We start from the raw sequence: 57,010 nt of genomic DNA, 5'->3' as shown, positions 1-57,010 counted from the left end.
GTACGGCACGGGGGAGGAGGTCGCGTCAGGCTGCGAGGGCGTACGCGGCGGGGGGCCCGCGCCTGATCACCAGATGCTGGAGCGGATCGCCGGTCGCCGGGAGCGGGGCGTCGGCGGGGGTACGGGCCGGGCGCGGCCCGGCCGTCGGGGCGCCCGGGAGCCCCGCGCTCAGTACCCGTACGAGTGCGAGCGCGGCCCGCAGCGAGCGCAGCCGCGCGGCGGCGGCGAGTTCCCGGCCGCCGTGCGCGGAGAGCCGCGCGAGCGCGAACAGCGCGATCTCGCCCCTGCGCAGCAGCCATCCCGTGACGAGAGCGGCCAGCAGGTGGCCGAGGAGCATGGGCAGCCCGGGCAGCAAACCCGCCGTGCCGCCCGGCGAGGCCGCGGCGGCGAGGTGGACGTGGGCGCCGGTCACGGTCGCCGGGTCGACACCCGCCTCGGTGACGATGCGGTGGGCCTGGGCGACGCTGATCGAGCCGGGGGTGTCCCCGCAGACCAGAGAGGCGGCGAACCGGACGAGCGGCGCGTCCCCGGGGGCGGGGGCCGGGGAGGCGGAGGCCGCCCCCATGGCGGCGGCCGTCATGGGGTGGGCGAGCCCGAAGAGCGTGTGCAGCGCGAGCTGTCCGCCGGCCAGGACCGCCGCGATCGACGGCAGGGCGCGTTCGCGTCCGGCGAGCGGGGTCACCACCGCCAGCACGAGGAGGAACCCGCAGAGCAACGCCCACCAGGGCACGGCCGAGGCCGAGGCGAGGCCGTGTCCCGCCGCGGACAGCACGACGCAGACCGCGGCGAACACCGAGGCCCTCAGGAGCCGCAGACCGGCTCCGGCGCGTGTGACGGACCGTGCGTCAGGCGTAGACATGGCCGGGCCATCATCGCACTGCGCCCCCGCCCGTGGGGCGGCAGGTCCGGAAGGTCATCTTCCGTACGGTTCTGGGTGCGTTGTGCGGGAAGCGGAACGGTTGCGCGGGGTGCAGAACGTGACGGGTGTGACGGTCGTTGTAGCTGGTGACAGCGGTGACTCGGGCCCGAGGGTCCGGGTATACACCGGCAAGCGGAATATTCGCGTCCGCCGAATGAGGGCCATCACGGCGGAACTGTGCTTACGGGGTGCCCTCCACGGCAATACGTATCGGTATGTCGAGCCGCAGCCAGGAGGCTGGAGCATGAGCATGTGGTGGTCACTCCATTTGCGGCGCGAAGCCGCGAGCGTTCCGCTCGCCCGTCGATTTCTCCTCGGCAGCATGGAGACGGCGGGAGTGGATCCGGACATCTCCTACGACCTGTCGGTGGCGCTCACCGAGGCCTGTGCCAACGCCGTGGAACACGGCGGGGGCCCTGCCGCCGACCAGGGCGACCACGGGGGCACCGCCCCCGGCCGTGCCGGTCAGGACCGGCATGTGGGCGCCTGTGGTCAGTACCGGGTCACCGCGTACCTGGACGGCGAGACGTGCCGTATCGAGGTCGCGGACTCCGGACCGGGCTTTCCCGCCCGGCGGACCCTTCGCCCCGCAGCACATCCTTCCGATACCCGCGGCGCACCGGCGACGATGCCGGACTGCGCCGCCGACCCGTGGGACATGGCCGAGAGCGGCCGTGGCCTCGGACTCATCGAACAGCTCGCCGACCACGTCCACATCGGCAACCGGCCGGGACGCGGCACCGTGGTGAGCTTCGACAAGACCCTGAAATGGCGCGAGGGCGCGCTGCTCATGGTTTCCTGAGCGGCGCGCCCCCGGCGCTGTTCCCGTGCGGCGGGCGTCAGCCCTTGAGACCGGCGATCCAGGCCTCGACCTCGCCGGAGCTGCGCGGCAGCTTGTCGGAGAGGTTCCGGTTGCCGTCCTCGGTGACGAGGATGTCGTCCTCGATCCGGACGCCGATGCCGCGGTACTCCTCCGGCACGGTCAGGTCGTCGGCCTGGAAGTACAGACCCGGCTCCACCGTCAGGCACATGCCCGGCTCCAGCGTGCCGTTGACGTACGTCTCGGTGCGCGCGGCGGCGCAGTCGTGGACGTCCATGCCGAGCATGTGACCGGTGCCGTGCAGGGTCCAGCGGCGCTGGAGGCCCAGCTCCAGGACCTTCTCGACGGTGAGGTCGCCGAGCAGGCCCCACGCGACGAGGTGCTCGGCGAGCACGCGCTGCGCGGCGTCGTGGAAGTCGCGGAAGTCGGCGCCGGGCTTCACGGCGGCGATGCCCGCCTCCTGCGCCGCGTACACCGCGTCGTAGATCTTGCGCTGGAGCGGCGAGAAGGTGCCGTTGATCGGCAGGGTCCGCGTCACGTCGGCGGTGTAGAGGTCGTTGGTCTCCACGCCGGCGTCGAGCAGCAGCAGTTCGCCGGCGCGGACGGCGCCGTCGTTGCGGACCCAGTGCAGCGTGGTGGCGTGCGGGCCGGCGGCGCAGATGGAGCCGTAGCCGATGTCGTTGCCCTCGACGCGGGCGCGCAGGAAGAACGTGCCCTCGATGTAGCGCTCGCTCGTCGCCTCGGCCTTGTCGAGGACCTTCACGACGTCCTCGAAGCCGCGCGCGGTGATGTCGCACGCCTTCTGGAGTTCGGCGATCTCGAAGGCGTCCTTCACCAGGCGCGCCTCGGAGAGGTACACCCGCAGTTCCTCGTCGCGCTCGGCGGTGACCTTGTCGGTCAGGGCCGCCTCGATGCCGGCGTCGTAACCGCGGACGGCGCGGACCGGGCCGGTGGCCTCCTTCAGCGCGGCGGCGAGTCCGCGGACGTCCTGGGCGGGGATGCCCAGGACCTGCTCGGCCTCGGCGAGGGAGTGGCGGCGGCCGACCCACAGCTCGCCCTGGCCGTCGAGCCAGAACTCGCCGTTCTCGCGGTCGGAGCGCGGCAGCAGGTAGACGGTCGCGTCGTGGCCGTTCCCGTCCGCCTTCGGCTCCAGGACGAGGACGCCGTCCTGGGTCTGGTCGCCGGTGAGGTAGGCGTACTCGGAGGCGGCGCGGAACGCGTACTCCGTGTCGTTGGCGCGGGTCTTCAGGTGGCCCGCGGGGACGACGAGGCGCTCGCCCGGGAAGCGCGCGGAGAGCGCGGCGCGGCGGTCGGCGGTGTGGGCGGCCTGCGGCAGCGGCGCGAGGCCGTGCAGCTCGGTGTCGGCCCAGCCCGACTTCATGTTGTCGGCGAGCTCGTCGGAGACGGCGGGGTACAGGCCGTTCTTCCGGGTCTTGATCGGCTCGTTCTCTTCGGCCGCTTCGGTCGCTTCGGTTTCCGGGGTCTCCGGGGTGCGCTCGTCGGACACGGTTCGTCTCTCCTTGCTACGACACTGGGCCCCACCATCGTACGGGCGTACGGAAGGGGGCCCAGGGCCGAAGGGCCTCTTACCGAAGGGCTGCGGGCCGGGCCGGGACAACGCGGCTGATCTGCGCGGATGCCGGAAGCGGAGGAAATGCCTCCGGGCACAGTGCCCGCTGCCCCAGTGGGTGGGAGCGCCGGGCGGTCAGTCGAAGCGCACCGCGAGGAGGACCACGTCGTCCGTGCGGTCCGCGGGGGTGCTTCCGTTCCCGGGCAGCAGGGTGCGCAGGACGTGGTCGGCGACCGCCTGCGGGTCGTGGCGGGCGGCCCGGGGCACCCCGGCGGCGGCGGCGTGCAGCCGCGAGAACGCCCGGTCCGTCGAGTCGCCGGTGCGGCGCAGCAGCCCGTCGGTGTAGAGAAGAACGGTTTCGCCCGATTCGGCGGTGAACTCCACGCTCGGCGCCTCCCAGCAGGCGAGCATGGAGAGCGGGGCGGAGACGGTGGTCTCGACGAAGGCGGTGCGCCGGTCGCCGACCACGAGCGGCGGGGCGTGTCCGGCCCCGGCCAGCACGATCCGGCGCAGTGCCGGTTCGCAGTAGGCGAAGAGCGCGGTCGCGGTGCGGGCGGGCTCGGTGAGCCGGAGCAGCAGTTCCAGGTCGGAGAGGACGGCGACGGGGTCCTCGCCCTCCATGACGGCGTATGCGCGCAGCCCGGAGCGGAGCCGTCCCATCGTGGCCGTCGCGGCGGGGCCGGAGCCGCCGGCGGAGCCCACGGAGAGGCCGAGCGCCCCGTCCGGGAGCGGCAGGGCGTCGTACCAGTCGCCGCCACCGTCCGGTGCGCGGTGGTGGCGGGCGGCCAGGCGTACGCCGGGGATGCGCGGGAGCCGGCTCGGCAGGAGTTCCTCGGCGACGACCGCCAGGTCGGACCGGGCGCGCTCGAGTTCGAGGAGACGGGCCAGGTGCTCGGCGGCGTAGCGCGCGTACAGCCCGGCCAGGTGCCGCTGCCGTTCCAGGGGTTCGGCCGGTTCGTCGTAGATCCAGACGGCCGCGCCGAGCAGGGCGCCGGACCGGGTGGCGAGGGGGAGGGCGTAGCTGGCGGCGTAGCCGAGTCGTTCGGCGACCTCGCGGTGCCGGGGGTCGAGGCCCGCTTCGGCGAGGAGGTCCGGGTTGCTCACCGGTGCGGTGGTGGCGGGCGGGCCGTCGAGGATCCGGCCGTGCGGGGTGGCGGCGCGCGGGACGGTCTCGATGGCGCCGAGGTCGGCGTGGCCGAGGCCCAGGCCGATGGTGGTGCGTGGGCCTCGGCCGTCGGTGGGTTCGAGGGCCAGGAGGCCGCGGCGCGCTCCGACGAGGGCGGCTCCGGCGCTCAGCAGCTCCGGGAGCGCGCTGTCGAGCGTGTGCGTCGCGGCGAGGCGTTCGGTGAGCTCGTGGAGGGTGGTGAGGTCCGAGACCCATCCGGCCAGTCGGTCCTGGAGGAACGCGCCCGGTGCGGGCGGCACGGTGGTCAGCGGCTCCGGAGTGTGCGTTGAAACCGGAACGGTTGGATTGATTCCAGCCACTTTTGGCAGGTGTCGGGCGCTCATGGCCTCCGGCTTTCCGACCGGCGAGTTCCGTCGAATAGCATCGCAAACCCCCCTGTCATTCTGCGCCACTATCAAGGCATCCACATGTACACGTACAAGTAAGCCGATGTCCAGCATTGTCCTTGCGAGACTCCTGGTGTCCACGGACACTTAAGTTGGCCGAAAAGTGGAGCGGGCGACAGGTATTTGCGGTCGACTGGACGGGCTCGACGGGCAGTGCCCGGTGGGGTGTTGTGCGGGGTGGAGCGTCATTCCGGTCGTGCGGGGTACGTAGTCGTTGAAGCGCGGGGCAGTTGGGGCCGCCCCGGAACCCGGCGGCGGGAGCGGACGTCCTTGTCCGTGACGCCCGGCCCGCGGGACAGACCTCAGGAGCAGCGGAACCTCGCTCGGGGCGGCACGTGCGAGGCATGAGTTCCGTGTTCCGCCGCGGCCGGTCCGCACGGGGCGGCCCGGCTCTCGACCGTTCGACTCCGCACGGCCGTTCGACTCAGGCTCGGTCCGGTTCGACCCGTCTTCGCTCCGTCGCGCGCGGCCCGGCTCCGTCCGGTGCTCCACGCGTCCCGTGAAGCGGCCCGAAGAGCACGCGCAGTCACGCACGGTCGCCAACCCGCACCGTGATGTACGCGGCAGTCATGCACGCAGCAGTGATGTACGCACTGTTCTACGCAGTGATCCATGCAGTGATCCATGCAGGGATCCAGGCAGTGTTCTACGCAGTGTTTTACGCACAGTCAGAGTCGCCGACGCGAAGCAGTGCGATGCGCGGGCGGTGACGTGGACCTCGGCGTTCAACGGAAAGGAACGAGCGCCCATGCGCGAGATCCCCGGAAGGCGACGCGGGAACCCGTTCCGGCGCGGGGACGGCACCGCCCGGCTCGATGCGGCGCTGACCTGCGCCACCGGCTGGCAGTGGCCGGTACTCCCCGGTGTGGGGCTGTCCGTCGCCCGGAGCGGCTGCGCCTGCCCCGACCCCGAGTGCGTGGTACCCGGCGCGCACCCCTTCGATCCCGGACTGCTCGCGGCCACCACGGACGCCCGGATGGTGCGCTGGTGGTGGACCGGGCGCCCCGCCGCACCGGTGCTGCTGGCCACCGGCGGCCGTGCGCCGTGCGCCGTGAGCCTGCCGGCGGAGAGCGGCGCGCAGGCCCTCGCGGTGCTGGACGCGCGGGGCATGCGGCTCGGGCCGGTGATCGCGACGCCGACCCGGTGGGCGCTGCTGGTCCGCCCTTACACCCTGGAGCGCCTGGGCGAGCTGCTGCACGCCCAGGAGTGGGTGCCCAGTTCGCTGCGCTTCCACGGGGAGGGCGGCTACCTGGTGGTGCCGCCCGCGGGGAAGGGCGACGGCCCGGTGCGCTGGGAGCGGGCCCCGTTGACGAAGCGCGCCGCGCCCTGGCTGCCGGACGTCGGCACGGTCCTGGACGCGCTCGTGGAGGCCAGTACGGGGGCGCCGGGCGGCGGGAGCAGGCTGGCCTACTGAGGGCGGGCGGCCGTGTCGTTCCGTCCGGCGCGGGAATCCCGGGCGAACCGGCTATTTCCCGACTTTCCCGATGGGGGAGTTCCGGCCGCCTCCTGCGCAGAGCATCACGCAGTGCATTCGGCGGGCCTTCGGAAACGGCGATTCCGGAACGGGAAGGGGAGGGGCGGAGCGTGCGAATCGATGACCGGATTTCGAACCTGACCGCCTTTCTGTAATACCTTCCTTCGGCGTTCCTGAATATCTGTCGAATAAGAAATGCGGCATCGGACTTCCGTCCGTATCTCCGGTCCTTCGCGCGCCCTTCGGGGTCCCGGACGTCCGGTGGGCGCACAGGGGCCGCACAGCCGGGACACAACTGCCGTGTGCGGTACGCCGGGTGAGGCGCCGTTCGTCGTGGGGGGCGGGTGGTGCGGGCGGGACGGGAGCGGGCGCCGGAGCGCGGGGTGCTCCTGGGGCGTACGCACCTGACGCCCCGGCGGCCGGGTTGCCGGGGCGGCGTCTTCGCGCGCGCGACCTCGGGCGTGCGGGGCGCGACGGGAGTACGGGGGCAGGGTGCGGGCGCCACGCCTTACGCCGGCAAGCGTCCGTCGGGCGGGGCGGGTTGAGGCGCGGTCGCCGTACGGGCGTGGTGGCGCGGGGTGCCGGTCGGTCGCCGTGCAGGGGGCCGGGCGGGTGGATGCGAGGGGCTCGGGGCCCTCGTCCGCGGGGCGGCGGGCCGCTCACGGCTTCGCCGCGGGCCGGGCCGTACCCGGAATTGAGACGCCCGATCGCTGGCGACGGGGGATGCACCAGCGACCGGGCTTTCAGAACCGTAACAAGAGATCTGCCGTTCGCAAATTCGATCTCGCCTATGAGGGCGGGGATTTACTCGTCGGCACGCCCTGTTGTGACGCGAGTCACCGATCGGACCCGCGGTCCGTCACTGTCAGCTGAGCGTCACTTGGCGGTTGGTGAGCCCGCCGCGCGCCCGGCGCTCCTCGGCGGTCAGCGGGGCGTCGGAGGCCAGCGCCCCGGAGAGCCGCTCGGCGAACTCGGCCGCCGGCTTCTCGCACTCCTCGGCGGTCATGGCGCTCGGCAGGTCCCACACCGGGACGACGAGACCGTGCGCACGGAACGAGCCGACCAGCCGTGTGCCCTCGCCGAGCGAGGAGGTGCCGGCGGCGTGCAGCCGGGCGAGCGCGTCGAGGAGCTTCTCCTCGGGGTGCGGCATGACCCAGCGCAGGTGGTTCTTCTCCGGGGTCTCGCACCAGTACGCGGCGTCGACGGAGGAGAGCAGCGAGGTCGGGATCGCCGCGTCGTTGGCGCGCTCCAGGGAAGCGGTCACCTCGGCCGTGGCGTTCTCCGCGTCCGGCACCCAGAACTCGAAGCCCGAGTGGACGACGGGCTCGAACGGCGCGTCGGCGGCGAGCAGGTCCTGCAGGCGCGGACCGTCCGCGGCGACCCGGCGGGCGGCGATCGGCGTACCGGGCGCGGCTTCCAGCGCCTGCTGGAGGGCGTCGGCCAGACCGCGGCTCAGGTCGCCGGAGGAGGTGTCGTTCTGCAGGGCGAGCAGGACGGAACCGTCGTCGCGGCGCAGCGCCGGCCAGGCCATCGGCAGCACCGTCGCGAGCGTGACGGACGGGACGCCCTCGGGCAGTCCGTCCTTCAGCGTCAGCGGGACGGTCGCGGCGGGCACGAGTTCGCGCAGCGCGACCCAGTCGCACTCCCCGGGCAGTCCCTCGAACGGACGCTGGACGAGCTCGGTCACCGCGTGCGCGGCGGTGCGTCCGTGACACGCCTTGTACCGGCGTCCCGAACCGCAGGGGCAGGGCTCGCGGGCCCCGACGACGGGGATCTCCCCGTCCTTCACCTGCGGCTTCGCGGCCTTGGTCGTCTGAGGGCGCTTCTTGGCCATGGTCGGCATTCTCCCGGTTGCGACGGTGCGGTCTGAGGCGCGAGCCTAGTGCCTCGCCCGCTTCCGACCCGACCGCCGACCGCGACCCGACCGTGCCCCAGCCGTGCCCGGGGTGCAGCCTCGCGCCGCACAGATGTGCCGTACGGATGATGTGTCGTACGGAGTCGTACGGAACTGTCGTACGGACCCTTCGTGCGGCTCCTAGGCCGTCAGCCCGTCGAGGTCCAGCCCGTCGAAACCGTCGAACCCCGGCAGCGCGCGGAACCCGGTGAGACCGTCCAGGCCTTCCAGCCCGTCGAACCGTTCCTCCTGCGCCGCCACCAGCGCCCAGACCGTGACCTCGCCCGGGGCGTCGTCCCTGACGCCCCACTTCTCGGAGAGGGCACTGATGATGTTCAGCCCGCGTCCGCCCCGGGCCGTCACCGAGGGGGTGGAGGGGATGGGCCGCGTCGGCCCGCCTCCGTCCGTGACCTCCACGGTCAGGCCGCCCCGGCGGTCCACGTGCCACGCGGCGCGGACGTCGCCGTCACCGACGTCCACGTGCTGTCCCAGCGGCCTGCCGTGCCGGCAGGCGTTGCTGAGGAGTTCGGAAAGGATCAGGACCGCGTCGTCGACGACCGTGTCCGAGACCCCGTTGTCCCGCAGTTGCGCGCGCATGCGGTGCCGCGCCTGCCTCACGCCCGCAGGGCCGTGAGGAACGGCCATGCTCGACGACGTGGGCACTTCTTGTGCCACCACCAACGTCACCCCCGAGACCTCCTTCGCCCCACGCCACGAAGGGGATGCCCCTCTGAGCTGCGCCGGAAACCGGTCAAAGCATCTCTGGTGACGCACTCGTAACGGGCCCGCACGCATCGAATGCGCCGGTGCACTCCCTGTGACGGGTCCGGGAGGGGGTCGGGGCGACCCGCCCTACGGGCGTCCGAGCTGGGAAAGCACCCGTTTCGGCCGGTTGGTGATGATCGCCTCGACCCCCAGTTCGGCGCAGAGGGCCACGTCCTCCGGCTCGTTCACGGTCCAGACGTGCACCTGGTGCCCGGCGCGGTGCAGCCGGCGGACGTAGTCGGGATGGTTGCGTACGATCCGCATCCCCGGCCCGGCGATCCGCGTGCCGACGGGCAGCCGTCCGTCCCGCAGGCGGGGGGTGAGGAACTGCATCAGGTAGACGGTGGGCAGGGTGGGGGCCGCGGTGCGGACCCGGTGCAGGGAGCGGGCGGAGAAGCTCATGACGCGGACCGGCGAGGGGCCTTCGGCCGGCGGGGCGTCGAGGCCGAACTCCTTGAGCAGGCGCAGCAGCCGCTCCTCGACCTGTCCGGCCCACCGGGTGGGGTGCTTGGTCTCGATGGCGAGCTGGACCGGCCGGCCCGCCGCCCGTACCTCGGTGACCAGCTCCAGCAGGCGTTCCAGGGTGAGTACGGAGGTGAGCTCGCCGGGTACCGGGTCCCAGTCGGGGGACTCCTCGCGGTCCTTCCAGGAGCCGAAGTCGAGCGCGGCGAGCTCGGAGAGTTCGAGTGCGGAGACCGCGCCCCGCCCGTTGGAGGTGCGGTTGACCCTTCGGTCGTGCACGCAGACGAGCTGTCCGTCGGCGGTGAGCCGGACGTCGCACTCCAGCGCGTCCGCGCCGTCCTCGATGGCTTTCCGGTACGCGGCCAGGGTGTGTTCGGGGGCGTCGTCGGAGGCCCCTCGATGGGCCACGACCTGGATGGGAGACGGGCTGGAGGACTGGTGCGCTTCGGTCACCGCGTCATGGTGTCACCGCGACGCGACGGCCGTGCGTTCCTTGTGCCGGGAGCGTCGTTTTGTCTGATGTAAAGATTGGCGTGCGGATGCACAGGTCCTGTTTACAGTGGCCTGACGTGTTCTGGGCAAAGCTTGGGCCCAGACACTGCAGAGCGGATCTCTTGCCGAACGCCGAGTGGAACCGAGGAGTAAAGAGCTGTGAGCACCGAGAACGAGGGCCACGAGGGCGCCGCGGTCCCCGCCGTACCGCCCGCTCCGTCAGTACCTCCCGTGCCGGCCGCCGCTCCTGAGGACCCCCGCCGGGAGGCACCCCCGGCGCCCGAGGCACCGGCGACGGCGCATCAGGAAGACACGGCTCCGGCGCCGCAGGGCCCGTCCGAGCCCGCCGCGCAGTCCCAGGAACCGCCGTACGCGGACGGCCGGGCCGACGACACCTCCCCGTCGGCCGAGCCCGCCGGACCGTACGGCACCACTCCCGCACCGGCCGCCCCGGCCGAGCCCGCTCCGGCTCCGGAGCAGCCGACCGCGGCGCAGCCGGTCGTCGAGCCGGCGCACGCCCCGGCTCCGGAGCAGCCGCAGGCACCCGCGCACGCCCCGGCGGCCGACGCGACGCAGCCCCTCCCGCCGCACACCCCGGCGCCGCACACGCCTCCGCCCGCCTACCCGGCGCCGCAGGCCGCCCCGGCGTACCCCGCGCCGCACACCGCCGCGCCCGCCGGTTCGTGGCCGCCCCCGGCCCCGCCGGCCGTCCCGGCGTACGCCGGTGGCGGCGACGGCGGTCATGGCGGCGAGGTGTGGGGCGCCGCCGCCGGGCAGGCGCCCAAGGGGTCCGGCAAGCGCCGGGCGGGCGGGCTCGTCGCCCTGGTCGCCGCGACGGCGCTCGTCGCCGGCGGCATCGGCGGCGCACTCGGCTTCTGGGCCGCCGACAGCAACGACGGCGGCTCCTCCGGTTCGACGACGATCAGCGCCGCCGACACCCCCAAGGCGCTCAAGCGCGCCGACGGCACGGTGGCGGGCGTGGCCGCCAAGTCCCTTCCCAGCGTGGTCACGATCGACGCCCAGAACGGCGACGGCGAGGGCGGCACGGGCACCGGCTTCGTGTACGACAAGGAAGGCCACATCCTCACCAACAACCACGTGGTGGCCTCCGCGGCGGAGAACGGCCAGCTGACCGCGACCTTCTCCAACGGCAAGAAGTACGAGGCCGAGGTGGTCGGCCGCGCCGAGGGCTACGACGTCGCCGTCATCAAACTGAAGAACGCCCCGTCCGGCCTGAACCCGCTGGCCCTCGGCAACTCCGACAACGTGGCGGTCGGCGACTCGACCATCGCGATCGGCGCTCCCTTCGGCCTGTCGAACACGGTCACCACCGGCATCATCAGCGCGAAGAACCGCCCGGTAGCCTCCAGCGACGGTTCCGCTTCCAGCAGCAGCTCCTACATGAGCGCCCTGCAGACCGACGCCTCGATCAACCCGGGCAACTCCGGCGGCCCGCTGCTCGACGCCAGCGGCGCGGTCATCGGCATCAACTCCGCCATCCAGTCGACCGGCAGCTCGTCCGGCCAGACCCAGGCCGGCTCCATCGGCCTCGGCTTCGCCATCCCGATCAACCAGGCGAAGAACGTCGCCGAGCAGCTCATCAAGACCGGCCAGCCCGTCTACCCGGTCATCGGCGCGACGGTCACCATGTCGGAGAACGGCGACGGCGCGGTCATCTCGGACCAGGGCTCCGGCAGCACCTCCGCCGTCGCCGAGGGCGGCCCCGCCGCCAAGGCGGGCCTGAAGGCCGGCGACGTCATCACCAAGTTCAACGACACCCCCGTCGACAGCGGCCCGACCCTCATCGGTGAGATCTGGACCCACAAGCCGGGCGACCGGGTCACGCTGACGTACGAGCGCGACGGCAAGGAGTCCACCGTCGAACTCACCCTGGGCGAGCGCAAGGGCGACAGCTGACCGGCTAGGCTGTAGGCCGTTCCCCGGCGGCGACCCCGTCGCCCGGGGACCGGGGTGGGTTGCCCGAGCGGCCTAAGGGAACGGTCTTGAAAACCGTCGTGGCGCGAGTCACCGTGGGTTCAAATCCCACACCCACCGCGCAGGTTGAAGGCCCCCGACCGGGTACATCGGTCGGGGGCCTTCGCCATGACCACCCGTGTCGGCCGGTGACCGCTGTCCCCGCGGTCCGTCCCGGCCTTCCGGTCCGTCCCGGCCTTCCGGTCCTTCCGGCTCGCACGCGACGGGTACCGGCCCGGCCTGCTTGGATCGTGCCATGACCGACGACGCGGACCCGTACGAGATGTCGCCCGTCCACCTCGCCGTGGAGCAGGACGACTTGGCGGAGCTGACCCGGCTCCTGCACGCCGGCCACGACCCGGATCAGTACGACGGCCACAACGGCTGGACCCCGCTGCTCCGGGCCATCGACGGCGAGTCGGACGGGGCGGCCCAGACCGGTGATCCGCTGGAAGCCGCCTGCACGGCCGTGCTGCTGGCCTACGGCGCGGACCCGGCGAAGCCCTCGCGAGGGGGATTGACCCCGTACCACCTGGCCTTCCAGACGCGTCACGAGATGGCTCTGAGGCTTCTCGAAGCCCACATGGAACTGCGCGGCACGCGTCTTGCGTGTGAGCTCCATCGGTGTGGGGCTCATCCGCCGGTGCACCCGTCCGGTGCTCCTGCCGGTGACACGGGCCGCTGGGCGTGCGGATGCCCGAAGCACGGCGACGGCGGGCAGGGGGAGCGGGGAGCGGCGGCCGGTGCCGTACGCACCCCGCCTAGGGCGGCCCCGACCCCGTGAGCCAGTACGCGCCGTACACGGCCGAGCCGGTGGTCAGGGCGGTGAGGACGGTCCAGGTGAGGGCGGGCCGGCGCCTCGTGAGGACGACGGCGAGGGGGATCAGGAGAGGGAACGCGGGGAGCAGCAGACGGGGTTTGGAGCCGAAGTAGCCCGAGGCACCGACGGCGAGCAGGGTGACGAGTGCCGAGTAGGCGATCAGCGGCGGGGGTTGGAGCTGCCGCGCGCCGATGTGGTGGGGCCAGTACGCCAGGAGCAGCAGGGCGGCGAGGGCGAGTACGGCGAGGGCGGCGGAGCCGCCGGTCAGGAAGCGGGCGAACGCCCAGCCGCCGTCGAAGCCGTTGCCCCACTCGTCCTGTACGTCGAGGTAGCCCAGCAGGTGTCCGCGCCGGGCGCCCACCCAGAGGATGTACGCGGCGGCGCCCGCCGGTGCGATCAGGCAGCCGAGGACGGCTCGCAGCCGGGTCCGGGCGGTGCCGGTCGTGCTCCGGTGGTGGAGCCACACGGCGAGGAACAGGGCGGCCGTGACGGCGAGTCCGACCGGGCGGGTCAGGCCCGCGAGGCCGGCGAGCACGCCCGCGCCCACCCATCTCTCGCGCAGTACGCACAGGAGCCCCCAGGCGGCGAGGGCGGTGAAGAGGGCTTCGCTGTACGCCATCGACTGGACGATGCCGACGGGCACGGCCGCCCACAGCACCACGCAGACGACCCCGGCCCGGTCACCGTAGGAGTGACGCACCACGAGGAAGATCCCCCAGGCCGCCAGGGCCGAGGCGAGGGTGGCGACCAGCAGTCCGGCGGCGGGCAGGCTCAAGCCGGTCGTCGCGCGGGTGGACCGCTCAAGCCAGGGGAGCAGCGGGAAGAAGGCCGTGCTCGACAGGGACCGGCCGTCCGGCGCGTTCAGGGTGAAGGCGTAGCCGTGTTCGGCGACCCGGGCGTACCAGAGGGAGTCCCAACGCTCCGACAGCAGCACGCGCGGGCTCTTGCCCGTCGAGGCGGCGCGTGCGGCCAGAGCGGCGAGGCCGAGCGCCCGTACGCAGAGGAAGAGACTGACGGCGAGGAGCGCGTACCGGCCGGAGCCGGTGGGGATCCGGCGCGGAGGGCGGTCGGCCGCCTCGGCGTCGCCGTGCTCCCGGGCGGTGGGTGCTGCGGCGGACATGGGAGGCCGATCTCTGCGGGGCGTGGCGGGGTGTACGTGACACGGGCGTACGTGACACGTCGCGTCCACCGGTCCTGCGGGCTGCGGAGACCGGAGAGAACCCTACTCTCCCCGGTCGGCGAGGCCCCTCGGCCCGGGGCCGGGCCCCGTCGGTCCCGGCGGGCGGTCCCGGCGGGCGGTCCCGGCGGGAGGTCCCAGCGCGGTCCCAGCAGGCGGTCCCGGCGGGCGGTCCCGGCGGGCGGGCTCAGGCGGCCTCGGAGCGGTCGGCCGTCAGCCGGGCGGCGGAGGCGAGGGTGGCGCGGGCCTCGTGGGCGGGGAGCCCGGCGCGTACGGCCGCCTCGGCGAGGGCGGGGGCGAGGGCGTCGCCGAAGCCGTGTTCGTACGCCCGGCAGGCGGCCCAGAACAGCCGGGTGTTGCGCTGTCCGGAGCGGGCGGCGAGCACGAAGTGGACCAGCCCTTCGCCGTCTTCGGGGGTGCGCGGCGCACGGGCCCCGGTCCCGCCTCCGGCCCCGGTCCCGCCTCCGGCCCCGGTCCCGCCTCCGGCCCCGGTCCCGCCTCCGGTTCCGCGGGCCCGGCGGGCCGTGGGGGCCAGCAGGCGCAGCAGGGTGCGCGGGCAGGGGGCCGGGGCGAGGTGTGCGGTGCCGGGGGCGAGGCGGTAGGTGCCGTGCGGGGTGACCGACCCCGGGCCGATGAGGTAGCCGCCGGTGCCCCGGACGTCGACGCCGGGGGCGAGGCGGCTGGCCGAACTGGGCACGGCGACCTCCGGAGGCACGGTCAGCCAGAGGTGCCGGCCGCCGCCCGGGGTGAGCACGGTGAGGGTCGGCGGGACGGTGAACAGGTGCTGGAGGGCGAGCTGGCGCAGCGCCCCGTCCGACGGTGCGCCCGTACCCGTACCCGTACCCGCGCCCGTACCCCGGCCCGCGCCCGTGTTCGTACGGGGGGCCGGGCCGAGGTCGTCGTCCCCGTCCAGGTCGATGCCGATCAGGCGGTGCGGGCCCTGTCCGCAGGCGATGCCGTATCCGGCGGCCCGCGGGGCAGCCGCGAAGAGCGCGCGGACGGCCGCCGGGTCGGTGGTCGCGTCGTGCACCCCGTGGCCGGGGCGCCCGCAGCGGCCGGTGCAGGCGGTGCGCGGGGTGCTGCCCCGGTGCGGGGAGGGCAGCGCGGGGAGCCGGGCGGCGGTGAGCGGGATGACGGGGAGCCCCCGCTCCGCGGCGTTCAGCGCGTGGGCCAGGGCCAGGGTGGCGATCTGCCGGTCGGTGGGGGCCATGGAGTCATGTTCGTACAAGCGTTCGAAGAAGGCAACGGGATTGAGGGTGACCCTGGGCACCCCTCGCCTCAGCCTCCCGGGCGCTCGGGATCGCCCCGCGCCCCCGTCCCCGGTGGTTCGGGCCGCTCCCGTGCCTGGTGGTTCGGGCTGCTCCCGTGCCGCCCTTTGCGGAATCGGTTGGTGCAAGGGGATTGACCACGGGAAAAGGCGGGCTTTAGGTTTCCAGAAAATTGCGGGGACATATTCGAAATGTTTCGATCCGGCCTGGGACTCTCGGGCGGCTCGATGTCGGAATTCCTCGTGTTCGGGCGCCTTGGCTCGATAAGGGAGGGATCGGTGAGCGGCGGAATCCTGGTGCTCGGCGCCCAGGTTCGCGCTGTTCAAGGCTCTGACCTGCGAACTCTCCCTCCTGTCCGGGGTGGCGACTCTTTTCTCGAAACTTTTATCGGAGGTCATTCGTGGAATCACAGATTCCGGGCCCGCAGATTCCGGACTCGCAGGAGGGCCCCCGTCTCTCCGGTTCCTCCGACGTGCCCGCTCCGGGCCGCGCCAGCCGCAGGTCCGTACTCGCCCTCGGCCTCGGTCTGAGCGCCCTGGCGTCCCCGCTTCTCTCGCTCGGCGGTGCGGCGCCCGCCTTGGCGGCGCCCCTCGGCGGTGCGGGTGCGGGTGCCGGTGGGACGCGGGGTGCGGGCGGGGTGCGGGGCGGCGCCACCGACGTCGGCGCGTACCTCTCGTTCTCCCCGGTGTCCGGTGGGTTCACCCTGGTGAAGTCGGGCCGCGCGGTCCCCCTCGTGGTCAGCGGCGCGGACTGGGCGGGTGTCATCCGGGCCGTCGGCGACCTGCAGTCCGACATCGAACGGGTCACCGGGGTGCGCCCGGCCGTCGTACGGAAGGCGGGGGCCGGTCAGCGCGAGATCGCGATCGTCGGCACCATCGGGCGCAGCCCGTTGATCGACGCGCTCGTGGACGCGGGCAAGCTCGACGTGAGCGGGATCGCGGGCAAGTGGGAGACGTCCCTGCAGACGGTCGTCGAGCGGCCGTTGCCCGGCGTGGACCGGGCGTTCGTGATCGCCGGCAGCGACCAGCGCGGCACGATCTTCGGCGCGTACGACGTCTCCCGCGGCATCGGGGTCTCCCCCTGGTACTGGTGGGACGACGTGGTGCCGGTCCACCGCGACCAGATCCACGTCCGCCCCGGCCGCCACACCCAGGGCACCCCCTCGGTGAAGTACCGCGGCATCTTCATCAACGACGAGAACCCCTCGCTCGGCACCTGGGCGCCCAAGTTCTTCGGCCCCGGCAAGGCGCCCGGCTACGAGGGCGGGCTCAATGCCGACTTCTGGGCCCGGATCTTCGAGGTGCTGCTCCGCCTCAAGGCCAACTACCTCTGGCCGGCGGTCTGGGGCCGGGCCTTCGCCGAGGACGACCCGCTGAACCACGCCACCGCGACGGCGTACGGGATCGTCATGGGCACCTCGCACGAGGCCCCCATGATGCGCGGCATCGAGGAGTGGAACCGGCACGCGGTGGCCGCCGTGCGCGACAGCGCGGGCAACATCACCACCCCCGGCCACGACCCCTACGGCGGTACCGGCGAGTGGTCCTTCCGGCGCAACTCCGAGGCGCTGAAGGCGTACTGGGCCGACGGGATCCGCCGCATGAAGGAGCAGGACTTCGAGGGCGTGGTCACCCTCGGCATGCGCGGCAACGGCGACACCAGCCTGCCCGACGGCGACGCGATCGAGCTGATGAGCGAGATCATCGCGAGCCAGCGCGCCATCATCGCCGACATCACCGGCGACGAGAAGTCCGTCCCGCAGGTGTGGACCCTCTACAAGGAGGTGCAGCGCTACTGGGACCGGGGGCTGCGCGTCCCCGACGACGTGACCGTGGTGCTCACCGACGACAACTGGGGCAACATCCGCAAGCTGCCCCAGCTCGCCACCGACGACCGCCCCGGCGGCTACGGCCTCTATTACCACTTCGACTACGTGGGCGTCGGTCGCAACTACAAGTGGGTGGACACCACTTCGCTGCCGAACATGTGGGACCAGCTCAATCAGTCGTACACCTACGGCAACCGGAACCTGTGGGTCACCAACGTCGGTGACCTCAAGGGCAACGAACTCTCCACGCAGTTCTTCATGGAGTACGCCTGGAGCCCCGCCCGCTGGGATCTCGACAACCTTCCGGAGTGGGAACTCGCCTACGCCCGCCAGCACTTCGGCGAGAAGCAGGCCGAGCAGATCGCCCAGGTCCTCTCCGAGTACGCGCACCTCCAGCAGATCCGCAAGCCGGAGCTGCTGAACCGGCGCATCACTCTCGACCCCGCCAAGAACCCGGCGACCGACGCTTCGGCGATCGTCTACGACGACCGGGCGACCCCGTTCAGCCTGGTGGACCACCGCGAACTGGAGTGGGTCACCGACCGCTGGCGGGCCCTCGCGGCGAAGGCCCGCGAGGTGGGCAAGCGCCTGCCCGCCTCCTCGCAGGACGCCTGGTTCGAGCTCGTCGGGTACGAGGTCGAGGCCACCGCCAACGTCTACGAGCTGCGCGAGGCGCAGTTCACCAACCTGCTCTACGCGGACCAGGGCCGGGCCCTGACCAACGAGCTGGCCGCGACCGCCGAGGCCCGCCTCGCGGACGACTTCGCCCTGGCGAAGAAGTTCAACACCCAGGTGGCGGAAGGCAAGTGGGAAGGCTTCCAGACCCAGCCGCACATCGGGTACGGAGACGTCGACCGCTACGGCCCCAACGCCCCGTGGCAGCAGCCCGAGTTGAACAACGTGGCGCTGACCGACGAGATCTACCCGGCGGTGAAGCGCATCGAGCTGCCCCGGGCCGCCGAGATGGGCGTGGCCGTCGAGGGCAGCGAGGACTGGTGGCCGGGCGGCGGCACGGGCGAGGCGGTGCTGCCGGTGTTCTCGCCGTACGGCAACGGCCCCGACCCCTACCTCGACGTGTTCAACCGGGGGCAGGCGCCGTTCGACTACCGGATCACGACGGGCAAGTCCTGGCTGGTGGTGGACCGGCCGCGCGGGCGGGTCACCACCCAGACCCGGGTCACCCTGCGGGTCGACTGGAAGCGCGCGCCGCAGGGCGTCACCCGGATTCCCGTGACGGTGAGCGGCCCCGGCGGGTCGAGCGTCGTCGTGACGGCCGTCGTCGACCGGCCCCAGGTCCCGAAGTCGGGCCTCAAGGGGTTCGTGGAGGCCGGCGGGTACGTGTCGATGGAGGCCGAGCACTACAGCCGCGCGGTCGGCAGCGGATCGGTCGGCTGGCGCCGCCTGCCCGACGTCGGCCGTACGGCGGGCGGCATGGAGCCCTTCCCGGTGACGGCGGCCCGGCAGTCGGCGGGCCGGGGGCCCCGGCTCGAATACACGCTGAGCCTCTTCACCACCGGACCGGTCACGGTCTGGGCGTACCTCTCGCCGAGGAACAACCCGCTCTCGGGCGACGGTCTGAAGTACGCGGTCTCCTTCGACGACGACGTCCCGACCACGGTCAACGTCACGGCGGTCACCGGCGGGGACGACGGCACCATGAACGTCCAGTGGGCGCGCGCCACCTCCGACAACGTCAACCGCACCGCCACCGCGCACGTCATCACCCGGCCGGGAGAGCACGTGCTGAAGTTCTGGATGATCGACCCGACCGTGGTGGTCCAGAAGCTGGTGGTCGACACCGGCGGCCTGCGCCCGGTCTACCTCGGCCCGCCGGAGAGCCTGCGGCTCGGCTGAGCGAGGTCCCGCGCCGCCCGCGGGGGACCACCCGCCGACCCCGACGGGTCCGCGTCCGGCCCGCGCGACAGCACTCCGGTGCGTCGCGCGGGCCGTTCCCGTCGGTGCGGGCTGTTGCTGTCCGTGCGGGGCCGCGTGCCGGCCGGGGGCGTGGAACCGGCGTCCGGGGCGCGTCCGTGCCGCCGGGGGCGCGGGGCGCGTGCGACCCCGAAGCCGGTCCGCGCGCCCTCCACCCCCAGGAGGTGGACGCCTCCCGGCGCCTACAACCTGAGGGGGACGAGCCTTCGGGACCTGGGGCCGATCCGTCGCCCGGCCTTCGCTCCTAGGTTGGAGAGATGACCACGCCAGTCTGCGCGGGCGCCCTCAGGCACCCCGCTGCCGCCGCCGGACACACCCCGCCCTACCCGTCGTTCTCCTCGTACGTCCGGGCGCGCGGGCCCGTCCTGCTGCGCACTGCCCGCTCGCTCACGGCGAATCCGAGCGACGCCGAGGACCTGCTCCAGACCGCGCTGGCCAAGACCTACGCGGCCTGGGAGCGGATCGAGGACCACGGGGCGCTGGACGGATACGTCCGCCGGGCCCTGGTGAACACCCGGACCTCGCAGTGGCGCAAGCGCAAGGTCGACGAGTACGCCTGCGACGACCTGCCCGAGCCGGAGACCGCCCCGGCCCCCGACCCCGCCGAACACCAGTCGCTCCACGACGCGATGTGGCGTGCCGTGCTCAAGCTGCCCGACCGGCAGCGGGCCATGGTCGTCCTGCGGTACTACGAGGACCTCAGCGAGGCCCAGACCGCCGAAGTGCTCGGGGTGTCCGTCGGCACGGTGAAGAGCGCCGTCTCCCGCGCGCTCCGCAAGCTCCGCGAGGACCCGGAGCTGACTCCCGCACGGTGACTCCCCCGGGCCGGCCCCGCACGGTGAGCCCGCGGGCCCACCCCGCGCGCCGACCCCCGCACTGAGCCCCGCACGCCGGTCCCCGCGTCGCGAACCGGCCGTACGCGTACCGATTGGAAGGGCCCGGAGTAGTGACATACCGCGCGGTATGTGCGCAGAATCAGCGGAACCCTACTGCCGCGTAGCGCCTCCGGGAGGACGCCGTGCTGAGCACCATGCAGGACGTACCGCTGACGGTCACCCGCATCCTGACCCATGGGATGACGATTCACGGGAAGTCGCAGGTCACGACCTGGACCGGCGAACCCGAGCCGCACCGCCGCAGTTTCGCGGAGATCGGCGCCCGCGCGATCCGGCTCGCCAACGCCCTCCGCGACGAACTGGGCATCGACGGCGACCAGCGGGTTGCCACGCTCATGTGGAATAACTCCTTCCACATCGAGGCCTACCTGGCGATTCCGGCCATGGGCGCCGTCCTGCACACCCTCAACCTGAGACTCCCCGCCGAGCAGCTCGTCTGGATCGTCGACCACGCAGACGACAAGGTCGTGATCGTCAACGGCTCGGTGCTGCCGCTCCTCGCGCCGCTGCTGCCCCGGATGCCGTCCGTGGAGCACGTGGTCGTCGCCGGGCCCGGCGACCTGTCCCTGCTCGACGGGGCGACGCAGCGCGTGCACGACTACGAGGAGCTCATCGCGGGGCGCCCGGCCACCTTCGACTGGCCCGAGATCGACGAACGCTCGGCCGCCGCCATGTGTTACACCTCCGGCACCACGGGGGACCCCAAGGGGGTCGTCTACTCGCACCGTTCGATCTACCTGCACTCGATGCAGGTCAACGCGACCGAGTCGATGGGGTTGACGGACGCCGACACCACCCTGGCTGTGGTTCCTCAATTTCATGTACTTTCCTGGGGTTTGCCCCATGCGGCCTTCATGTCCGGTGTGAACATGTTGATGCCGGACCGTTTCCTCCAGCCCGTCCCCCTCGCCGAGATGATCGAGAAGGAACGCCCGACCCACGCGGCGGCCGTCCCCACGATCTGGCAGGGCCTGCTCGCGGAGGTCACCGCCAGGCCGCGCGATCTCACCTCGATGACCCGCGTCACCATCGGCGGCGCCGCCTGCCCGCCCTCGCTGATGGAGGCGTACGACAAGCTGGGCGTCCGCCTCTGCCACGCCTGGGGCATGACGGAGACCTCGCCGCTCGGCACCATGGCCAACCCGCCCGCCGGGCTGAGCCCCGAGGAGGAGTGGCCCTACCGCGTCACCCAGGGCCGCTTCCCGGCCGGGGTGGAGGGGCGGTTGGTCGGTCCCGGTGGGGAACACCTGCCGTGGGACAACGAGTCGGCGGGCGAACTGGAGGTACGCGGCCCCTGGATCGCGGGCGCCTACTTCGGCGGGTCGGACGGAGAACTCCTGCGCCCCGAGGACAAGTTCAGTGCGGACGGCTGGCTGAAGACCGGGGACGTCGGCGTGATCAGCCCCGACGGATTCCTCACCCTCACCGACCGGGCCAAGGACGTCATCAAGTCCGGCGGCGAGTGGATCTCCAGCGTGGAGCTGGAGAACGCGCTCATGGCCCACCCCGAGGTGGCCGAGGCCGCCGTGGTCGCCGTACCCGACGAGAAGTGGGGCGAACGCCCGCTGGCCACGGTCGTCCTCAAGGAGGGTGCCACGGTCGGCTTCGACGGCCTCAGGGACTTCCTCGCCGAGGCGGGCGTCGCCAAATGGCAGCTCCCGGAGCGGTGGACGCTCGTCGAGGCGGTACCGAAGACGAGCGTCGGGAAGTTCGACAAGAAGGTGATCCGCAGGCGGCACGCGGACGGCGAACTGGACGTCACGACGCTGGTCTGACCGGCCGGGTCGGCCTCACGGCGAAGGGCGGTACGGAGATCCGTACCGCCCTCCGCTTTCGGCACCGTCGGCCTCAGTTGGTCCCTATCTTCGCCAGCAGATCGACGATCCTGGACTGCACCTCGTCGCTGGTGGAGCGTTCGGCCAGGAAGAGCGCGGTCTCGCCGGAAGCGAGCGACGCCAGCTCGGAGCCGTCCAGTCCGGCCGAGGTGTAGACGACCAGCGGGGTGTGGTTCAGACGCCCGTTGGCCCGCAGCCAGTCGATGATCCCGGCCCGGCGGCGACGTACCTGCATCAGGTCCATCACCACCAGGTTCGGCCGCATCCGCGCGGCCAGATCGACCGCCTCGCTGTCGGTCGCCGCCCGGACTGCCTGCATGCCCCGCCGTTCCAGGGTCTGCGCGAGGGCCCCTCCGATCTCCTCGCGCTCCTCGATGACGAGTACCCGGGGCGGGTGCTGCTCGCTGTCGCGCGGGGCGAGCGCCTTGAGGAGGACGGCCGGGTCGGCACCGTACGCCGCCTCCCGGCTCGCCTGGCCCAGACCCGCCGTGACCAGCACCGGCACCTCGGCCGCCACCGCGGCCTGGCGCAGCGACTGGAGGGCGGTACGCGTGATGGGCCCGGTCAGCGGGTCCACGAAGAGCGCGGCCGGGAACGCGGCGATCTGCGCGTCCACCTCCTCGCGCGAGTGCACGATCACCGGACGGTAGCCCCGGTCGCTGAGCGCCGCCTGCGTCGAGACGTCGGGAGCCGGCCAGACCAGCAGCCGCCGGGGGTTGTCCAGCGGCTCCGGAGGCAGCTCGTCGTCGACCGGCACGGGCTGCGGACGGTTGGCGATCTCGACCGCCCCGCCCGGACCGTCCAGCGGCTCCGGTCCTTCGGCGCCCTCGTCCGGTGCTCCTATGGCGTACGAACGGCCCTCGGCGACCTGCGCCATGAGCTGTCCGGAGGCCGAGGCGGTGGCGCCGGGCTGCGCGGCCTGCGACTTCTGGACACCCGGGCCGGGCCGCGTGGGCTGCGGGGCGGGAACCTGCGGAAGTCCCTGCGGCCGGGCGGCGGGAGCCGGAGCCTCCGCGCCCGGGGGAGCCGCCAGCTTGCGGCGCCGTCCCGCCCCGCCGAGCGTCTGGTTCTGCTGGTGGCCCAGGTGCTGGACGAGCGGTACGCCCTGGCCCAGCGTCCGCACGCTGAAGGCCCGCCCCTGGGTGTCCGAACCACCGGGCATCGGCATCTCCGCGGGCAGCGGCTGCCGACGGGCCGCGGACACGGCGGCGGGCGGCACCGGGGTGCTGCCGGTCGCGTGCGCCGTGGGCCCGTCGCCGGGGACCGGCTCGGACGCGCCGGCGGGAGCCGCGGGGGCCGGTGCGGCGGTGGCGGCCGGCGTCGGCGCCCCCGTGGCGGTGCGGGCGCGCGCCGCGTACGCGAGGGCGGGCTCGGGCGCCTCGTCGTCGGTCTCGTCGGTCTCGTCGGCCTCGTCGGCCTCGTCGGCCTCGTCGGCCTCGTGGTCGAGGGGGCCGTGGTCCGCCGCCGGGGCGGCCGGGGCCGGGCCGCCGACCCGGTCGGTCGAGTCGACCCGCGACCAGCTCTCCGGCGAACCGGCCGCCTCGGCGGGACGGGCCCGGCGACGGCCGGACGGGGAGGCGGACACCGGGTGCGGCTGCGGCGGGGTGTGGTCCTCGTCCGGGCCCATGGCGGTGGCGTCGTGCCGGTCCGGTACCGCCGCGGGCTCGGCGGGCCGGTCCGCGTCGGCGGGCGGCAGCGCGAACGGGGTGCGCGGTCCCGCGTTCTCCGCGGCCAGTCGCTCCTGCGCGGCGGCCAGCGCACGCCGGGCGCGACGGCCCGCGGGCTGGAGCTCGGGCGCGAGCGCCCCGGGCTGGGGGATGTCGTCGTGGACCACGGGGGAGCGCACCGGCAGCGCCGGTCGTCCCTGCTGCGCCTGCGGTGCCGGTGCCGCCTGCCGGCGTCCCTGCTGTCCCGGGACCTGGGCGCCCGCCGCCTGCTGTCCGGGCCCCTGCGGAGCCGCCGGAACACCCTGCGGAGCCGCCGGAACGCCCTGCGGCGGCACGGTCTGCCCGCGCTGCGGACGGCCCGCGCCCTGGGCGCCCTCGGACGCCGTCACGACCGAGCCCTCCGAGGGGCCACCACCGGCCGCCGGAAGCGCGAGGGCCTGCCCGGCACCGCGCGGACGCGCCTGCGCCGGCTGCTGCGCGGGACCCGCCTGTGCCGGAACCGGGACCGGCTGCTGCTGGGCACCGCCCTGGGCCGGTACCGGTCCGGACTCCGGGGCACCCGCCGGAACCGGGGCGGTCTCCGCCGGGCTGGGACGGCCGCGCCTGCGGCCCGAACCCTCGCTCGGCCGGGGCACCAGTGCCTCCTCCGGCTGCTCCTCCACCGCCGCCGGACCCCGTCGCGCCCGGCGCCGCCCGGTCGGACCGGCGCCGCCGGTCTCGTCCGACGCGCCCGCGGGACCACTCTCGACACCCTCGTGGGCGGAGCCCGCCACCGGAACCGCGCCCTCGGCGCCCGCGAGGCTTTCCGGCCCCTCCGGGCTCAGCGCGCTCTCCAGGAACGCGTCCGTCGACGACCTGCGGGCCCTGCGCCGGCCACCGCTGACGACGGCCGGAGCGCCGACGGCCTCGAAGCCCGCGACCTCCTGCTGCGCGGCCTGCTCCGGCACGGCGCCCTGCTGCTGCGGGGAGTGCCGGGGCTGCTGCTGGACCGTGCCGGAACCCGAGCCCAGCGGAACCTCGAGCACGTACGCGCTGCCCGCCATGCCGGGCATCTCGTGGGTCTGGAGCACCCCGCCGTGCGCCCGCACGATCCCGCTCACGATCGGGGTGTGCACCGGGTCGCCGCCCGCGAACGGGCCGCGCACCTCGATCCGTACGACGTCCCCGCGCTGCGCCGCGGCCACCACGACGGTCGAGTCCAGATAGCCGCCGCCGGGGGCGATCCGGGTCTTGCCGGTGGAGTCGATCCCGGCCACGTCCGCGACCAGGTGGGCGAGGGCGGTCGCCAGCCGACGCGCGTCCACCTCGGCCTCGATCGGCGGGGCGTGCACCGCGAACTGCGCGCGCCCCGGGCCGATCAGCTCGACCGCCCCGTCGATGCCCGCCGTCACGACCGCGTCGATCGGCGCCGGAGCCTTGTCGAGCGTCTCCGTGCCGAAGTCCAGGCGCTGGTAGCCCAGGACGTTGTCGACCAGCGTGGTCATCCGGGCGTACCCGGCGGCCAGGTGGTGCAGGATCTGGTTGGCCTCGGGCCAGAGCTGGCCGGCGGGGTCGGAGGCGAGGGTGGCGAGTTCGCCCCGCAGCTCCTCCAGCGGGCCGCGCAGCGACTCGCCGAGAACGGCCGTCAGCTGTGCGTGCTGCGCCCCGAGGAGGGCGATGTGGTCGGCCTGCTCCTCCAGCTCGGAGGCGTACCGCTCGGTGCGGTCGGCCAGTTCGGAGGCGTGGCTCTCGGTGAGGGAGGAGACCTCGGTGGTGTGGCTCTCCGTGAGCTCCGTGACGGCGGCCGTGTGGCTCTCGGTCAGCTCCTCGACCTCGGCCGTGTGCTTCTCCGTCAGTGCGGCGATCTCGGCGGCGTGCTTCTCGGCCAGCTCCGCGACCTCGGTCGTGTGCTGCTCGGTCAGCTCCTCGTACGGCCTGCGGTCGGTGAACGTCATCACCGCGCCGACCAGCTGGTCCCCGTCGCGTACCGGAGCGGTCGTCAGGTCCACCGGGACCCGCGCACCGCTCTTGGACCAGAGCACCTGCCCGCGCACCCGGTGCTTGCGCCCGGAGCGCAGGGTGTCGGCGAGCGGCGACTCCTCGTACGGGAACGGCTCGCCCTCCGCACGCGAGTGCAGGATCAGCGGGTGCAGCTCCTTGCCGCCCAGGTCGCTGGCGCGGAAGCCCAGGATCTGCGCGGCGGCGGGGTTGACCAGGACGACCCGGCCGTCCGTGTCCGTACCGACGACGCCCTCGGCGGCGGCCCGCAGGATCATCTCGGTCTGCCGCTGCGAACGGGCCAGTTCGGCCTCGGTGTCGACGGTGCCGGAGAGGTCCCGCACGACGAGCATCAGCAGCTCGTCGCCGGTGAAGGAGGAGGTGGGGAAGTCGTTGTAGGCCGCCTGGCCGCTGTCGAGGCCGGCGCTGGTGACCTCGACGGGGAACGCGTGGCCGTCCGTCCGCCGCGCGATCATCCGCGTCGGCTTGGTCCGGCCCCGGGAGTCCGCCGCGTCCGGCCTGCGCATCGACCCGGGGATCAGCCGCGAGTCGAACTCGGCGAGCAGGTCGAGAAGTCCACGGCCCACCAGGCCGGTACCGGGCGCCTCGAACATTTCGAGCGCGATGGTGTTGGCGTTGACGACCGTGCCGTTGGCGTTGACGAGCAGCAGCCCGTCAGGGAGGGCGTCGAGTATGGCTGCGAGGCGAGCAGTGCCTCGGGATGGCCTGCTGCTCACGACGCGCTTCCTCCCTGTTTACCGCACCTTGCCGGCCCGCGGCCCCATCTTGCCCCTCGGGCCACAGGCTGTCACGGGAGGAGTCTACGGGCACCGGAGCGGGCAGGAACGGTGGATGAGGGGGAGCTCTCATCGAGCTTCTGTGCAACCGGTGCACACCGGAAGCCCCCGAACACCCCAACGCGCCCCGTACGTACGGCTCCGGAGGTATCGGCGGAGCCGTACGCCAGGAACGTGCGGGAGGGCCCGGGGGCTGCGAGAAGGCCCGGGAAAAGCCCCATTCGGCCTACTGACCGGGCGCTCGGGACCCGTATGTGCTTCCGATGTGCGCCCGCTGTGGGTGCGAGCGGGCTCCCGCCCGTCGGGCCGGCCGGGCTCCCGCTCGGGCTGTCGGCGGGCCTACTGGCCGGTGGCCGGGAGGAGCGGGCGCAGGGCGTTCCAGCGGGCGATCTCGCAGCCGTTCCTCCGGTTCACGGTCGTGTCGACCGGCCGTCCGCGCCAGGTCCCGGTGATCCGGGCGGTGGCCGGTCCGCCGTACATCTGGGTGCACATCGCGTCCTTGTCGACCGGCCGGAACAGGTCCTCGCCCGCCCCCTCGGCCTCCGCGAGCCGGTCGCAGGCCGCCTGAGCGTCGGGGTGGTCGCCCCCGGCCCGCGTGCCCGACCGGGTGTCGGCGGCGGGCGCGCACGTCAGCTCGTACGAACCGTCCCGGACGAGGTGCCCCGAGGCGTCGGCGGAGCCCGTCTGTCCGGAGTCGGTGTTCCCGGAGTCCTGGACCGTCACCGTGAGCCGGGTGGTGGCGTCCGCCCCGGCTCCGGTGTCTCCCTCGGCTCCCGTGTCTCCCGTTCCCCCCGTGGCTCCGCCGGTGGTGGGTGCCGGGAGGGTGACGGGCGCCGGAAGCGTGGTGGGGCCGGTCGTGATGGGGCCGGTCATGTCCCCCGGCAGATCGCCGTTGCTGCGGCCCGGGAGGGCGGGGACGTCCGTGTCCCGAGGTCCACGGGCCTCCGCCGGTCCGGCGCCCTTGCGCGCGGGGCGGAGCATCCCGCTGTACGGAGAGCCCGCGGGCCCGGGCGAGACGGCCGGCCCCGAACGCTCGGACACGGGGAGCGGCCCCGACCCCTCGATGGGCACGGGCAGCGGTCCCACGGCCGCGGCGAGGGGGGAGGCGGCGGACAGCGCGGCGATCGAGACGACGGCGGTGAGGGCGAGACGGCGCAGCATTGCGGGACTCCTGGTCCTGGGGCACGGGCAAGGGTGGCGGCGGGCAGCGGCTGACCCATCTCGTGTCCCTGGATCACGTCGGCCCTTCCTGGTGTCCCTAACGTCCCTCCCACCCCGGCGTTGCGCGATCCGACGGGGCCGCACGGAGCAAGCAGGAGCGCACGCCCGGCGTACGGGGGGAGCGGCGGCAGGCCTGGGCGGGGCGTACGGAGGAGGTGGGGCCGGCAGGCACCGGCCCGGAACACGAGCGCGCCGGACCTTCCCCGAATCGGGGGCGTATGTCCTTTGCTCTCGCGCCCACCTGGCTAGTACGGTGGGCCGCGATTGGTGACACCGCACTCGTCTGTGTCATCATCTGCACGCACCACTCGCGCTTGCGCGAGGTGTGCTGGAGGCGTCGCCTAGTCCGGTCTATGGCGCCGCACTGCTAATGCGGTTTGGGTTTTAAAACCCATCGAGGGTTCAAATCCCTCCGCCTCCGCCCCATCCGAAGCCCCGTGCCCCTGGCACGGGGCTTCGGCCGTTCCCGGGGTGGTCGTTCCCGGGGTGGCCGTTCCCGGGGGTGAGGACGCGGGGGTTCGGGGCACGGGGTCGGGTCCGGCCGTCCGGTCCGGTTCTCGATCGCGGCTCCACCCGGGATCGGAGCGCCGACCGTACGCGGGCCGTTGGCCGCACCCGACGGCCGGACGGCGGTCGTTCCCGGTCGTGATCGTGAGGGGGCCGGGCCCGGATCGCGGCGGCTCCCCGCTCCGGAGGCCCGTTCGGACGGTTTCCGCCCGCCGAAGCGGCGGGAGAGCGGGTGCGGGAGCGGGGCCCGGAGCGGACCTGATTCACCCTCTGGGGGTGTTTTCGCAGGTCAGAGGTGGTTTGGCTAACGGATTTCGCGTCCCGGCGCGGTTCATGTAATGTTGTTCTCGCAACGCCGACCGGGAAGAAAAAAGCCCGGAACGCCAAGCACTCGTAGCTTAACGGATAGAGCATCTGACTACGGATCAGAAGGTTGCAGGTTCGAATCCTGCCGAGTGCACAACAGGCCAGAGGCCCTCAGGAGAAATCCTGAGGGCCTCTGTCGTATGCCGTGGCGGGTGTTGGTGGTGGATCGTCCGGCCCGCTGGAGCTGCCGGGTCTGCGGTTGCCGGAGAGCGGGGTGGCGCGCCGTCATGCCCGCGCTCCGGCGTCCGGAGCCCGAGCCGCCGGGGCCGGACTCCGCCCCCACTACGATCACCGTTCATGGATACCAGGGGTGGGGCAGCGTCACAGCCGGAGGCGGAGCGCGGTACGGCCGCCGACGCCGAGTTCGTCTACCGGCTGACGGCCGAGGACTTCGAGCAGGCGCTTCGCGGGCGGGCGCGGCGGTCGACGGCGGGGAGGGTCCAGGCGCTTCTCTTTCCGGTGCTGATGCCGTTGATCATCGCAGCCGTCGGGTACCTGACCGACGGTTCGCTGATGGTGTGGAGCGTCGCGGTGATGCTCGCTGCCGTGTACGGGGTCTGGGTCTCCCTGCGAAGCATGCGCACCATGGCCCGCCGCATGGCCGGCCTGATGGAGCCGTACGGGGAGTGCCGCACGGTGGCCGACGAGAAGGGCTCGGTCAGTACGGGGGAGCGGGGGTCCTTCAGCACGGAATGGGGCATGCACCGGGCGTTCCTGGAGACCCCCGGGCTCTTCGTGCTGTTGACCGGTGACCGTGCGGTCGGAATCGCGGTAGTGCCCAAGCGGGGCGCCCGCGGCCCGGCGGACGTGGACCGGCTCCGGGAGATCCTGGACAGGAACCTGAAGCGGCTCTAGCGGGTCCAGTGGCTCCGGCGGAGCCGGTGGCTCCCGGAGAGCCCTGACACGGACGGGCCGTGGCGCCGGCAGGACCTGGCGCCACGGCCCGTCGGGCGCCCGGCGGGGGTCAGGACTCGGCCGGTACGGCCGGTACGGGCGTCGCGTCCGCGACCGGTGCGGTGGCTCGGCGGACCACCGGCCGCCGCCGCGTCGGGAGGCCGAGGGTGGGGTTGGCGACGCCCCAGGCGGCGCCCTTGCAGACGATCTCCTTGTAGAAGGCGGCGAGCCGGCCGGTCAGGGCGGCGCTGACGGCGCGGTCGTCGGCGGTGACGTACTGGATGAGGCCCTCCTTGCGGCCCAGCGAGATGCACTGGTTGAAGTAGCGGACCGAGGGCTCCGGGAGCTTGTCCCCGGTCAGGTGGGCGGCGATGGTGTCGGCGGCCTGCCACGCGGCGGGGACGCCCGAGGCGCAGGACATGCGGAGCGGCTTGTCGCCGGGGCCCATCGCGAAGGCGGCGTCGCCGATGGCGTAGACGTCCGGGTGCGAGACCGAGCGCAGGGTCCTGTCGACCACGATCTGGCCGCTGCCGGTGACCTCCAGGGTGGTGGCCCTCGCGATCGGGTGGACCGCGAAACCGGTGGTCCACACGGTGACGGCGGCGGGGAGGTCGGTGCCGTCGGCGGTGACCACGTGGTCGGCCGCCACCTCGCCGACGGTGGTGTGCTCGCGCACGGTGATGCCGAGCCGGCCGGTCACCTTCCGCAGGTGGTGGCGGCCCTTGGGGGAGAGCCAGTCGCCGAGTTCGCCGCGTACGACGAGGGCCACGTCGAGTTCGGGGCGTGCCTCGGCGATCTCGGTGGCGGCCTCCACGCCGGTGAGGCCGCCACCGACGACGACCACGGGCTGTCCGGCGCCGAGGGCGGCGAGGCGTTCGCGGAGCCGGAGGGCGCCAGGGCGGCCGGCGACGTCGTGGGCGTGCTCGGCGGCGCCGGGGACGCCGTGGCTGTTCCAGCCGCTGCCGAGGGCGTACACGAGGGTGTCGTACGCCAGTTCCTCGGTCTCGGTGGCGTCCGGGTCGGCGACGGTGACGGTCCTGCGGTCGGCGTCGACGGCGGTGACCCTGCCGAGCCGGAGTGCCACGCCGGTACCGGCGAACATCTCGGCGAAGGGCCGGGGCCTGAGCTCCTGGCCGACCGCCAGCTGGTGCAGCCGGACCCGCTCGACGAAGTCGGACTCGGCGTTGACGAGCGTGATGTCGACGTCCTCGCTCCGCAGCCGCTTGGCGAGGCGCCCCGCGGCGATGGCGCCGGTGTAGCCGGCTCCGAGGACGATGATGCGGTGCTTGCGGACGGTGTGGTCCTTCATTTCCTGCTCCCTGTCTCGCGTCCTGTCCCGCGCGGTGCGCCTCTCGACGCGGTTCGCCTCTTGAACCGGGCAGCCCGGCGATTCCTGACAGGGGTGCGATGTGAAGCAGGTCACAGGGTGGGGTGGTGGGGTCAGAACGGGCGGATCAGGGGTTCGCCGTGGTCGCCGCCGGCCGCCCACCGCTCGGTGGCGCGGACCAGCTTGTCCGGGTTGACCTGGCTGCGGAACGCGGCGATGCCCTCGGCGGTGATCTCCATGCAGACGACCCCGATGACCCGGCCGTCGAGGACCACCACCAGGGCGGGCCTGTTGTTGGCGGTCGAGGCGTAGAACCCGGGGGCGCCGCCGACGAGGTTGCGCTTGGCCTGGCTGGGCTTGAAGAGGCCCCGCATGAACTTCGCGACCGCGAGGGCACCCTCGAACGCCGAGGCGCGGGCCGGGACCTTGCCGCCGCCGTCGCCGACCGCGATCGCGTCGCCGGTGAGCAGGGCCACGAGGGGTTCGGTACGGCCGCTGGTGGCGGCGGCGAGGAATTCGTGGACGATCCGCCGGGCGGCGGCCTCGTCGATCTCGGCGCGGGACCTGCCCTCCGCGACGTGCTTCTTCGCGCGGTGGAAGATCTGCTGGCAGGAGGCCTCGGTGATGTCGAGGATCTCCGCGATCCTGCGGTGCGGGTAGTCGAAGGCCTCCCGCAGCACGTACACCACGCGCTCGTTGGGGGAGAGGCGTTCCATGAGGGCGAGCACGGCGTACGAGACGGACTCGCGCTGCTCCGCGGTGTCGGCGGGGCCGAGCATCGGGTCCCCGGCGAGCAGCGGTTCGGGCAGCCACTGGCCGACGTACGTCTCGCGGCGGGCGCGGGCCGAGGTCAGCTGGTTGAGGCACAGGTTGGTGAGGACCTTCGTCAGCCAGGCCTCGGGGACCTCGATCCGGCCGATGTCGGCGGCCTGCCAGCGCAGGAAGGTGTCCTGCACGGCGTCCTCGGCGTCGCTCGCCGAGCCCAGGAGGCGGTAGGCGATGGCTTCCAGGCGCGGTCGGGAGGCTTCGAACCGGTCCACGTCGTCCATGGTCAGTGCCATGGGCAGGATGGTAGTCCCGCAGCCGGTCGTGGTGCCCGGCCGAGGCGGGAAAAGCGCGCGGAGGCACGTGCCGGAAACGTGCGGGAGGACCGTGCCGGAGGACCGCGCGCGAGGACCGTGCGGGAGGACCGTGCGGGAGGACCGCGCGGGTCACCGCCGGGGGGAACGCGGGAGGAACACGCCGGAAAGCCACGGTGCGCCACCCGTAGGGTTGGTCCCTCGCCGATGGTGGAAGCGACCGGGGGTTCTCGAGTGGGTTGGCGGTGCACCGGACTGCGGTGGCCCGGGGAGGCCCCGGAGCTGGGCTGGGAGAACGGCCGGGACCGGCGCGGGAGCGTCCTCGTGTACGGGAGCGTCCTCGGATTCCGGGCCCTCGGGGAGCGGAGCTGCGTGGGGGCCCGGGGGAACGCCTGCCCGCTGGGGGCGTTGGTGCCGGGCCGGAGCACGGGGGCCCGGTGCGCGGAGTGCGCGCGGCTGGACCGGGCGCACTCGGTGGCGGCGGACACGATCGCGGACGACCCGCGTTCGTACCGGGTCTACCTCGCCTGGTTCGGGCCCGGGATGGTCAAGGTCGGGATCACCGCCGAGGAGCGCGGCGCGGCGCGGCTGCGGGAGCAGGGTGCCGTGGTCTTCAGCTGGCTGGGCCGGGGCCCGCTCATGGCGGCGCGGCGGACCGAAGAGGTGCTGCGTGCCGCGCTCGGGGTGCCGGACCGGATTCCGTACGCCCGTAAGCGCGCGGTGCGCGGGATGCTGCCGGGCGCCGGGGAACGCGCCGGTGAGGTGGCGGAGTTGTACGGGCGGGCGGCGGCGCTCGAAGGGCGCGGCTGGCCGGAGTCGCTGGAGCGGCTGCCGTACGAGGCGGTGGACCACTCCGGGCTGTTCGGGCTGCCCGGCCTGGCGGGCGGAGCGGGCGTCGGGGCGGTGCGGGAGCTGGTGGCGGGCGGCGGGGTGGCCGGGCGGCTGGTGGCCGCCGCCGGACCGGACCTGCACCTGGCGACCGGCGACGGCGGCGCGGTGGTGGTGCTCGACACCCGGCTGATGACGGGCTGGGAGCTCGTACGGGCCGCGGCGGGGCCCGAGGCGCCGGGTGACGAGGACGGCGGCGGCCGGGGTCCGGCGGTGACCGTTCCGGTCGAGGACCTGGGGCACGGCGGGGTGCAGGACGGGCTCTTCTGAGCGTGCGGGACGGGCTTGCGCGAGCGTGCGGGACGGGCTTGCGCGAGCGTGCGGGGCGCGGGCTTTCCGCGGGTGCGGGAGGGGCGTTCCCGCGCGTGCCGGGCGGTCAGCTCTGACCGGTTCCGCTTCGGTACGGTTCGGTCTTGGCGCGTCTTGGGTTCTTCATGACCAGAGCCTGACTCGTTTCTCAGGCTTTTCACAGAAACGGGCAAGCTCCCTCTCAGAGCGGTCTCACAGGGTGGGGGGATGACGACGACCTCGCCCCAGGGGCGTACCGAACTGCTCAGGGCCGACCGCAACGCCGGGAACCCCGTCCGCGTGCTGGTCGTGGACGACGAGCCGCCGCTCGCCGAACTGCTCTCGATGGCCCTGAGGTACGAGGGGTGGGACGTGCGGAGCGCCGGGGACGGTGCCGGTGCGCTGCGCACCGCCCGGGACTTCCGCCCCGACGCGGTGGTGCTCGACGTGATGCTGCCGGACATGGACGGCCTGGCGGTGCTCAGCAGGCTGCGCCGCGACCACGCCGACGTGCCGGTGCTCTTCCTGACCGCCCGGGACGCGGTGGAGGACCGGATCGCGGGGCTCACGGCGGGCGGCGACGACTACGTCACCAAGCCGTTCAGCCTGGAGGAGGTCGTGGCGCGGCTGCGCGGGCTGATCCGCCGGTCCGGCGCGTCCACCAGCGCCCGCAGCGAGTCCACGCTCGTCGTCGGCGACCTGCTGCTCGACGAGGACAGCCACGAGGTGAGCCGGGGCGGGACCTCGATCCACCTCACCGCCACCGAGTTCGAGCTGCTGCGCTTCCTCATGCGCAACCCCCGCCGGGTGCTCAGCAAGGCGCAGATCCTGGACCGGGTGTGGAACTACGACTTCGGCGGTCAGGCCAACGTCGTCGAGCTGTACATCTCCTACCTGCGCAAGAAGATCGACGCGGGCCGCACGCCGATGATCCACACGCGCCGGGGCGCGGGCTATCTCATCAAGCCGGGCGAGTAGCCGGGATGCGCGGGCGGACCGGCCGTCCGGCGGCCACCCGGGGCGGCGTCGGCCCCGGACGAAGGGGCGGCAGGCCCTGGACGCTGCGGACCCGGCTGGTGGTCTCCGCCGTCTCGCTCATCGCGGTCGTCGCGGCGGTGATCGGTTCGGTGACCGCGATCGCCTTCCACAGCTACATGTACGGGAAGCTCGACGACCAGCTGGACTCCATCGCGGTCCGGGCGGGGCTCGGTCCCGGGGCCGGTGAGCCGGGACCACGCGGTCTCCCGGGCGGCGGCAGCCTGCTCGACTTCATCGGCAACGGCGGCCAGCCCATCGGTACGGTCGGCGCGGTCGTCGCCGAGGACGGCACGGTCCTCGATTCGAAGGTCCTCGCCGACCTCGGCAAGGACACCGTGCCCAGCTCCACCCCGCTGACCGGTGCCCAGAGCGAGGCGCTGGAGTCCTCCGGGGCCGCGGACGACTCCGCCACGCACGACGTCGAACTCCCCGGACTCGGCTCCTACCGCGTCGAGTCCGCCTCCGCGAAGGGCGGCTCGAAGGGCGGCGTCACCTTCCTCGTAGGTATTCCGAGCGAGGAGGTGAGCAGCGACATCACCGCGCTCATCCTGGTGGAGGTGTGCGTCACCGGGGCGGGGCTCATCGCCGCCGGAATCGCGGGTGCCACCATGGTCGGGGTGGCGCTGCGCCCGCTGCGCCGGGTCGCCGCGACGGCGACGCGCGTCTCCGAACTCCCGCTGCACAGCGGTGAGGTGGCTCCGCTGGTACGGGTCCCCGAGGCGGAGGCCGATCCCCGCACCGAGGTCGGCCAGGTCGGGGCGGCGCTCAACCGGATGCTGGGGCACGTCGGTTCGGCCCTGGCCGTCCGGCAGGAGAGCGAGACGCGGGTCCGGCAGTTCGTGGCCGACGCCAGCCACGAGCTGCGCACCCCGCTCGCCTCGATCCGCGGGTACGCCGAACTGACCCGGCGCGGGCGCGAGTCCGTCGGGCCCGACACCCAACACGCGCTGGGGCGCATCGAGTCCGAGGCCGAGCGGATGACCGGCATGGTGGAGGACCTGCTGCTGCTGGCCCGGCTCGACGCGGGCCGCCCGCTCGACCACCGGCCCACCGACCTCTCGCCGCTCGTGGTGGACGCGGTGAGCGACGCCCGTGCGGCGGACCGCGCCCGGTCGGCGGAGGGCGGCCACCTCTGGCGGCTGGAGCTGCCGGACGCCCCGGCGACGGTACGGGCCGACGCGACCCGTATCCATCAGGTGCTGGTCAACCTGCTCGGCAACGCGCGCACCCACACCCCGCCCGGCACCACCGTCACCGCCGCCGTGCGCCCCGCCGCGCCCGGGGTGCCGTGGGTGACGCTGGAGGTGCGGGACGACGGGCCGGGCATTCCGGCCGCGCTGCTGCCGCACGTCTTCGAGCGGTTCGCCCGGGGCGACGCCTCGCGCTCGCGCCACGCGGGCTCCACCGGGCTGGGGCTCGCCATCGTGCAGGCGGTCACGGCCGCGCACGGCGGGGAGGTCTCGGTCCGCTCGGTGCCCGGCGAGACGGTGTTCTCCGTCCGTCTGCCGGCCTGCGCGGAACCAGGCGCGGGGCCGGGCGCGGGGCCGGGCGCGGAGGCCGGTGCGCCCGTGGGGCGTCAGGGCACCTTTAGTTCACATCAACTCCCTCAAAGTTAACGGCATGTGAGGGACCGTCAGTGACGCCCGACGACTCACAGCCCGGCCACAGTCGCAGCACACCGTCGTGACAGCGCGGCCCGCGAACGTCGTCACCATGCGAACCGACAACCCCTGGAGCGCCGGCACCAGTGCCCTGCCGGCCCGGCAGCATCTCCCGGCCGGGACGGTGGACGCGCACGGAGCGCCCGTACTCGTACTCGACGTGGTCGTGCCCGTGTACAACGAGGAGAAGGACCTCGAAACCTGTGTCCGGCGGCTGCACGAGCACCTGACCCGGACCTTCCCCTACCGCTTCCGCATCACGATCGCGGACAACGCGAGCACCGACACCACCCCGCTGGTGGCGTCCCGGCTCGAAGCGCTGCTGCCTGAGGTGGTCTCGTACCGGCTGGAGCAGAAGGGGCGCGGACGCGCCCTGCGCACGGTGTGGTCGCGGTCCGGTGCGCCGGTCCTCGCCTACATGGACGTCGACCTCTCCACCGACCTCAACGCGCTGCTGCCGCTGGTCGCCCCGCTGATCTCCGGCCACTCGGACCTGGCGATCGGGTCCCGGCTGGCGCGCAGTGCGCGGGTGGTGCGCGGGTCGAAGCGCGAGTTCGTGTCGCGCTCCTACAACCTGATCCTGCGCTCCTCGCTCTCCGCCCGGTTCAGTGACGCCCAGTGCGGGTTCAAGGCGATCCGGCGCGAGGTGGCCGAACGGCTGCTGCCGATGGTCGAGGACACCGGCTGGTTCTTCGACACCGAGATGCTGGTGCTCGCCGAGCGGGCCGGGCTGCGCATCCACGAGGTGCCGGTCGACTGGGTCGACGATCCCGACTCCACGGTGCACATCGTGAAAACCGCCACCGAGGACCTGAAGGGCGTCTGGCGGGTGGGGCGGGCGCTGGCGGTCGGCGCGCTGCCGCTCGATCGGCTGTCCCGGCCGTTCGGCGACGACCCCCGGGACCGTACGGTGCCCGGCGTACCGCGCGGCCTGGCCCGTCAGCTGGTCGGGTTCTGCGTGGTCGGGGTGCTCTCGACCGCCGTCTACCTCGCGCTGTACTCGCTCTTCCGGCTGGGCGTCGGCCCGCAACTCGCCAACGCGGGCGCCCTCCTGGTCTCGGCCGTCGCCAACACGGCGGCGAACCGGCGTCTCACCTTCGGGGTACGCGGCCGGGGCGGCGCGGTCCGCCACCAGGCGCAGGGCCTCGTGGTCTTCGCCATCGGCCTCGCGCTCACCAGCGGTTCGCTCGCCGCGCTGTCCACCACCGCCCCGTCGACCTCGCACTCCACGGAGGTCGCCGTGCTGATCGCGGCCAACCTGGCGGCGACCGTGCTCCGCTTCCTGCTCCTGCGCGCCTGGGTCTTCCCGGAGCGGCGCGCCGACCGGGCCGCCTCCGTGCCGACCACCGCCCCCGTGCCGACCACCGCCGACGGCCGGACCCCCGCCGACGGCCGGACCCCCGTGCACCCCGCCGGACACCCGGCCCCCTTCGACGCCTTCGGGACCGCCCCGCGGGCCGCCCGGCGGGCCGCCCCGCACGCCGCCCCGTTCGGGGGATCCCGTACGGCTCCGATCACGGCGCCCGGCACCGACGACCCGTACACCGACCTGTACGCCGACCCGTACGCCGACGACGAACTGAGGAACGCCCGATGACCGCCTCCCTCCACCCCGACGCGTACCCCGCGCCGCCGCCCCCGGTGCCGCCCGCACCCCCCGGGGCCGCTCACCGGGCGGCCCCTTCCGCCGGGACCGGCCGGGCCGGACGGCTCTGGCGCGGCCGGCCCGAGGACCCGTCCTGGGCGCGGCCCGCCTTCCTCGGCCTGCTGCTGGTGGTCGCGCTCGCCTACCTGTGGAACCTCAGCGCCTCCGGGTACGCCAACTCCTTCTACTCCGCGGCTGTCCAGGCAGGCAGCGAGAGCTGGAAGGCGTTCTTCTTCGGCTCCTCGGACGCGGCCAACGCGATCACCGTCGACAAACCGCCGGCCGCCCTCTGGCCGATGGCGATCTCGGTGCGGATCTTCGGCCTCGGCTCCTGGGCGATCCTGCTGCCCGAGGTGCTGATGGGCGTCGCCACCGCCGGGGTGCTGTACGCGGCGGTGCGCCGCCGCTTCGGCGCGGCGGCGGGTCTCCTCACGGTGGGCGTGTTCGCGCTGACCCCGGTCGCCGCCCTGATGTTCCGCTTCAACAACCCGGACGCGCTGCTCGCGCTGCTGATGACCGTCACCGTGTACTGCGTGCTCCGCGCGGTGGAGAACGGCCGCACCGCGTGGCTGGTGTGGGCGGGCGTCGCGGTCGGGCTCGCCTTCCTGGCGAAGACCCTGCAGGCGTTCCTGATCCTGCCGCCGCTCGCCGTGCTGTACGCGGTGCTCGCGCCCGTGCCCGTACGGAAGCGGTTCGGCCAACTCGCCCTCTCCGCGGTGACCATGGTCGTCGCGGGAGGCTGGTGGGTGGCGATCGTCGAGCTCTGGCCCGCCTCCTCCCGCCCGTACATCGGCGGCTCGCAGAACAACTCCTTCCTGGAACTGACCTTCGGCTACAACGGACTCGGCCGCATCAGCGGTGACGAGACCGGCAGCGTCGGCGGCGGTGGCGGCGGACAGGGCGGCGGCTGGGGCGAGACCGGCATCGGCCGCATGTTCAACTCCGAGATCGGCAGCCAGATCTCGTGGCTGCTGCCCGCCGCGCTGATCCTCCTCGTGGCCGGTCTCTGGCTCACCCGCAAGGCGCCGCGCACCGACGCGCGCCGGGCCGCGTTCCTCGCGTGGGGCGGTTCGCTGCTGATGACCGCGGTCGTCTTCAGCTTCATGGCCGGGATCTTCCACCAGTACTACACGGTGGCCCTCGCCCCCTACCTCGCGGCGCTCGTCGGCACCGGTGCCGTCGCGCTCTGGGAGGAGCGGGCCGCCTGGTGGGCGGGCGCGGTGCTCGGCGGGACCGTCGCCACCACGGCTCTCTGGGCGTACGTGCTCCTCGGCCGCACCCCGGACTACCTGCCGTGGCTGCGCTGGGCGGTCCTGCTCTTCGGCCTGATCAGCGCGGTGTGGCTGGTGTTCGCGGGACGGGTGGGCCGTCCGCTCGGGCTCGTGGTGGCGGTGGTCGCGATCGTGGCGTCGCTGGCCGGCCCGGCCGCGTACACGGTGTCCACGCTGAACACCGGACACCAGGGCTCCATCGTCACGGCCGGCCCCTCCGGCGCCAGCACGATGGGCGGCGGACCCGGCGGCGGGGGCCCGGGCGGCGGCGGTGGCGGCATGCAGCCTCCGGGCGGCACGACCGGCCAAGGCGCCGGCCAGAACAGCCAGGGCCAGAACGGTCGGTTCCCCGGCGGAGGCACGCCTCCCACCGGTACGGCTCCCAACGGCACACCCCCCGCCGGAACGGCGGGGCAGCTGCCCGGCCAGGGCACCAACGGGCAGAACGGCGCAAACGGTACGAACGGCCAGAACTTCGGCGGGATGCCGGGCGGCGGCACGGGCGAAGGCGGCCCGGGCGGCGGCGGTGGCGGCATGGGCGGCCTCCTCAACGGCGCCACGGTCTCCGACGCGGCGGAGAAACTGCTGGAGAAGGACGCCGACGACTACACCTGGGTCGCGGCGGCGATCGGCTCGCAGAACTCCGCGAGCTACCAACTGGCCACCGAGAAACCGGTGATGGCCGTCGGCGGCTTCAACGGCAGCGACCCCTCCCCGACTCTCGCCCAGTTCAAGAAGTACGTGGCCGACGGGAGGATCCACTACTTCATCGGCGGCGGGACGGGCATGGGCGGCGGCGACAGCGGCACGTCCTCGAAGATCTCGTCCTGGGTCGAGGCCCACTACGAGGAGGTGACCGTCGGGAGCGCCACCTTCTACGACCTGACGCAGCCCAAGAGCTGACCCGGCTCAGGAGCTGACGCGGCCCAGGACCTGACGCGGCTCAGGAGCTGACGTCGGACCACGGCAACCGCACCACCTCATGACCACCCGTCCCCACGGGCAGGCGGGCCCGGCAGCTGTCCGGGCCCGCCTCGGTCGTGGCCGGGGCACTCGCGGAGGCCCCGTTCAGTCCCCCGCCGCGTCGAGCCGCGCCGCGTACGTCCAGAAGTCCCGCATCGGCTCCGGTGGCTTCGGCCCGCCCAGCTCGACCTGGGTGAGCAGCAGGGTGACCAGCCCGGTGGACGGGACGAGGTGCCCGGCGGTGCCGGTGCCGCCGACCCAGCCGTACCGCCCGCGTACGTTCCACGGGTCCTGGGTCTCCACGTCGACCGAGCCGCCGAACCCCCAGCCCTGCCCCTCCGTGAAGAGCCCGCTCGCCCTGCGCTGGGCGGGGGTGAGGTGGTCGGTCAGCATCTGGCGCACCGCGCCGGACGACAGCAGCCGCCGCCCGTCGCCGGTGAGGCCGCCCGCGAGGAGCATCCGGGCGAACGCGAGCCAGTCGTCCGCGGTGGAGACCAGGCCGCCCGCCCCCGAGGGGAACGCGGGCAGCGTGCTCCACTGCCCGTCCGCCGCGTCGACCAGGTCGAACCCGCCGTCCGGGTGCGCCCGGTAGTAGCCGGTGAACCGGCCGAGGTCCGCCGCCGGAACGGCGAACCCGGTGTCCTTCATCCCGAGCGGCTCGAACACCCGCTCCGCCAGGAACTCCGGCAGCGACCGCCCCGAGACCCGGGAGATCAGCACCCCGAGGATGTCCGAGCAGGTGTTGTAGAGCCATGCCTCACCGGGCTGGCGGAGCAGCGGGATGTGGGACAGGGTCCGCATCCAGGTGTCGGGCTCCGCCACCGCCTGCGGTTGCGGCGGTCCCTGGTGCAGCTCGGAGAAGAGCGGTGCGACGGCCGGGAGCGCGAAGTCGGAGGGGAATCCGTACCCGGCGCGGAAGGTGAGCAGGTCGAACACGGTGATCGGCCGCCGGGCCGGTACGACGTCCTCGACCGGGCCGTCCGGGGTGCGTACGACTTTGGGGGCGGCCAGCTCCGGCAGCCAGGTCCCGACGGGCTGGCCGGGGGTGAGGCGGCCCTCGTCGACGAGCACCATCGTGGCGGCGGCGGTGATCGGCTTGGTGAGGGAGGCGATCCGGAAGAGGGTGTCGCGGGCCATCGGCGTGGTGCCGCCGGTGTCCGCCGAGCCGGACGCGGCTACGTCCACCCGGTCGCCGCGGGCCACGAGCGCCACGGCACCGGGGACGGCGCCCCGTTCGACGTAGGGGTCCAGGAATGCGCGCAAGTCCGTCGTCATGGGTCCCACCCTCGCGGTCGGCGCGCCGCACGGGTGACTCCCGCGCCGACCGGGACCCGCGGAGGACGCCCGGTCGGCCCGCGCGGCCGGGCGTACACCCGTTCGGCCCGTGCGTGCGGCTGTTCGCTCGTTCGGGTGAGTGTCGGAAAGCTTGCTCGTACACCGTAGAGCGATCGCCTTACGGTGTACGGCATCCGGCCTCTTCCGTCCCCGCGCCGTACCGTCCCGCACCGCCGGGCCCGGAGCGGGACGAGAGGCCCGAGGAGACCGCATGACGGCGAACGCCTCCCTCCCTGCCACCGACCTCGGCCCGCCCCCGCACCCCCAGCGCTGGCTGATCCTCGGCGTGATCTGTCTCGCCCAGCTCACCGTGCTGCTCGACAACACCGTCCTCAACGTCGCGATCCCCTCCCTCACCGAGGAGTTGGGCGCGTCCGGCGCCGAGGTGCAGTGGATGATCAACGCCTACTCGCTCGTCCAGTCCGGCCTGCTGCTCACCGCCGGCAGCGCCTGTGACCGCTACGGCCGCAAGAGACTGCTGCTCGCCGGGCTCACCGTGTTCGGCCTCGGCTCCCTGGCAGCGGGTCTCGCCCAGAGCCCCGGCCAACTCGTCGCGGCCCGTGCGGAGATGGGTGTCGGCGGCGCACTCCTGCTGACCAGCACGCTCGCCGTGGTGGTCCAGGTCTTCGACGCGACCGAGCGGGTCCGCGCGGTCGGGCTCTGGGCCACGGTCAACGCCCTCGGGTTCGCGGCCGGTCCGCTCCTCGGCGGGGTGCTGCTCGGCCACTTCCGGTGGGGCGCGATCTTCCTCGTCAACCTCCCCGTCGCCGCCCTCGCCCTGGTCGCGGTGGCGCTGCTCGTACCGGAGTCCAAGAACCCCGCGAGCGAACGCCCCGACCTGGTCGGCGCGTTGCTCTCCATCCTCGGCATGGGCGCCGTGGTGTACGCGATCATCTCCGGCCCGGAACACGGCTGGAGCTCCCTCCGGGTGCTGCTCACCGCGTCCGCCGGGGCCGCCGTGCTGGCCGGGTTCGCGCTCTGGGAGCTGCGGGTGCCGCACCCGATGCTCGACCCGCGCTTCTTCCGGAACCGCTCGTTCACCGGTGCGGTGGCGGGCGCGGTGCTGGTGGCGTTCGGGATGGGCGGCTCGCTCTTCCTGCTCACCCAGCACCTTCAGTTCGTCCTCGGTCACGGGCCGTTGGAGGCCGGGCTGCGCACCGCCCCGCTGGCGCTCACGGTGGTCGTGCTCAACCTCGCCGGGTTCGGCGCCCGGCTGGCCGCCCGGCTGGGCACGCCCGCCACGATCGCGGCCGGGATGTCCCTGCTGGCGGCCGGACTCGCCGCCGTGGCGCTGCTCGCCGGGCAGGGGTACCGCGGCATGCTGCTCGGCCTGGTCGTGATGGGGGTGGGGATCGCCCTGGCGGCCCCCGCGATGGCCGCCGCGATCATGGGCGCCATCCCGCCGGAGCGAGCGGGGGTGGGCGCGGGCGTCAACGGCACCCTCGCCGAGTTCGGCAACGGCCTCGGGGTCGCCGTCCTCGGCGCGGTGCTCACCTCCCGCTTCACCGCCCTGCTGCCCGTCGCCGCCGCCGGTACCGCCTCCCTGCCCGCCGCGCTGGCGGCGGCCGGGGGCGGTGCGGAGCGCGCCGCGGTCACGGACGCCTTCGCGGCGGGGCTGGAGCGCGGCCAACTCGCGGGCGCGGCAGCGGTGCTGGCGGGCGGGCTGGTCGCGGCCCTCCTGCTGCGGCGGGCGGAGAGCGCGCCGCGGGCGCCTGCCGACGAGGGCGGACCGGAGCCGGACGGGAGAGCGAACACGGCGGGGGAGCCGACCGGTTCGACGGCACGGAACACGCTTGAGCATCGGACCGGGCATCCGGGGCATCCGTGACGGTGCCCCGCCCGGTCCGTCCCCCGGGTACACGAGGAGAGTGCGTCATGGTGTCCGCGGCCGACCCCGCGCCGGAGGCGCCCGACGCCTCCCCGCGGTCCGTACGGACCAGCGTGTGGCTGGTCCGCCGCCCGGCCTCCCGCAGCCGCAGGCCGGAAGGGTCCCCGGCCGGTCTCGACCGCGACCGGATCACCGCGGCGACCGTCCGGCTGCTGGACGCCCAGGGCCTCGCGAAGTTCTCCATGCGCCGCCTCGCCGCCGAACTCGACGTCACCGCGATGTCCCTCTACTGGTACGTCGACACCAAGGACGACCTGCTGGAGCTCGCCCTCGACACCGTCCACGGAGAGATCGCGCCGCCCCCCGAGGACGCCCCCTGGGCCGATCGCCTGCGCGAACTCGCCCGCGAGTACCGGGCGTTGCTGGTACGCCACGTATGGGCCTCGTCGCTCGTGGGGAGCTTCCTCAACATCGGCCCGCACTCCCTGCGCTTCACCCGCGCCGTGCAGGACGTGATCCGGGCGACCGGCCTGCGGCTGCACCAGCAGTCCGGAGCGCTGTCGGCGGTGTTCCAGTTCGTGTACGGCTTCGGCACCATCGAGGGCGATCTCCGCAGGCGCTCCGCCGCCGCCGGGGTCAGCCAGGACGAGTACTTCCGGCAGGCGATGACCGCGTACCGCTCCGAGCCGAGCCTCAAGCAGGTCGCCGACGTCTCGCAGGACCTGATGGACGCGCGCGGCGGCGACACCGTCGAGGAGATGCGCGAGCGGGACTTCACCTTCGCGCTCGACCTGCTGATCGCCGGCATCGAGGTGATGCGGGACCGGCCGCCCGGGGCGTCTCAGTAGCCGCGCACCACGTCGACGGTGAGGTCCGGCCGTCGCCCCGCGCGCAACTGCGCCCAGCAGGCCGCGAAGTCGGTGAGGACGTCCTCGTCCGCCGTGATCCCCGCCGAGTGCGAGGTGACGACCGTGCGCGGCAGCCGCCAGCACGGGTCGCCGGGGGCGGCCGGTTCGGTCGGCAGCACGTCCAGCACCGCCCTCCGTACGGACCCGGCCCGCAGCGCCTCGCCCAGCGCCGCCAGGTCCACCGTCGCCCCGCGCCCCACGTTGACGAACGACGCTCCTCGTACGGCCCCGAAGCGCTCCGCCCCGAAGTAGTTCTCCGTGGCGGGGGTGAGCGGCAGCGCTGCGACGACCCAGCGCGCCTCGCCGAGCGCCTTGCGCTCCCCGTCCCCGCCCGCCGGCACCACCCGGTCGAAGCCGGGCGGCGGGACGGCGGGCACGGTCCGGGCCACCCCGACCGTACGCAGCCCGCAGGCGCGCAGCCGCGAGGCCACCGCCGAGCCGATCCGGCCGGTGCCGTGGACCAGGGCGGTCTGCCCGGCGGCGAGTTCGGACGGCATCCGCCGCCACTCCTCGCGCGCGTGCATCCCGGCGAACTCCGTTACGGACTGGCACTCGGCGAGCACCCAGGCCAGGACGTACTGGGCGATCCGCGCGCCCATCCGGCCGACCGTCCGGGTCAGCAGCGCCCCGGCGGGCCAGGGGCCCGGGGCGAGCAGGGCGTCCGTACCGGCGTTGACGCTGTGGAACCAGAGCAGGTCCCCCTCCGCCAGGCCCGCCGGACGCGTCGCCCCGACGTAGACGACCGGCTCACCGACCGGCCCGTCCACCGGCCCGTCCACCGGCCCGTCCACCGGCCCGCCGGAGGCCACCGGCTCCGGGTGCGCGGCCCAGGGACGGCCGGTGATCTCCGCCAGCCCGTCGCGCACCGCCGGGGCGAGGCCGGGGGCGGTGAGCAGCCGGGCGCGGGCGAGGAGGCCGGGGTCGGGCAGGGCGGCGTTCACGGGAGGCACGCGGAGGGTCTTCCTCGGGCTTCGGCGGCGGGGTCGGTCATCGGGATGGGGCCTCAGGCCTCGGAGTCGGTCACGAGCCGGGCGGGGAAGCCTCCGGTGGCGATCGGGCCCCAGCGCTCCGGGGTGATCCGGATGATCGACTTGCCCTGCTTGACCATGGCGGCCCGGTACTCGTCCCAGTCCGGGTGCTCGCCGGAGATGTTGCGGAAGTACTCCACCAGCGGCTCGACCGAACCGGGTGCGTCGATCACCTCGGCGGTGCCGTCGATCTGCACCCAGGGGCCGTTCCAGTCGTCGGAGAGGACGACCACGCTGACCTGGTCGTTCCGCTTGGCGTTGCGGGTCTTGGCGCGCTCCGGATAGGTGGAGACGACGATCCGGCCGGAGTCGTCGACCCCGCAGGTCAGCGGCGAGGCCTGGGGGCGGCCGTCGGACCGGGCGGTGATGAGCAGCGCCCGGTGGCGGGGCCGGACGAACTCCAGCAACGCGTCACGGTCGGCGGTGGTGTTGGTCGCGATGTGGGGAGCCATGCGGCCACCCTAAGCAGGGGGGCGCCCGGGACGCACGACGGGCCGGTCACCGCGGAAGGCGTACCTTCTGCGGCGCCCGGCCCGTCGCGTACGGCTCACGGGGCCGCGGTCGCGCACGGCTCAGGAGGGCAGCGAGTCCCCCTGCACCGCCTGGATGTCCAGCTCCACGCGGAGCGTCGTGCCGATGGCGGAGATGCCCGCCTTCACGACCTGGTTGTAGTTCATCGCGAAGTCGTCGCGGCGCAGCTCGGCCGTGGCGCGGAACGCCGCCCGGACCCCGCCCCACGGGTCGGGGCCGGTGCCGAGGTAGGTGAGGTCGAGGTCGACGGGGCGGGCGATGCCCCGCATCGTCAGCTCGCCCCGCACGGTCCAGCGGTCCGGGCCCGCCGGGATCAGCGCGGTGGAGCTGTACGCGAGCTCGGGGAACCGGTCCGCGTCGAGGAAGTCCGCCGAGCGCAGGTGCTTGTCGCGCATGCCGTTGCCGGTGTCGATGCTGGCCGCGTCCATGACGGCGTCCACCCGGGAGCGGGCGATGTCCTCGGCGATCACGATCCGGCCGCTGAACTCGGTGAACCGGCCCCGCACGCTGGAGATGCCCAGGTGCTGGGCGGAGGCGGCCACCGAGCTGTGCGCGGGGTCCAGCGACCAGTCGCCGGGCGGCGGGAGTTCCACGCCGCCCTGGCGGGCCAGGACCACGGTGCCGGCCTCGATCCGGCCGCTGGCCGTGACGAGGGCGGTGGAGGCGACCGGCGCGTAACCGACGGCGGTCACGATCACCGTGTACGCGCCGGCGGGCAGCGGTTCGTCCGTGCGGGTCGCACCGTCCTCGTCGGCGGTGGCGCGCAGTATCTGGTTGCCGGTCATGTCGGTGACCGTGACGATCGCGTGCTGGACCGCCCAGCCGTCCCGCGTCCGTACCTGTGCGCGAAGTCCCATACCGTTCTCTCTCCTTGTTCACTGACTCGTCGACTCATGGAACGAGTCGGGCCCCGGGGGCGGGGCGGCAGGCCGTCCCCTGCCTGCCGCACCCGCCACCGGGGCCCATTTCCACCGGCCGGGACAGACTCTCCGCTGAAAGCGCCGTCCCGCCAGGGGGCTTATCGCCCGGTCACTCGCCGGGGTGGACGAGTTCGATGTCGTGTCCGTCGATCCCGGGACCGGCGACGGTCACGGTGCTCGCCACCGGCGGGTAGCCGGTCGCGACGACGGAGTACTCACCGGCGTCCAGATCGGTGAAGGCGTACGCGCCGTCCGCACCGGTCGTGGAGGTGGCGACGACGTTGCCCGCCGCGTCGATCAGGGTGACGCGGGCGTCCGCGAGGGCGTTGCCCGCGGAACCTGCGCGCACCGTGCCCTGGACCAGGGCACCCGCCTGGAGGGCGGCCTCGACCCGGGTGACACCCGTGCCGGCGATCTCCACCGGGAGGGCCAGCGGGCGGTAGCCCGCCGCGTTCACCGCGAGCGTCACCGTGCCGGGGACCAGCTCGCCGAAGGTGAAGTCGCCGCTCTCGCCGGAGGTGCCGGTGGCGAGCACGTCGCCGCGCACGTCGGTCACGATGACCATGGCGCCCTGGACCGGGGTGCCGGCCTCGGCGGCCCGGACCGTACCGGCCAGTCCGCTGGTGCCGGAGAGCAGGATGTCGAAGGCGAGCGGCTCGTCGCCGACGACGACCGTGGACGCCTGCGGCTGGCAGCCGTCGGCGGACGCGATCAGCACGTAACTGCCGTTGCCCGGGGCGTCGAGGACGTACGAACCGTCTTCCTGGGCCACCGAACGGCCCAGCTGACGGCCGCCGAGCGAGATCAGCGTGACGGCGGCCCGGGCGACCGGAGCGTTGTCCGCGCCGCGCACCACACCGCGCACCGGGGTGCCCTGGACGACGGGCGCCTCGGCCGGGGCGACCGCCGGAGCGGCTTCCACGGGGGCGGCGACGGCGGCCGGGGCGGCCGGAGCGGCGTCCGCGGGGGCGGCGACGGCAGCGGCCGGGGCGGCGTCCGCCGGAGCGGCGGCGGCCTCGCCGCCGGTGTTCGTCCGGAGCGCGACCTCCTTGATGAAGATCGCGAAGAGGAAGGCGAGCAGGGCGCACGGGGCGGCGAACAGGAAGACGTCACCGACGCCGTGGCCGTACGCGGACTCGACGACCGCGCGCATCGGGGCGGGCAGCGTCGCCAGGTCCGGGATGCCGCCGCCGGTGCCGCCGGTGCTCTTGACACCGAGGTCCGAGAGGCCGTCCGTCACGTAGTGGGTGACGCGGTTGGCCATGACGGCACCGAGCGCCGAGACGCCGATGGCGCCACCGAGCGAACGGAAGAACGTGACCACGGAGCTGGCCGCACCGAGGTCCTGGGGGGCGACCTGGTTCTGCGCGGCGAGCACCAGGTTCTGCATCATCATGCCGACGCCGGCACCGACGAGGAACATGAAGACCGCGACGTGCCAGTACGTCGTGTCGTACCGGATCGTGCCCAGCAGGCCGAGACCCGCGGTGACCAGGACGCCACCGGAGACGAGCCAGGCCTTCCAGCGGCCGGTCTTGGTGATGACCTGGCCGGAGACGGTCGACGAGAGGAAGAGACCCGCGATCATCGGGATCGTCATGACGCCGGACATCGTCGGCGACTTGCCGCGCGCCAGCTGGAAGTACTGGCTGAAGAAGACGGTGCCCGCGAACATCGCGACACCGACGAAGAGCGAGGCCACCGAGGCGAGGGTGATCGTCCGGTTGCGGAAGAGCCGCAGCGGGATGATCGGCTCGCGGGCCTTCGACTCGGTGAAGACGAACGCGCCGATGAGGACCACGACGCCCACCAGCATCACGACGGTCTGCCAGGAGCCCCAGGCGTACTTGTCGCCGGCGAAGGTCACCCAGAGCAGCAGCAGCGAGACGCCCGCGCTGATGAAGAACGCGCCGGTCCAGTCGACCTTGACGTCCCGCTTGACGACCGGGAGCTTCAGGGTCTTCTGGAGCACGAAGAGGGCGATGATCGCGAACGGCACACCCACGTAGAAGCACCAGCGCCAGCCCATCCAGCTGGTGTCGGTGATGACGCCGCCGAGCAGCGGACCGCCCACGGTGGCGACGGCGAAGACGGCGCCGAGGTAACCGCTGTACCGGCCGCGCTCACGCGGGGAGATCATCGCGGCGAGCACGACCTGGGCGAGGGCGGAGAGACCGCCGACGCCGATGCCCTGGACCACGCGGAAGACGATGAGCATGCCGGCGCTGGTCGAGAGACCGGCGGCGCAGGAGCCCAGCACGTAGATGATCAGGGCTATCTGGACGAGCAGCTTCTTGGAGAAGAGGTCCGAGAGCTTGCCCCAGATCGGGGTGGTCGCGGTCATCGCCAGCAGGGAGGCCGTGACCACCCAGGTGTAGGCGCTCTGGCCGCCGCCGAGGTCGGAGATGATGTGGGGGAGGGCGTTGGAGACGACCGTCGACGACAGGATCGCGACGAACATGCCGAGCAGAAGCCCGGTCAGGGCCTCCATGATCTCCCGGTGAGTCATCGGCGTGCCGGCGGGAGCTTCTGAGCCCCCGTGCTTGGCGTGGCCGCCCCGCACACCGGTTGGTGTGGTCGTAGCCATGAATGTCCTTTGCTTTGCTTCTGTTACAGAGGTGTACGGGTGTCCGTCGGGTCGTCGGCGACCGGAACGAGCCCTTCCATGGGCTCCTCGTCCGGGTCGGAACCCTTCGGGACGGTGGGCTCGGTGAGCCGTGCGCGACAGTCGTCGGTGTGCCGTCCGGGGGTGCACGCACTGGGCGTGCGGGCGGCGAAGCTGCCGCAGAGCCGTGCCAGCAACGTGACGAGATGTCCGACTTCGTCGTCGGACCAGTCCGCGAGGTTGTGCGCGAACACCTCCGTGCTCCGACGACTGAGGTCGGCGAGCACGTCGTGTCCGGAGGAGGTCAGCCGCAAGATGCGCGAGCGCTTGTCCGAAGGGTCGGGAAACCGCTCTATCCAGCCGCGTTCCGCCACGTGGGCGACGTGCCGGCTGGTCACGGACATGTCCACGGAGAGCAGCTCGGCGAGCCGGCTGATGCGCATCTCGCCGTGCTGGGCGAGGAGCGTGAGCACCGCGGCCGATCCGCCGGGGCAGTCGGCGGGCAGCGCGCGGGAGAGTCCCCGCTTCACGACGCCCACCGCGCTGAGGTGCCGGGCCAGTTCTTCGTACTGACTCCGTGCGGCCACGGGGCACCTCCAGACCTCTGTCCAAATCTTGTTGCTTAGGGCAACCATAGAAGCCGTTGGTTGCTGCAGGCAAACTAAATGGTGCTTGCATAAGTAAAGGAACCCAAAAGGCTCCGTAGGGTGCCGGTCAAAGTCCCAGCGTGTGGCCTTGGCGAGTCAACTGTGTGTCTCACACCACAGGGTGAAGGCCCCTGTGTCGTCATGTTGACGTCGCGCGGCCTTGTGGAGATGAGGGGAATGTCCGTACGAACCGGCGTCCGCAGGTCCCCCGGGGGTTGGGCGGAAGGCCCGAGTTCGCTAGGGTCCTGGCCCATGGCACACAACCCCCACGCCCCTCAGCAGGGCCCCGCGGGCAATGACGACCCGGCAGGCAGCACGCAGATGTTCCGCGCCTTCGTCGACGACGGAGAGCCGCAGCGCCGGCCGCAGCAGGCCGCGCCGTCCGGTGGCCCGAAGACGGGGGTGATCGTGGCCGTCGTCGCGGTCGTCGTCGTCCTCGCGGCGGTCGCCTGGCTCGCCCTCGGCTGACCCGCGGCACTGTCCGACCACGCGGCGGCCTCCGTCCTACGGGGGCCGCCGACGCGTTTCCGGCACCCGGCGGATCGGGCACGGCGTACGTCGCACGTCGCCGGACACGGGCGCACGTCGCCGGACACGCGGCGCCGGACATGGGTGCGGGGCGCCCCACCGAGCGCGGGGCGCCTGGAACCGGACCGGCCGGACGTACCGGGGCGCGACCCGGGGACGTCCGGGCGCGGCCCGGGCTCTGGGGGGTGCCGCCGGGAGCGCGTGAACGCGTCTCCCCGGCGGCCGGGACCCGTCAGTCGGTGATGAGCCCCTCGCGCAGCTGCGCGAGCGTACGGGTCAGCAGGCGGGAGACGTGCATCTGCGAGATGCCGACCTCCTCGCCGATCTGCGACTGGGTCATGTTGGCGAAGAACCGCAGCATGATGATCTGCCGCTCGCGGGGAGCGAGCTTGGCCAGCAGCGGCTTCAGGGACTCGCGGTACTCGACCCCCTCCAGCGCGGCGTCCTCGTACCCCAGGCGGTCCGCGAGGGAGCCCTCGCCGCCGTCGTCCTCGGGGGACGGGGAGTCGAGCGAGGAGGCGGTGTAGGCGTTGCCGACGGCGAGACCGTCGACGACGTCCTCCTCGGACACGCCGAGCGCCTTGGCCAGCTCCGGGACGGTCGGCGAGCGGTCGAGCCGCTGCGCCAGTTCGTCGCTGGTCTTGGTGAGCGCCAGGCGCAGCTCCTGGAGCCGGCGGGGGACCCGCACGGACCACGAGGTGTCACGGAAGAACCGCTTGATCTCGCCCACGACGGTCGGCATGGCGAACGTCGGGAACTCCACCCCCCGTTCGCAGTCGAACCGGTCGATCGCCTTGATCAGGCCGATGGTCCCGACCTGGACGATGTCCTCCATCGGTTCGTTGCGGCTGCGGAACCGCGCCGCCGCGTACCGCACCAGCGGGAGGTTGAGCTCGATGAGTGTGTCGCGTACGTAGGCCCGCTCCGGGCTGTCCGTTCCCTCGGGACCGAGTGCGGCGAGCCGCAGGAACAGGGAGCGGGACAGCGTACGGGTGTCGATGGCTTCCGACGAGCTGGTGAGCACGACAGGCGCGGGCGCGCTCTTCGTGAGCGTGAGCACCTTCGAGCTGCCCTGGTCTACGGACATGCCACCCCCTTGAGGTCGCGGACGGTCGCGGTGGCCGCGACCATCGGAGGAACGCAGCCTCCACCTGAATACCGGAGGGGAGGCTGCGGCAAACGCGGTTCCAGCAGAATGTCACATGTCGGCAACACGCTGTAGTGACATGTCGATAAGTCAGCGCCGCGTATGCGCAGGAAGCAAGGGGTGCGGGTGGGAGGGGCGCCGGAAAACCGCTTGGAGACGGTCTACCCGTTCTGACTAGGCCTCGATCCTGTTTGCGGATCGCAGTCGGGCGAAACTTCTGGCCAAAAGTCTTGACACGTGCATCTGGGAGACGCCGAGTTCGGCGCTGATCTGGGACTGTGTCAGGTTGCTGTAGTAGCGCAGCAGCAGGATCCGCTGCTCGCGCTCGGGCAGTTGAACGAGCAGGTGCCGTACGAGATCGCGGTGTTCGACCCCGGCGAGCGCCGGGTCCTCGTACCCGAGGCGGTCGAGCAGGCCGGGCAGTCCGTCGCCCTCTTGGGCCGCCTCCAGCGAGGTGGCGTGGTAGGAGCGGCCGGCCTCGATGCAGGCCAGCACCTCGTCCTCGGAGATCCGCAGCCGCTCGGCGATCTCGGCGGTGGTCGGGGAGCGTCCGTGAGCGGTCGTCAGGTCCTCGGTCGCCCCGGTGACCTGCACCCAGAGTTCGTGCAGCCGCCGCGGCACGTGGACGGTGCGGACGTTGTCGCGGAAGTAGCGCTTGATCTCGCCCACCACCGTCGGCATGGCGAACGTGGGGAACTGGACGCCGCGTTCGGGGTCGAACCGGTCGATCGCGTTGATCAGGCCGATGGTGCCGACCTGGACGACGTCCTCCATCGGCTCGTTGCGGCTGCGGAAGCGCGCCGCCGCGTACCGCACGAGTGGCAGGTTGGCCTCGATCAGCGCGGCCCGCACCCTGCGGTGGTCGGCCGTTCCCGGTTCGAGCTCCTTGAGCTGGCCGAAGAGCAGCTGGGTGAGCGCCCTGGTGTCGGCGCCCCGCGTTCTCGCGGGGGGCGCGGAGGGGTCGGGCGTCTCGGTCCGGACGTCCTCGGACAGCTCGGTCCGGTCCTTCTGGACGGTCTGGGGAGGCACTTGAGGCGCTGCACTGGCCGGCACGGTGACGCCACCCCTTCACGGTCGACTTCGCGGTCACGCTTCATGGTCGAACTGGACGGTCGACTGACAGCCAACGTGACGGACAACTGCGGTCAATTCATCCATCAAAAGCGGTCATAGCATCACAAGACATGTCCACTGTGTGCAAGCACCGTATATAGCCGTGTTGGAGTCAAACGGGTTTAAAAGCCAGCAAAAGCCCCCCACCTGAGAGGTGAGGGGCTCCGACCGGCGACCGGCGGCCATGGACGGCACCGTGCGGGACGTACGTAAGAAGGCGGCGCGAAGGCGGTCTACCCGGCGTGAACACGGGGCGTACCCGCGCGAAGGCGAGGCGCGACCGGAGCGCACGGCCCGCGCGCCCGGAGGGCGCGACCCGTGCGCGGGCGGGCACGTCGAAGGCGCGTCCTAGAAGGGGTAGTCGGCGATGACCCAGGTGGCGAACGCGCGCCACTGACCGGCCGCCGCCTGGTGCGCCGGGTGCTCGATGTACCGCACGAGCGCGTCCGCGTCGGCGACGGCGGAGTTGATGGCGAAGTCGTACGCGATGGGCCGGTCGGTGATGTTCCAGGCGCACTCCCAGAACTCCAGCTCGGGGACGAGCCCGTCGAGTTCGCGGAACGCCTTCTCGCCTGCCACGACCCGCGGGTCGTCCCGCTCGACGCCGTCGTTCAGCTTGAACAGGACCAGGTGGCGGATCATCGGCGGTCGCTCCTACTTCACCAGCTCGGACATGAAGTCCCCGACGCCCTGGGCGGCGCTGGAGATGCCTTCGAACCCTACCTGGACGAGGTCGGCGGCCCTCGCGGGCGACGTGATGATCGTGTAGAGCACGAAGACCACCACGATGTAGAGCGCGATCTTCCTCGCTTGCGCCACAGCCCCTGCCTCCCCCTCGGTCCCGTGCGCGGTCGGCAGATTCTATCCGTACACCTGGTCGGATTCGGGGGTCGCAGGCGATCGTTGTTCGAACGTCGTCGGAGGGGCCGCGCGCGGACCCCCCGCACCCGGTGCCCGGCCCCCTCGGGACCAAGGACCCCGCGACAGGGGCCTTTCACCGGCCCGCACGGGCGGCGCCGGCGGGCACGATGGAAGCACGGCCCGGCGGACCAGGCAGGAATCCGCAGGGCACGGGACAGGACCTCTCTGTGGGGTCCGGCCGCGGCCCTCCCCCGCCGCGGCGGGACCAGTAGGGACTGTCCCCCTCGGGGGAAGGCGGTTTTGTCCCCCCGATGCCGCCTCCCCCGCCCCAAGGTCCCCCGGCCTTGGCTCCGGCCCCGGCCACCTCTTCCGTGAGGGCCGGGGCCGTCGTAGTGCCCGGGGGCGGAGCGGTACCCGCGTCCCCGGAGGCGCCTGCGGGTCAGCCGCGTCCCGTGACGTCGTCCCAGGGATTCGCGAGCGTCACCCCGGTGTCCTCGAAGTCTTTGACGTTTCTGGTCGCCAGCGTGGCCTTGCGCCTGACGCAGATCGCCGCGATCCGGGCATCGGCGGCGGCGGCGATCGGCCGGCCGAGCCGTTCCCGGGCCATCACGATGTCCGCGTACCGCGTGGCCGCAGCCGCGTCGAACACCTCGATACGTCCACCGAGATCCTCGAACAGCATCGCGTCGATGCCTTCGGCGAGCTCGGACCTGCGCTTGCCGTCGGGCAATCGGCGCACTCCGCACCGCAGCTCAGCGGCGGTCACCGCGGTCGTCGTGACCTCGTCCGGCACGAGGCCGTCGAGCCAGTCGACGACCCGGAGGTCGGGAACCGGCTTCACCAGCTCCGACAGGACGTTGGTGTCAAGGATGATCATTCGAGAGCAGCCGATCGCGGTGCGTCCTGCCGGGCGGGCAGGTCCAGTTCCGTTCCCTCGATGCCGGCGAACCGCTCCCGGATGCGAGACCCCAACGGCAGGGAAGAAGGGGCGGGCTCAAGCTGCTCGCTGAGAATCGCACGCACCTCGGCCTCCATCGACCGGCCGCCCGCCCCGCCCCGCCCCGCCCCGCCCCGCCCCGCCCCGTCCCGTCCCGTCGCCGGACGCCCGGCGTGGAGGTGCGCACGGCACGCAAAACACCCCCCTGATCGCGTTTCCGCGGATCAGGGGGGTGTGAGAGCGGTAGCGGAGGGATTTGAACCCTCGGTGAGTTTCCCCACACTCGCTTTCGAGGCGAGCTCCTTCGGCCGCTCGGACACGCTACCGAGAGAGAGCTTAGACCATCACGGCCCGGGATCAGAAATCCGTTCTCTGCGGGGTCCGGAAAAAGGCCGTGAGCTGCGCCGAGCACTCCTCTTCGAGCACTCCGGGGATCACCTCGGGCCGGTGGTTGAGGCGACGGTCGCGCACCACGTCCCAGAGCGAGCCGGCGGCCCCGGCCTTCTCGTCGCGCGCACCGTAGACGACCCGGTCCACGCGTGACTGCACGAGCGCGCCCGCGCACATCGTGCAGGGCTCCAGGGTGACCACGAGCGTGCAGCCGTGAAGCCGCCACTGCCCGAGGGCGGCGGCGGCTCCCCGTACGGCGAGGATCTCGGCGTGCGCGGTCGGGTCGCCGGTCGCCTCGCGCTCGTTGCGGCCCGTGGCGATCGTCGATCCGTCCGGTCCCAGGACGACGGCACCGACCGGAACATCACCGGCCAGCGCCGCCTGCGCCGCCTCGTCCAGGGCATGGCGCATCGGGGCCCGCCACGGGTCCCGTACGGGATCGGCGGCGTAGGACGCGAGAAGGGGGGTGGGGGAAGTCGGGGGCGGGGGTTCTTCGGGGGGGCGTGCGGTCACCCGCGGACCTTAGCGGACGCTCTCCAGCACTTCGTCCGCTCCCAGCGCGTCGGCGATCTCCGCCAGCGCGTCGGTCCGCAGGGTCAGCAGCGCCTGCTCGGAGAGGCCGAGGTCGGCGAGGATCGAGGCGTCCCCGATCGGTCCCGCCGGTACGGCCTCGGGGTCGTCGTCCGTGTCGACGGCCGCGGTCCGCCGGCCGGCGGCGCCGTCGTCCCCGGGGCCGAACTCCGGGTCGTCGGCCTCGTCGCCGTCGAGGCCGACGAGTTCCTCCAGAGCGGCGATCTCGTCCTCGGCCCCCGGTTCGCGGCCGAGCAGTTCGTCGGTGAGCAGGATCTCCCCGTACGAGGAACGGGCGGCGGCGGCGGCGTCCGAGACGTAGATCCGGGGGTCCTCCTCACCGTCCACGCGGACGACGCCGAACCACGCGTCCTCCTGCTCGATGTAGACGAGGACCGTGTCCTCGTCCACCGAGGCGTCCCGGGCCAGATCCGTCAGGTCGGACAGGGCCTCCACATCGTCGAGCTCCGTATCGCTCGCTTCCCACCCGTCTTCGGTGCGCGCGAGCAGTGCGGCGAAGTACACCGTGACACTCCCACTGGTCAGAGGTGATATCGGTCCGACGGGAGGGCAGACGATTGTCCGACTGCGCCGAGCCCCGCCCAATCGGCATCGTGGCAGAAACATCGGCCGAGCGAGACCTCTTCGGACGTTGCGTCGGCCATCAGTTCCGCAAGGGCCCGGTCGGCGGAAGCCGCTCCGGAGCACTCCGGCGGGGGCGAACGCGCCCGTCGGAGCCCCCGTCACCAGCGGAAGGTACGCATCCGCATCTGTTGGCGCATACGGGCCGCGCGGGCCCGGCGGGGCTGGACGCGGTCCCGCAACTGCTTCGCCTCGTGCAGCTCGCGGAGGAACTGCGCCCGGCGACGGCGTCGGGCCGCGTCACTCTCCTGCGTGTGCTCCGTACTGGTCGGCGCGTCGCGTTCGTCGCGCTCGGCGCGTGCTTCGAGTCGTCCCCGCGTCGCGGGTTCGTCCCGCTTCGGCTCCCGGTCAGGCATCCGCACACCACCCCAAGGCTGGTCCGTATGCCTCACCTTCCCCCCGAACGAGTGGATGATGCCAGTGCTGGCGTCCGGGCGGGCGCGGGCGGCCCCCGCCTCCGCCGGGGAGGAAGCCCGCGGCGCGCGGGAGGCCGTTAGGGTTGACGGCATGCGGATCCATGTCGTCGACCACCCACTGGTGGCGCACAAACTCACCACCCTGCGCGACAAGCGCACCGACTCCCCGACCTTCCGTCGCCTCGCCGACGAGCTGGTCACCCTGCTCGCCTACGAAGCGACCCGGGACGTGCGTACCGAACTGGTCGACATCGAGACCCCGGTCGCGCGGACGGCGGGCGTGAAGCTGTCGTACCCCCGGCCCCTCGTCGTACCGATCCTGCGCGCCGGTCTCGGCATGCTGGACGGCATGGTGCGGCTGCTGCCGACGGCGGAGGTCGGTTTCCTCGGCATGATCCGCAACGAGGAGACGCTCCAGGCGGAGACGTACGCGACCCGGATGCCCGAGGACCTCTCCGGCCGCCAGGTCTACGTCCTCGACCCGATGCTGGCGACCGGCGGGACGCTCGTCGCCGCGATCCGCGAGCTCATCAAGCGGGGCGCCGACGACGTCACCGCCGTCGTGCTGCTGGCGGCGCCGGAGGGCGTCGAGATCATGGAGCGCGAGCTGGCGGACGCCCCCGTCACCGTCGTCACCGCCTCGGTGGACGAGCGGCTCAACGAGAACGGCTACATCGTTCCGGGTCTGGGCGACGCGGGCGACCGGATGTACGGCACCGCCGAGTAGGGCGTGCGTGCCGGGCGTCGCCGGACAAGCGGGACTTTCGACACACGCCCTAGAACACGTCCACACGACGACGGCCGGTCACAGGTGGGGTGACCGGCCGTCGTCGTGTCCGCGGGGCGCTCTCGCCCCGCGGTTCAGCAGGCGGAGGGGGTGGGGGCGGGCTTCGTCAGCGCCGTCAGCGCGGCGGCTGCCGCCTGCGGGGTGCTGAACGCCGTGAACCGGGTGCCCAGGATCAGGTCGACCTCGGCGTTCTCGCGGGCCTCGGTCTTCCGGGTGATGCCCGGCAGTTGGGTCTCCAGGACCGGGAACGCGCTGTCGGCGGCGGTCGGCGGGCCGAGCAGCAGACCGGTGCCGGGGACCTTCTTGTCGTACGCGGCGGGTGCGTTGCCCACCTCGCCGATCTTGAACCCGCGCTTCTTCAGCTCGTCGGCGGCGGACTTGGCCAGGCCGCTGCGCGGGGTCGCGTTGTAGACGTTCACCGTGATCCGGTCCGGCGCGGGCAGCGTCCTGACCGCCGCGGCCTGCTTCGGTACGGTCGCGCACTCCCGCTTGTGGTCGGCCGCCTGCGCCTTGGTGTCGCTGCCCGAGTA

44 protein-coding genes and 4 tRNA genes (1 of these 48 only partly in view) are annotated in these 57,010 nt (G+C 73.1%); 20 read left to right on the top strand and 28 right to left on the bottom strand.

The features are described 5' to 3' along the window. Positions 1–25 precede the first annotated feature (25 nt). On the bottom strand, positions 26–859 hold the full coding sequence (locus ACFWEE_RS00695; RefSeq protein ID WP_386885157.1) for a hypothetical protein: 834 nt from the start codon (positions 857–859) through the stop codon (positions 26–28). Between the two features lie 304 nt (positions 860–1,163). Here ACFWEE_RS00695 and ACFWEE_RS00690 point away from each other — a divergent pair, with 304 nt between their 5' ends. Next, positions 1,164–1,721: an ATP-binding protein gene (locus tag ACFWEE_RS00690; protein ID WP_386885155.1), complete on the top strand. Its 558-nt coding sequence runs from the start codon at positions 1,164–1,166 to the stop codon at positions 1,719–1,721. 37 nt (positions 1,722–1,758) lie between these two features. Here the strand turns inward: ACFWEE_RS00690 and ACFWEE_RS00685 are convergent, their stop codons facing one another. Both ACFWEE_RS00685 and ACFWEE_RS00680 read right to left on the bottom strand, forming a co-directional pair. Beyond that, the gene (locus ACFWEE_RS00685; RefSeq protein ID WP_386885153.1) at positions 1,759–3,246 is read right to left on the bottom strand and encodes an aminopeptidase P family protein; all 1,488 of its coding nucleotides are present in this window, start codon (positions 3,244–3,246) and stop codon (positions 1,759–1,761) included. A 198-nt stretch (positions 3,247–3,444) separates the two neighbouring features. Beyond that, complete coding sequence (locus ACFWEE_RS00680; protein ID WP_386885151.1) at positions 3,445–4,935, bottom strand: PP2C family protein-serine/threonine phosphatase; 1,491 nt, start codon at positions 4,933–4,935, stop codon at positions 3,445–3,447. 694 nt (positions 4,936–5,629) lie between these two features. Here ACFWEE_RS00680 and ACFWEE_RS00675 point away from each other — a divergent pair. After that, entirely contained in the window at positions 5,630–6,295 is a 666-nt protein-coding gene (locus ACFWEE_RS00675; RefSeq protein ID WP_386885149.1) for a bifunctional DNA primase/polymerase, read from the top strand. Positions 6,296–7,220: 925 nt separating this feature from the next. On the opposite strand, the gene ACFWEE_RS00670 is transcribed toward ACFWEE_RS00675, so the two are convergent. The 3 genes from ACFWEE_RS00670 to ACFWEE_RS00660 form a co-directional block, all read right to left on the bottom strand. Continuing rightward, a complete protein-coding gene (locus ACFWEE_RS00670) occupies positions 7,221–8,189 on the bottom strand; it encodes a DUF5926 family protein (protein WP_386885148.1) in 969 nt (322 codons plus the stop codon). A gap of 201 nt (positions 8,190–8,390) precedes the next feature. Continuing rightward, positions 8,391–9,044: an ATP-binding protein gene (locus ACFWEE_RS00665; RefSeq protein ID WP_386885147.1), complete on the bottom strand. Its 654-nt coding sequence runs from the start codon at positions 9,042–9,044 to the stop codon at positions 8,391–8,393. Positions 9,045–9,101: 57 nt separating this feature from the next. Then, entirely contained in the window at positions 9,102–9,929 is an 828-nt protein-coding gene (locus tag ACFWEE_RS00660; protein WP_386885145.1) for a glycerophosphodiester phosphodiesterase, read from the bottom strand. A 198-nt stretch (positions 9,930–10,127) separates the two neighbouring features. Between ACFWEE_RS00660 and ACFWEE_RS00655 the strand changes: the two genes are divergently transcribed. From ACFWEE_RS00655 to ACFWEE_RS00645, 3 genes are all read left to right on the top strand, one after another. Continuing rightward, positions 10,128–11,885: a S1C family serine protease gene (locus tag ACFWEE_RS00655; protein ID WP_386885143.1), complete on the top strand. Its 1,758-nt coding sequence runs from the start codon at positions 10,128–10,130 to the stop codon at positions 11,883–11,885. 53 nt (positions 11,886–11,938) lie between these two features. Then, positions 11,939–12,023: transfer RNA gene (locus ACFWEE_RS00650), tRNA-Ser, on the top strand. Between the two features lie 175 nt (positions 12,024–12,198). Then, entirely contained in the window at positions 12,199–12,726 is a 528-nt protein-coding gene (locus ACFWEE_RS00645) for an ankyrin repeat domain-containing protein (protein ID WP_386885142.1), read from the top strand. On the opposite strand, the gene ACFWEE_RS00640 is transcribed toward ACFWEE_RS00645, so the two are convergent. Then, complete coding sequence (locus tag ACFWEE_RS00640) at positions 12,704–13,882, bottom strand: glycosyltransferase family 39 protein (protein WP_386885140.1); 1,179 nt, start codon at positions 13,880–13,882, stop codon at positions 12,704–12,706. The two genes, ACFWEE_RS00645 and ACFWEE_RS00640, sit on opposite strands and share 23 nt — an antisense overlap. Before the next feature lie 244 nt (positions 13,883–14,126). After that, positions 14,127–15,149, bottom strand: a complete 1,023-nt coding sequence (locus tag ACFWEE_RS00635; protein ID WP_386885138.1) for a bifunctional DNA primase/polymerase — start codon at positions 15,147–15,149, stop codon at positions 14,127–14,129. A gap of 584 nt (positions 15,150–15,733) precedes the next feature. Here ACFWEE_RS00635 and ACFWEE_RS00630 point away from each other — a divergent pair. From ACFWEE_RS00630 to ACFWEE_RS00620, 3 genes are all read left to right on the top strand, one after another. Beyond that, a complete protein-coding gene (locus ACFWEE_RS00630) occupies positions 15,734–18,889 on the top strand; it encodes a glycosyl hydrolase 115 family protein (RefSeq protein ID WP_386885411.1) in 3,156 nt (1,051 codons plus the stop codon). 335 nt (positions 18,890–19,224) lie between these two features. After that, positions 19,225–19,782, top strand: coding sequence for a SigE family RNA polymerase sigma factor (locus tag ACFWEE_RS00625; RefSeq protein WP_386885136.1), 558 nt, complete (start codon positions 19,225–19,227; stop codon positions 19,780–19,782). 203 nt (positions 19,783–19,985) lie between these two features. Next, on the top strand, positions 19,986–21,638 hold the full coding sequence (locus ACFWEE_RS00620) for a long-chain fatty acid--CoA ligase (protein ID WP_386885134.1): 1,653 nt from the start codon (positions 19,986–19,988) through the stop codon (positions 21,636–21,638). A 73-nt stretch (positions 21,639–21,711) separates the two neighbouring features. On the opposite strand, the gene ACFWEE_RS00615 is transcribed toward ACFWEE_RS00620, so the two are convergent. Together ACFWEE_RS00615 and ACFWEE_RS00610 are read right to left on the bottom strand one after the other, a co-directional pair. Next, positions 21,712–26,079 (bottom strand): PAS domain-containing protein, encoded by a 4,368-nt coding sequence (locus tag ACFWEE_RS00615; protein ID WP_386885132.1) that lies wholly within the window; start codon positions 26,077–26,079, stop codon positions 21,712–21,714. 399 nt (positions 26,080–26,478) lie between these two features. Then, entirely contained in the window at positions 26,479–27,300 is an 822-nt protein-coding gene (locus ACFWEE_RS00610) for an SSI family serine proteinase inhibitor (protein WP_386885130.1), read from the bottom strand. A 390-nt stretch (positions 27,301–27,690) separates the two neighbouring features. Between ACFWEE_RS00610 and ACFWEE_RS00605 the strand changes: the two genes are divergently transcribed. From ACFWEE_RS00605 to ACFWEE_RS00595, 3 genes are all read left to right on the top strand, one after another. Beyond that, positions 27,691–27,781: transfer RNA gene (locus ACFWEE_RS00605), tRNA-Ser, on the top strand. Positions 27,782–28,254: 473 nt separating this feature from the next. Further along, positions 28,255–28,327: transfer RNA gene (locus ACFWEE_RS00600), tRNA-Arg, on the top strand. A gap of 203 nt (positions 28,328–28,530) precedes the next feature. Further along, entirely contained in the window at positions 28,531–29,088 is a 558-nt protein-coding gene (locus tag ACFWEE_RS00595) for a YcxB family protein (RefSeq protein ID WP_386885128.1), read from the top strand. Between the two features lie 109 nt (positions 29,089–29,197). On the opposite strand, the gene ACFWEE_RS00590 is transcribed toward ACFWEE_RS00595, so the two are convergent. Next, positions 29,198–30,436: an NAD(P)/FAD-dependent oxidoreductase gene (locus ACFWEE_RS00590; protein WP_386885126.1), complete on the bottom strand. Its 1,239-nt coding sequence runs from the start codon at positions 30,434–30,436 to the stop codon at positions 29,198–29,200. 131 nt (positions 30,437–30,567) lie between these two features. Further along, positions 30,568–31,515: an RNA polymerase sigma factor SigJ gene (gene sigJ, locus ACFWEE_RS00585; RefSeq protein ID WP_386885125.1), complete on the bottom strand. Its 948-nt coding sequence runs from the start codon at positions 31,513–31,515 to the stop codon at positions 30,568–30,570. 225 nt (positions 31,516–31,740) lie between these two features. On the opposite strand from sigJ, the gene ACFWEE_RS00580 reads away from it, so the two are divergent. The 5 genes from ACFWEE_RS00580 to ACFWEE_RS00560 all read left to right on the top strand — a co-directional run bounded on the left by ACFWEE_RS00580 (position 31,741) and on the right by ACFWEE_RS00560 (position 39,227). Beyond that, positions 31,741–32,691 (top strand): DUF2797 domain-containing protein, encoded by a 951-nt coding sequence (locus tag ACFWEE_RS00580; RefSeq protein ID WP_386885123.1) that lies wholly within the window; start codon positions 31,741–31,743, stop codon positions 32,689–32,691. Positions 32,692–32,937: 246 nt separating this feature from the next. Then, entirely contained in the window at positions 32,938–33,687 is a 750-nt protein-coding gene (locus ACFWEE_RS00575) for a response regulator transcription factor (RefSeq protein ID WP_386885122.1), read from the top strand. Positions 33,688–33,692: 5 nt separating this feature from the next. Then, entirely contained in the window at positions 33,693–35,363 is a 1,671-nt protein-coding gene (locus ACFWEE_RS00570) for an ATP-binding protein (RefSeq protein ID WP_386885120.1), read from the top strand. Positions 35,364–35,460: 97 nt separating this feature from the next. Beyond that, positions 35,461–37,005, top strand: a complete 1,545-nt coding sequence (locus tag ACFWEE_RS00565) for a glycosyltransferase (RefSeq protein ID WP_386885119.1) — start codon at positions 35,461–35,463, stop codon at positions 37,003–37,005. Beyond that, positions 37,002–39,227 (top strand): glycosyltransferase family 39 protein, encoded by a 2,226-nt coding sequence (locus ACFWEE_RS00560; protein ID WP_386885117.1) that lies wholly within the window; start codon positions 37,002–37,004, stop codon positions 39,225–39,227. Before ACFWEE_RS00565 ends, ACFWEE_RS00560 begins: the two co-directional genes overlap by 4 nt. 165 nt (positions 39,228–39,392) lie before the next feature. Here the strand turns inward: ACFWEE_RS00560 and ACFWEE_RS00555 are convergent, their stop codons facing one another. Beyond that, positions 39,393–40,562 (bottom strand): serine hydrolase domain-containing protein, encoded by a 1,170-nt coding sequence (locus ACFWEE_RS00555; protein ID WP_386885115.1) that lies wholly within the window; start codon positions 40,560–40,562, stop codon positions 39,393–39,395. Between the two features lie 271 nt (positions 40,563–40,833). On the opposite strand from ACFWEE_RS00555, the gene ACFWEE_RS00550 reads away from it, so the two are divergent. Both ACFWEE_RS00550 and ACFWEE_RS00545 read left to right on the top strand, forming a co-directional pair. Further along, positions 40,834–42,450, top strand: a complete 1,617-nt coding sequence (locus ACFWEE_RS00550) for an MFS transporter (protein WP_386885114.1) — start codon at positions 40,834–40,836, stop codon at positions 42,448–42,450. Positions 42,451–42,497: 47 nt separating this feature from the next. Beyond that, positions 42,498–43,298 (top strand): TetR/AcrR family transcriptional regulator, encoded by an 801-nt coding sequence (locus ACFWEE_RS00545; RefSeq protein ID WP_386885112.1) that lies wholly within the window; start codon positions 42,498–42,500, stop codon positions 43,296–43,298. Here ACFWEE_RS00545 and ACFWEE_RS00540 read toward each other — a convergent pair. The 5 genes from ACFWEE_RS00540 to ACFWEE_RS00520 all read right to left on the bottom strand — a co-directional run bounded on the left by ACFWEE_RS00540 (position 43,292) and on the right by ACFWEE_RS00520 (position 49,029). Next, positions 43,292–44,299, bottom strand: a complete 1,008-nt coding sequence (locus ACFWEE_RS00540) for an NAD(P)-dependent oxidoreductase (RefSeq protein ID WP_386885410.1) — start codon at positions 44,297–44,299, stop codon at positions 43,292–43,294. The genes ACFWEE_RS00545 and ACFWEE_RS00540 overlap by 7 nt on opposite strands. 62 nt (positions 44,300–44,361) lie before the next feature. Then, a complete protein-coding gene (locus ACFWEE_RS00535) occupies positions 44,362–44,838 on the bottom strand; it encodes a PPOX class F420-dependent oxidoreductase (RefSeq protein ID WP_386885110.1) in 477 nt (158 codons plus the stop codon). Positions 44,839–44,958: 120 nt separating this feature from the next. Further along, positions 44,959–45,774, bottom strand: coding sequence for a YceI family protein (locus ACFWEE_RS00530; RefSeq protein WP_386885108.1), 816 nt, complete (start codon positions 45,772–45,774; stop codon positions 44,959–44,961). A 172-nt stretch (positions 45,775–45,946) separates the two neighbouring features. After that, positions 45,947–48,424 (bottom strand): MFS transporter, encoded by a 2,478-nt coding sequence (locus ACFWEE_RS00525; protein ID WP_386885106.1) that lies wholly within the window; start codon positions 48,422–48,424, stop codon positions 45,947–45,949. A 23-nt stretch (positions 48,425–48,447) separates the two neighbouring features. Next, positions 48,448–49,029 (bottom strand): MarR family winged helix-turn-helix transcriptional regulator, encoded by a 582-nt coding sequence (locus ACFWEE_RS00520; protein WP_386885105.1) that lies wholly within the window; start codon positions 49,027–49,029, stop codon positions 48,448–48,450. A 312-nt stretch (positions 49,030–49,341) separates the two neighbouring features. Between ACFWEE_RS00520 and ACFWEE_RS00515 the strand changes: the two genes are divergently transcribed. Next, the gene (locus tag ACFWEE_RS00515) at positions 49,342–49,557 is read left to right on the top strand and encodes a hypothetical protein (RefSeq protein ID WP_266706397.1); all 216 of its coding nucleotides are present in this window, start codon (positions 49,342–49,344) and stop codon (positions 49,555–49,557) included. A 292-nt stretch (positions 49,558–49,849) separates the two neighbouring features. Here ACFWEE_RS00515 and ACFWEE_RS00510 read toward each other — a convergent pair whose 3' ends face one another. The 9 genes from ACFWEE_RS00510 to ACFWEE_RS00470 all read right to left on the bottom strand — a co-directional run bounded on the left by ACFWEE_RS00510 (position 49,850) and on the right by ACFWEE_RS00470 (position 55,633). Next, on the bottom strand, positions 49,850–50,704 hold the full coding sequence (locus tag ACFWEE_RS00510) for an RNA polymerase sigma factor SigF (protein ID WP_386885104.1): 855 nt from the start codon (positions 50,702–50,704) through the stop codon (positions 49,850–49,852). Positions 50,705–50,938: 234 nt separating this feature from the next. Continuing rightward, entirely contained in the window at positions 50,939–51,817 is an 879-nt protein-coding gene (locus ACFWEE_RS00505) for an RNA polymerase sigma factor SigF (RefSeq protein WP_386885103.1), read from the bottom strand. A 408-nt stretch (positions 51,818–52,225) separates the two neighbouring features. Beyond that, positions 52,226–52,519 (bottom strand): Dabb family protein, encoded by a 294-nt coding sequence (locus ACFWEE_RS00500; RefSeq protein ID WP_386885102.1) that lies wholly within the window; start codon positions 52,517–52,519, stop codon positions 52,226–52,228. Between the two features lie 12 nt (positions 52,520–52,531). After that, complete coding sequence (locus tag ACFWEE_RS00495; protein ID WP_266706389.1) at positions 52,532–52,696, bottom strand: hypothetical protein; 165 nt, start codon at positions 52,694–52,696, stop codon at positions 52,532–52,534. 481 nt (positions 52,697–53,177) lie between these two features. After that, positions 53,178–53,615 carry a type II toxin-antitoxin system VapC family toxin gene (locus ACFWEE_RS00490; RefSeq protein ID WP_386885100.1) on the bottom strand — a complete coding sequence of 146 codons (438 nt, stop codon included), beginning with the start codon at positions 53,613–53,615 and terminating at the stop codon, positions 53,178–53,180. 301 nt (positions 53,616–53,916) lie between these two features. Continuing rightward, positions 53,917–54,001 (bottom strand) — tRNA-Ser (locus ACFWEE_RS00485). Positions 54,002–54,032: 31 nt separating this feature from the next. Then, the gene (gene tadA, locus ACFWEE_RS00480) at positions 54,033–54,476 is read right to left on the bottom strand and encodes a tRNA adenosine(34) deaminase TadA (RefSeq protein ID WP_386885408.1); all 444 of its coding nucleotides are present in this window, start codon (positions 54,474–54,476) and stop codon (positions 54,033–54,035) included. Positions 54,477–54,587: 111 nt separating this feature from the next. Then, entirely contained in the window at positions 54,588–55,160 is a 573-nt protein-coding gene (locus ACFWEE_RS00475) for a hypothetical protein (RefSeq protein ID WP_386885098.1), read from the bottom strand. 218 nt (positions 55,161–55,378) lie between these two features. Next, on the bottom strand, positions 55,379–55,633 hold the full coding sequence (locus ACFWEE_RS00470) for a hypothetical protein (protein ID WP_386885096.1): 255 nt from the start codon (positions 55,631–55,633) through the stop codon (positions 55,379–55,381). Between the two features lie 151 nt (positions 55,634–55,784). Here ACFWEE_RS00470 and upp point away from each other — a divergent pair, with 151 nt between their 5' ends. Beyond that, positions 55,785–56,420 carry a uracil phosphoribosyltransferase gene (upp, locus tag ACFWEE_RS00465; RefSeq protein ID WP_386885094.1) on the top strand — a complete coding sequence of 212 codons (636 nt, stop codon included), beginning with the start codon at positions 55,785–55,787 and terminating at the stop codon, positions 56,418–56,420. A 134-nt stretch (positions 56,421–56,554) separates the two neighbouring features. On the opposite strand, the gene ACFWEE_RS00460 is transcribed toward upp, so the two are convergent. Beyond that, a protein-coding gene (locus ACFWEE_RS00460; protein WP_386885407.1) for a LytR C-terminal domain-containing protein crosses the window boundary here: on the bottom strand, positions 56,555–57,010 show its 3' portion. It continues 144 nt past the right edge of the window; only the last 456 of its 600 coding nucleotides appear in the window; its start codon lies off the right edge, out of view — the gene reads right to left on this strand; the stop codon is at positions 56,555–56,557.

Source organism: Streptomyces sp. NPDC060184, assembly GCF_042728795.1.
Lineage (GTDB): Bacteria > Actinomycetota > Actinomycetes > Streptomycetales > Streptomycetaceae > Streptomyces.
Note: the sequence above shows the minus strand (reverse complement) of the source record. Positions and strands in the feature narration are given on the sequence as shown.

Excerpts from the sequence above, each read along its gene's own strand:
- ACFWEE_RS00635 (WP_386885138.1), bottom strand. The coding sequence starts at position 15,149 with ATGGCCCCCACCGACCGGCAGATCGCCACCCTGGCCCTGGCCCACGCG.
- ACFWEE_RS00560 (WP_386885117.1), top strand. The coding sequence starts at position 37,002 with ATGACCGCCTCCCTCCACCCCGACGCGTACCCCGCGCCGCCGCCCCCG.
- ACFWEE_RS00510 (WP_386885104.1), bottom strand. The coding sequence starts at position 50,704 with ATGTCCGTAGACCAGGGCAGCTCGAAGGTGCTCACGCTCACGAAGAGC.
- sigJ (WP_386885125.1), bottom strand. The coding sequence starts at position 31,515 with ATGGCACTGACCATGGACGACGTGGACCGGTTCGAAGCCTCCCGACCG.
- ACFWEE_RS00690 (WP_386885155.1), top strand. The coding sequence starts at position 1,164 with ATGAGCATGTGGTGGTCACTCCATTTGCGGCGCGAAGCCGCGAGCGTT.
- ACFWEE_RS00575 (WP_386885122.1), top strand. The coding sequence starts at position 32,938 with ATGACGACGACCTCGCCCCAGGGGCGTACCGAACTGCTCAGGGCCGAC.
- ACFWEE_RS00535 (WP_386885110.1), bottom strand. The coding sequence starts at position 44,838 with ATGGCTCCCCACATCGCGACCAACACCACCGCCGACCGTGACGCGTTG.
- ACFWEE_RS00670 (WP_386885148.1), bottom strand. The coding sequence starts at position 8,189 with ATGGCCAAGAAGCGCCCTCAGACGACCAAGGCCGCGAAGCCGCAGGTG.
- ACFWEE_RS00580 (WP_386885123.1), top strand. The coding sequence starts at position 31,741 with ATGGTGGAAGCGACCGGGGGTTCTCGAGTGGGTTGGCGGTGCACCGGA.
- ACFWEE_RS00545 (WP_386885112.1), top strand. The coding sequence starts at position 42,498 with ATGGTGTCCGCGGCCGACCCCGCGCCGGAGGCGCCCGACGCCTCCCCG.
- ACFWEE_RS00565 (WP_386885119.1), top strand. The coding sequence starts at position 35,461 with ATGCGAACCGACAACCCCTGGAGCGCCGGCACCAGTGCCCTGCCGGCC.
- ACFWEE_RS00470 (WP_386885096.1), bottom strand. The coding sequence starts at position 55,633 with ATGCCTGACCGGGAGCCGAAGCGGGACGAACCCGCGACGCGGGGACGA.
- ACFWEE_RS00695 (WP_386885157.1), bottom strand. The coding sequence starts at position 859 with ATGTCTACGCCTGACGCACGGTCCGTCACACGCGCCGGAGCCGGTCTG.
- ACFWEE_RS00555 (WP_386885115.1), bottom strand. The coding sequence starts at position 40,562 with ATGACGACGGACTTGCGCGCATTCCTGGACCCCTACGTCGAACGGGGC.
- ACFWEE_RS00645 (WP_386885142.1), top strand. The coding sequence starts at position 12,199 with ATGACCGACGACGCGGACCCGTACGAGATGTCGCCCGTCCACCTCGCC.
- ACFWEE_RS00525 (WP_386885106.1), bottom strand. The coding sequence starts at position 48,424 with ATGGCTACGACCACACCAACCGGTGTGCGGGGCGGCCACGCCAAGCAC.
- ACFWEE_RS00675 (WP_386885149.1), top strand. The coding sequence starts at position 5,630 with ATGCGCGAGATCCCCGGAAGGCGACGCGGGAACCCGTTCCGGCGCGGG.
- ACFWEE_RS00515 (WP_266706397.1), top strand. The coding sequence starts at position 49,342 with ATGGCACACAACCCCCACGCCCCTCAGCAGGGCCCCGCGGGCAATGAC.
- ACFWEE_RS00665 (WP_386885147.1), bottom strand. The coding sequence starts at position 9,044 with ATGCGTGCGGGCCCGTTACGAGTGCGTCACCAGAGATGCTTTGACCGG.
- ACFWEE_RS00610 (WP_386885130.1), bottom strand. The coding sequence starts at position 27,300 with ATGCTGCGCCGTCTCGCCCTCACCGCCGTCGTCTCGATCGCCGCGCTG.
- upp (WP_386885094.1), top strand. The coding sequence starts at position 55,785 with ATGCGGATCCATGTCGTCGACCACCCACTGGTGGCGCACAAACTCACC.
- ACFWEE_RS00490 (WP_386885100.1), bottom strand. The coding sequence starts at position 53,615 with ATGATCATCCTTGACACCAACGTCCTGTCGGAGCTGGTGAAGCCGGTT.
- ACFWEE_RS00680 (WP_386885151.1), bottom strand. The coding sequence starts at position 4,935 with ATGCTGGACATCGGCTTACTTGTACGTGTACATGTGGATGCCTTGATA.
- tadA (WP_386885408.1), bottom strand. The coding sequence starts at position 54,476 with ATGCGCCATGCCCTGGACGAGGCGGCGCAGGCGGCGCTGGCCGGTGAT.
- ACFWEE_RS00640 (WP_386885140.1), bottom strand. The coding sequence starts at position 13,882 with ATGTCCGCCGCAGCACCCACCGCCCGGGAGCACGGCGACGCCGAGGCG.
- ACFWEE_RS00570 (WP_386885120.1), top strand. The coding sequence starts at position 33,693 with ATGCGCGGGCGGACCGGCCGTCCGGCGGCCACCCGGGGCGGCGTCGGC.
- ACFWEE_RS00595 (WP_386885128.1), top strand. The coding sequence starts at position 28,531 with ATGGATACCAGGGGTGGGGCAGCGTCACAGCCGGAGGCGGAGCGCGGT.
- ACFWEE_RS00500 (WP_386885102.1), bottom strand. The coding sequence starts at position 52,519 with ATGATCCGCCACCTGGTCCTGTTCAAGCTGAACGACGGCGTCGAGCGG.
- ACFWEE_RS00590 (WP_386885126.1), bottom strand. The coding sequence starts at position 30,436 with ATGAAGGACCACACCGTCCGCAAGCACCGCATCATCGTCCTCGGAGCC.
- ACFWEE_RS00625 (WP_386885136.1), top strand. The coding sequence starts at position 19,225 with ATGACCACGCCAGTCTGCGCGGGCGCCCTCAGGCACCCCGCTGCCGCC.
- ACFWEE_RS00550 (WP_386885114.1), top strand. The coding sequence starts at position 40,834 with ATGACGGCGAACGCCTCCCTCCCTGCCACCGACCTCGGCCCGCCCCCG.
- ACFWEE_RS00530 (WP_386885108.1), bottom strand. The coding sequence starts at position 45,774 with ATGGGACTTCGCGCACAGGTACGGACGCGGGACGGCTGGGCGGTCCAG.